Origin of the sequence: Flavobacterium bernardetii, from assembly GCF_011305415.1 — a bacterium.
Classification (GTDB): Bacteria; Bacteroidota; Bacteroidia; order Flavobacteriales; family Flavobacteriaceae; genus Flavobacterium; species Flavobacterium bernardetii.
This window is the reverse complement of record NZ_JAANOQ010000009.1, coordinates 57,672-107,112: the sequence shown is the minus strand read 5'-3', so window position 1 is coordinate 107,112 and position 49,441 is coordinate 57,672. Positions and strand designations below refer to the sequence as shown.

The window sequence follows — 49,441 nt, the reverse complement described above, 5'->3', positions numbered from 1 at the left end:
TCATTATTTGTAAGAACTCCCTCTCTTGCGGGGTGCAAAGATAACATCTTTATATTTTAAATTCCAAATCTTTTTTTACTTTTTTTTCAAAAAATAATCTCCAATCTGTCTGTCATTATATAAAGAACTTCTCTCTTATTGCGGGTGCAAAACTAGCACTTAATTTTGTATTTCCTAACATTATCTTAACATATTTACAAAGTATTTTGTTATCATTTGGCTTGCAGTAAGTTACAAACGAAAGTTATTTAAACCATTTTAAACTAATATTAGATTTTAGCGATTTTACTGGACTTGCAACACTATTTCATCTTCTTGATTAGATATAAAAAATAGGATTTTCTTGTGAAATAGGTCGTTTTTGGATGTGTTTTTCCCAAATCAAAGCTTCATAAACCATCAAAAAGAGAATGTTTTGCTAGAATTTCTTATGAAAACTGAATTCTAGCCCTGATAGGAGCGGCATCCTTTTACAATTACACCCGACAAGCATCAAAAACTTGTCGGGTGTAATTGTAAAAGATATAGCGGAGAGCAGGAAATAGCTTCTAAAAAACTATACCTATATATATAAGAGAAGGATTAATTCCCAGCTTTTAGCTTTTCTTTGTTTTTAATTGCCCAATTCAGGGTCAGCTCACTTTCTGAAATTGGCTTTTTGGCTTCTTGCCTTACAAGTTTACCTTCATCAAAGCAGCGTTGCAGATAGGTTTCTATATAAAAATCCTCTGGAACCTCCATAGGATCGTAGGTTTTCTTTAAATCGATGTTGAATAATCTTGCCGTATTGTTTGACCAGAAGGCTTTCCAACCGCTTTTATAATCTTTAATTAGATCAAATGTGGTTTTTCCAGTTTGTCTATAAATTAACTTCACTAAAATTTGACCTTGTTTACGGGATAGCTTTTTAAGTTTAGGCTCAAATTCTTCATTTAAATACTTTTCAACTAGTTTAAAATATTTTTTCTTTTCTTTTTGAGTTTTCAACTTCGCCATAGTGGCATTAATTTGAGTTAATTTTTCGGCAGTTAGTTTTGCATAAGGATACACGACACGAACTCTACGTTCTAACAACTTAATTTGTTCGCGTTCTTCTTTTGTTAATTTGACTCTGTTTTCATCTGTAATAGAAACTTCTTCAATGATTATTTCGCGGATTGTATCTGTATCTTGAATATACACAATGGTATCAGACACACCTGAGCCTTCATCTTCTTGTGCGAAAACAAAGGAGAAGCTGAATAAAAAAACAATAATTAAAAAAATGCGTTGCATACCTATATATATTAAAGTGTAAAATTATAAATTTAATTAGCAAGTTCAATGCCATTTTTTTATTTTAGCAAAAAAAAAATCAAATAAATGAAAAGTATATTAAAAGATAGTTCGATTGCATTTTTGGAAACATATTTAAATAATGCATCACCTACAGGATATGAAAGTGAAGGTCAGAAATTATGGATGGAATATTTGAAACCTTATGTTGATACATTTATTACAGATAATTATGGAACTGCTGTTGGTGTTATTAATCCTGACGCACCTTTCAAAGTAGTCATTGAAGGGCATAGTGATGAAATTTCGTGGTATGTAAATTATATTACTGATGACGGTTTAATATATGTAATTAGAAATGGAGGAAGTGATCATCAAATTGCACCATCAAAGCGTGTCAACATTCATACTAAAAAAGGAATTGTTCGTGGAGTTTTTGGTTGGCCAGCCATTCATACAAGAATTGCAGGAAAAGAAGAAACTGCAAAAATAGAAAACATTTTTATTGATTGTGGTTGTAGTACGAAACAAGAAGTGGAAGATTTAGGTGTTCATGTAGGTTGCGTAATTACGTACCCTGATGGATTTGAAATTTTAAACGGAAACAAATTTGTTTGTCGTGCCATTGACAACAGAATGGGCGGTTTTATGATTGCAGAAGTTGCTCGTCTTTTAAAAGAAAACAAAAAAACATTACCTTTTGGTTTATATGTTGTAAATGCAGTTCAAGAAGAAATTGGTTTACGTGGTGCAGAAATGATTACGCAAAGCATTAAACCAAATATTGCAATTGTTACAGATGTAACTCACGACACAACTACTCCGATGATTGATAAAAAAATTCAGGGTGATTTAAAAATGGGGAAAGGTCCGGTTATTGCTTATGCACCAGCTGTACAAAATAAATTAAGAGATTTAATTACTGATACTGCTGAAGCTAAAAACATTCCATTTCAAAGAAGTGCTTGTTCAAGAGTTACAGGAACTGACACAGATGCTTTTGCTTATAGTAATGGCGGTGTACCAAGTGCTTTAATTTCTTTGCCTTTACGTTATATGCATACAACTGTAGAAATGGTTCACAGAGAAGATGTGGAAAATGTGATTAAATTGATTTATGAGACTTTATTGAAATTGGAGAACAATCACGATTTTTCATATTTTAGATAATGAATAAGATAACCTTATCACTATTATTTTTAATTCTTGCTTTAAAAGGTTTTTCTAACGAAAACATTCAGAAAGCTTTTAAAGCTAAAAAAAACAGTGATAAGGTTTCCTTTTTTAGGAGTTTGAGCAACGAAGAAAAAGCAGAAGATATTTACTTTTTTCAATCGGAGTTTACTTCTTTATTAAAACAAAACCCAAATGAATATTCTGTTAAGAAGCAATTTCTATTTGCTTTAGGTTTAATAAATCAAATACAGAATCAGAATTTAGAAGCGATTTCTAAATTTAACGAACTTCTTAACAAGAAAAACTATAATTTATCGAAAAGAGAAACTATGGATATTTATGTAGCTTTACAAGAATGCTACTTAAAACTTAACTTATATTCTAAAGTTTTCGATATCAATAAAAAGATAAATACGTTAATTTCTAACGGCGTTGATTATCCTTTGTGGAGTTACAACATACAAAGTAGATTGTATTTACAATTAGAACAGTATGACAAAGCCATTTCGCAATTAAAAAGTGAAATTACTTTATTGTATAAAAATCCGAAAAGAGATTCTTTGATTATTCCTTCTGCTTATAATGATTTAGGCTATTATTATCACTTAAAAAAAGACTACAATAACGCTTTGTCTTATTATAACAAATCAATTAAAACGGCAACAAAAAGTTTAATAACAACAAATCCATTTGCATATAAAAGTGTTTTGTTGAGTACGCAAAGTAATATTGCCAATTTATATTTGGATAGAAATGAATATGACAAAACAATTTCGGTTATAACTGAAGATATCTTGCCAAAAATTGAAAGCAAAAACACACCTATATATATACAAAGCTATTTAATGCTTGGTGAAGCATATTTAAAAACGAATAAACTGAGCAAAACCAAAAGTATTATTGAAACTTTAGAGCAAATTTGTTGCCTTAATGAAGTGAAACTAAAAATCCAATTATTAGAATTACAGTCGAGTTATTACGAGAAAAAAGAAGAATTCAAAACTTCTTTGAAATACATAGCTAAAATTGAGTATTTGAAAGATTCATTACTTTCTGTTCAAAATTTAAACCTTTTGAAAAGTACCGAACTAAATTACTTCATTGAAAACAAGGAAAAAGAAGTAGCTACGAAGAATCAAATCATTGAAGAAAAAGAAAAAACAAATCTTAACATAATCATCATTGGATTAATTGCTTTACTAACCACTAGCTTTTTTGCTTTTCAAAACAACAGAAGAAAGCGACTTGAAATTGAAAAAATGAACACTTCGATTTCTAAAAAGAATGAAGAAATTAAAGTTTCATTACATGAAAAAGAATTGCTATTAAAAGAAATTCACCATCGCGTTAAAAACAATTTGCAAATCATTTCAGGAATATTAAGCTTACAAAACAATAGTATTTCCGATGAAAAAGCCAAACAAGTTTTGGTTGATGGTCAAGATAGAATTCAGACGATCGCATTACTTCACAAAACTATGTATCAAAATAAAAACTTTAATATGGTTGATTTTCAGACCTATAGTAACGAACTCATCACTTACATCAGACAAACTAACTTTACCGGAAATAAAAACATTACCATAAACCAAGAAATAGAAAATATTCAATTTAATATTGACACTGCGATTCCGTTGAGTTTAATCATCAATGAAATTATTACAAATTGTTACAAACATGCCTTTAAAAACAAAACGGAAGGAATTATATCTATTTCAATAAAAAAACAAATTAATGATTCCTACGAATTAATCATTGAAGATAATGGAAACGGTTTGCCCGAAAATTTTACTAGTTTTGAAAATACTAAAAGTGTTGGATTTGATTTGATTCAAGGGCTTTGCCAACAAATTGATGGTGAAATAGAAATTACAAGCAAACATGGAACTAAAATAAACATTCAATTTAAAGAACCAAAATGACACAAAATCCTTTAAAAATTTTAGTTGTAGAAGACGAATACATCACGCAGAAAACCATATGTAATTATTTAACCGAAATTGGTTACGAAGTTGTAAGCGGAGTAATGAACACTAATAATGCAATTGAAATTCTAAATACAAAAAATGTAGATTTTGCCATTTTAGACATTAATATAAAAGGAGAAAAAAACGGGATTTGGTTAGGCAATTACATTTCGGAAAACTTCAATATTCCACATTTATACTTAACGGCTTATTCGGATACGGAAACCATAAAAAATGCTTTGCAAACAAAACCCTTAGGTTATTTAGTAAAACCCTTTCAAAAACATGATTTATTTACTTCTATAGAAATTGCGATTTTAAATTTTGCAAAAAATCAGACTTCAAAAGAAAAGTTTATCATTGTAAAACACAATGAAATATACACGAAGATAAATTTCGATTCTATCCTTTTTATTGAAAGTGATAAAAACTACTTGATTTTAAATTGCGAAGATGCAACATATCGTTATCGTTCTACAATTACAGATTTTGAAAATCTAATGCCAAATTATTTTATTAAAACCCATAAAGGTTTTATCATTAATTGTCAAAAAGTAAAAGAATTTTCAACTAGTTTAATTTTAATAAATGAGTTTAAAATCCCAATTTCAAAAACATTTAAAGAATTGGTATTTCATAAATTGCAAGAATAAAACCATTCCTCCCTAAAAAGATTACTTATTTCCCTGTTTTTTTTACACTTCTAATTTATATCAGATTTTCGTGGCTAAATTAACTACAAAATCATGAAAAAAATAGTATTTACCTTACTTCTATTCCCTTTATTTATACAAGCACAAGTAGGTATAAACACAACAACTCCAGATGCCAGCTCTATGCTTGACATCAATGCAACCGATAAAGGTTTATTAATTCCTAGAGTTTCCATTCCAAACTTAAATGCTGCTTCTCCAATAACTGCACCAGCAATAAGTTTATTGGTTTACAACACAAATACGACAACCGGAGCAGGATTTTATTATTGGGATGGAACCAAATGGACACCTTTTACTGGTGGTACAAGTCATTGGACAAAAGTTGGAAATGACATTTACAATAATAATACGGCTAACGTAGGTGTAGGAACAACTACTCCAACTACAAAATTTCATATTGAGAACATTGGAGCTCCAGGTTCATTATTGAATCAAAATTTTGAAACTAATACTATTACTCCATTAACAACTGGCGGAAGTGCGAATTGGGCAACACAAACAACTGAAAAATTCGCTGGAACTTATGCAGCAAAATCGGGTACAATCGCAGATAGTCAAACTACACAAATGTCGCACACTATTGTAATTCCTGCAAGTGGAGCCACTTTGAGTTTTTATTACAATGTAAGTAGCGAAGTTGGATATGATTATTTACGATTTTATATTGATGGTGTGCAACAAAACCAGTGGTCTGGTGCCATTGGATGGACGCAACAATCTTATATTTTAGCTGCTGGATCAAGAACATTACGTTGGGAATATAGTAAAGATTCCTCTTCAAGTTCAGGAACAGATGCTGCATATATTGACAATATTACGATAGCAACAGCAGCTCCAGCGGCAATGCGAATTGTAGATGGAAATCAAGCTACTGGTAAAGTACTTACATCAGACGTAAGTGGAAATGCTTCATGGCAATCAATTACAAATAGTAGTATTTCAGACATTCCGATTATGGCTTCCGTACAAGGAATGATAATTCCAATTTGTAATGATGTAAGTGTTGGTACAACGGGAAGTTTTAGTACTACTATTAAAGGAGTACCAACTACAGTAAGCTGGGAAGTTCTTGCAAGACAACAAAAAAGTGCTTCTCAGTTAGTGAGTGGTAATCAACTTGCAAGAGCGGAAGTTTTGGCAGAAAGATTACAGGTTCGTTATGATTTTAGTCCGCAATTACCCTTCAATCCAAATGGATTTATTTTTAGCGCTAACAACAATAGTGGACATCCCGATGTTTTTGTTTTGAATTACGCTAATAAATCACAATCATCTGTAACTATTAATATAGCAAGAGTGGAGAGATTTGCTGAGCAATCAGGAGCGAATTGCTGGACTGGGCAATTTTACTTTGATGCTTTTATCACAAACTAAACAAAAGAATGAGTTAGAATATGTTAATAAAAAGCCAGGCAATGCTTGGCTTTCTTATTTGATTTAAACGTAAATTGCCCCATTAAAAAAACAATAAAAATGATAGCACAACAAAATCAATCCATCGCTTTTAAATGGTTCGAGGCTTTTAATGTTCATAATTTGGAACAACTATTAAGTTTATACGATGATTATGCCGAACATTTTAGTCCAAAACTAAAAATTAGAAAGCCAGAAACCAATGGTTTGATAAAAGGAAAAAACGAATTACGTGTTTGGTGGCAAGATGCTTTTGAAAGATTACCAACTTTACATTATAAAGTAACTTCGTTAACTGCGAATAGTGATAGAGTTTTTATGGAATATATTCGTCAAGTTGAGAATGAAGAAGATATGCTAGTGGCGGAAGTATTAGATATTAAAGATGGGAAAATTGTTTTTTCAAGAGTATATCATGGGTAAATAGAAATTACAACGCATAAAAAAATCCCAATTTTCATTGGGATTTTCTATTTATTCAAATTAGGTTTTATTTTCCTAACATTCCAGCTTTTAAATCGTCATCAGCAGGCTTGTTACCTAACCAGATTCCGAATAATGCTTTTTTGAAATCTAATCCATCTATAGTTCCTTTATTCGTTCCGTTTTTGTAAACTGAAACTCCTTCACCAGGTACATACACGATAATAAAAATATCTTTTTTGTTTATTTTTTCTTTAAAGAAACCTTTAAACTTATCAATTTTTGCTTTTAAAGGCGCTGTTTTCTTTCCTGTAGAATTTTCAAAACCTTCAGTTATTGCAGTAGTCATTTTTTCAGAAGTGATTAATCCTGAAACAATATTCAATTTAATTGCCATGGCTTCATTAGCTGCAGAAACTGCATTCCCGTCAGTAGATTTTTTAGTTACATATAATGAACCTACATACATATCCATGAACATTTTTTCACGAACTCCTGCTCCATTCAATGTTAAGTTTTGTCCTTCGACAGCCAATTTAGCATCGACTTTTACATCGCCAACCGTTTTTTGAGCTGAAGCGAAAATTGCTGTGAAAGCAATAAATAAGGTAAGAATTTGTTTTTTCATAATAGTAAATTATTTGTTTAGGTATCGCTAAGTTAAACTTTTTTGTTTCTTCCTACAAATTTATTTGAATTTCAGATGTCAGAAATCTATTTTTTAACTGGTTTTTTCTTTTGTTGCAGATTTTAATTGAAAAATGAATGCATTTAATTCAAATCCTAACAAAACCAAAATACAGTTTAGCCATACATAAAACATCATAACAAGAAGCGTGCCAATTGAACCATACAATTCATTATATCTGGCGAATTTTTCTACATAAACGCCAAACACATAAGAAGTTAACACAAATAAAATAGTTGTAGTAATAGAGCCATAACTAATAAACGAGATGTGTTTACTTTCTTTAGTCCCGAATTTGTAAAGTGTTGATGTTATGAATAATATCATTAAAAACACGAACAAATATCTTGATGTTTCAATTAGTGGTACTTTAGACACGTAACCACTTTGTGTTTCTATTTTATGAATCACAACTGCAACAAAAATTAAAGTTGCTACGGTTAGTAATAACAAAAATGCAATAATTAACGATAAAGCAATGGCAACAGCATATTGATGAATATAACCTCTTTTTTTACTAATGTTTTTTGACATTTCAAATCCGTCAAGCAAGGCATTGATTCCGTTCGACATTAAAAAAATAGACAATAAAAATCCAGAAGAAAGTAATCCGTTATAACTATTATTTAAAATATCTTTTAGAATGGATTCGATGGCATCATACGTATTTGGTGGTACGCTTTGCGAAACGAAAATTAGAAAATCATTTTGAAAATTATCTAAAGGAATGAATGGAATTAAATTCAGTAGAAATAACGCAAATGGAAACAAAGCCATAAAAAAACTAAAAGCGATAGCACTAGCACGATGTGTAACATCTCCAGAAATAATTCCGGAAAGATATAATTTAATAATATCGTACAATGAACTGTGTTGCAAACTCGGAAATTTAACCCCGTGTAGCAAGGCAATTAATTGCTTAATTACAGGTAAGTTTTTTATTGTTTCTTTATTGAATTTCATAGATTGGTACGCGGATTTTACAGATGCTTCGCAACGCAGATTGACACTGATTTTATTAATTTCTTAAAACATATAGTCACATAGTTTCTATATTAGATTAAGTCGCTTTGCTCAAAATAGTTAAACATAGATTTTGAAGCTCAGATTCAAACTTTTTTTTGAATACCGATTAAAAATTATGTGAATTTTTTAAATCTGTATTGTTTAAATGTAATCTTATATTGCTTTTAAACTTAAATCCATATTATAAACCGAATGCGTTAAAGCGCCGGATGAAATAAAATCAACTCCACATAAAGCATATTCTCTAATTGTTTTCTCGTTGATATTTCCTGAAGATTCAGTTAAACATTGATCACCGATAATTTGAACCGCTTTTTTAGTCGTTTCAAAATCGAAGTTATCTAACAAAATTCGGTAAACGCCACCTGCTGCTAAAATCTCTTCTACTTCAGCAATGTTTCTGGCTTCAACAATAATTTTTAAATCTTTGTTATTATCTTTTAAATACTGTTTGGTTTTAGCAATGGAAGCTGTAATTCCGCCAGCAAAATCGTTGTGATTGTCTTTTAGCATAATCATATCGTACAAGGCAAATCGGTGATTTTCTCCTCCTCCAATTTTAACCGCCCATTTTTCACAAGCTCTGAAATTTGGAGTTGTTTTACGAGTATCTAAGATTTTCGTACCAGTTCCTTCAATTAATTTGACGTAACTTTTGGTTTTTGTTGCGATGGCACTCATACGTTGCATACTGTTTAACACCAAACGTTCTGCTTTTAATATGGATTGCGAACTTCCATGTACATGAAAAACCACATCTCCATATTTGACTTCCGTTCCATCTTGAATAAAAGTTTCGACTTTCATGTTCGAATCTACATAATTGAAAACCATTTTAGCGAATTCAACTCCAGCAATGATTCCGCTATCTTTGACTAAAAGTTTGGCACTTCCTTGCGCTGATGCTGGAATACAAGCTAATGAACTGTGATCTCCATCACCAACATCTTCTCTGATGGCATTGGAAATGATTAAATCTAATTCGTTTTGAAATTGTTGTTCTGTAATCATATTTATATTTTTTTATGCCGCGAAGGCACTAAGACACTAAGTTTTTATTTTACTTTTTATAGTTTTTTTTTAAACTGGCACATTGACTTATTGAATAATTGGCTAATTATAATTCATCCGTTGTAAATGATTGTTGCATTTTTTTCTTGTAAGGTCGGATAATTAAACGGGCTTCTCTGTCGAAACGAATATAATTATACACCCAATTTAAGAAAACCACCGCTTTGTTTTTGAATCCAATTAAGGAAATCAAATGTACAAACATCCAAACAAACCAAGCAAATACGCCACTGAAATGAAAATTTGGTAAATCTACAACAGCCTTATTTCTTCCGATAGTTGCCATCGAACCTTTGTCGTTGTATTCAAACGCTTTTAATGGTTTATTATTTTGCAAATTAATTAAATTTTCTGCTAATAAACTACCTTGTTGCATCGCAGGTTGAGCCATTTGTGGATGACCTTTTGGATATTTGGCTGTTTCCATGAGACATATATCGCCAATAGCAAAAATATTTTCGTACCCTTTTACTTTATTATGTGAGTCGACTTTAATTCTATCGATTCTTTCAAAAATAGCATCTTTGTTTAATCCACTTATTAGTTTTCCAGCTACTCCAGCGGTCCAAATTACGGTGGAAGAATGAAATTCTAAATCGGTATTAGTTGAAACCACAACGCTATCGTAACCTGTAACGCGTACATCTTTATGCACATTTACGCCTAATTTTTTCAAGAATTTTTCAGCTGCAATGGATGATTTCACCGTCATTGTATCCAAAATTCTATCGCCACTTTGTACCAAATGAATTTGCATTCTATTGATATCTAAATCGGGATAATCTTTTGGTAAAACAGCTTTTTTCATTTCTGCCAAAGCACCAGCAAGCTCAACACCTGTTGGTCCACCACCTACTAAAACGAAATTCATTAAGCTTTCACGTTCGGCTTCATCATCAGTTAAAAGGGCGGCTTCAAAACTTTCTAAAATTAAACTTCTAATATTTAGCGATTGCGGAATGGTTTTCATCGACATACTATTTCGTTCAATTTCTTTATTGCCAAAATAGTTTGTTTTTGTTCCTGTTGCCACCACTAAATAATCGTAATGTAATTCGCCAATATCAGCAATGATTCTATTATTTGGTGCGTCAATTTCTTTTACATCGCCCAAGCGAAAATAAAAATCCTTATATTCTTTAATCACTTTACGAATTGGGTAGGCAATAGAATCTGGCTCTAAACCGCCAGTTGCTACTTGATATAATAAAGGTTGAAACGTGTGATAATTATGTTTGTCCATCATTACCACCTGATAGTTTTTGTTTCTTAATTTCTTCGCTAAAGATATTCCAGCAAAACCGCCACCTATAATTACAATTCTTTTTAAATCAGAATCCGGTATGTTCATTTTTGAAGTGTTTATTTAAAATGTATTTTTACAATCAATTGATTATCAATAATTTATATTGATTTTTTTAATTTACTCATAAGATTTACTCACAAAACAACTATTTACATAAAACTCGAAAATCCACTTTGAAGGTGGATTTTCAATTGTTATTAACATTCATTTAAAATTGTTATAGCGAATATACGACTATTAATTATTTTAGAAAAATATATTATGATTACTATACCATTTTAATGTTATTAGCTTTTAACTTAAAATTATCAACAGATTAAATTATCCTTTTTATTAAGTTGGACAATTTATTTTAAAACAATTTTGAAATGTAATTAAAGAATCTTTCTTCTTACAAGCTAAAACTTGATTCTTATAAACCAACTTTTCCAAAATAGTTTGTTCGTTTGCTTGGAGTAAATGAAATTCTAAATTATCAATATTAAAGTTGTCAGTGTTGATTTCAAAACTACCAATTAAACCGATTTCTTTTTGCTCAATATAAATACCTTTTTCTAAATTAAGATTTGTCTTTTTTATTGTTGTGTTGTACAACGGGAACAAAAGTAATTCTTCGTTTAAATCATTGATTTTTAATTTTTTAACCTTTTTATTTTTATACCAAATTTCTATTTGATTTTTGTGTGAATTAATAAGCCCCTCTATTGAGTTTCCTTGTAAATCATCAATAGATTGAATGGTTTTGTTTTTGAGATAATGATAAAAGAAAGGATCTATTAAAACTTCAGTCAAAGGCTGTTTCATTCTTGCAGCGACTTCCTTAAAAGCATGTAAAAGCTCATTCGAAAATACTAATTGCTTTAGAATCCAGGCTTCTCCTAAAATATTTATTTTGAGTTTATTGGTTACCACTTAATTTATTTTATTTAATTCTTTTTTTGAATGGATATAAACATATAACAATCAATTAAATAAACCACCTCTTTATCGTATAGAATATATAGAAAAAAGTTCTTCTTTATCTTTCTCCGTTAACAATTCATCAGTTTTATTTATAAAGGGATCAATCCAATTTGCTTTATCCTTTGCCCATTTTATCCAACTTTTCAACTCATCAGTTAAATTATTTTCAGCTATTGCTTTTTGTTCTGTAACATTTATGTAGTTTCTATAAATAATTGCCTTGTTGAATTTTTCTGAATCTGAAAAAAGTTTTTTGGTTTTGGCAAATTCTTTTTCTTTACGTGCTTCAAATTCCTCTCTTGTTTTTCGCTCTTCTTCTCTTTTTATTACGCTTAATCTACATCTTTCTCTCCATTCTAATTCTTTTATTGCTTCTAGTTCAATTTTGGCTACTATTTTAGCTAATTGCTGTTCTAATCTCATATAACCATCTGATCATTCCATACTTTTATAACTTTCTCCGATTTTCAAAATCAATACACCTGTTGGGATATAGGTAGAAGATTCATATATTTTTTCTGATGGAACTCTTTTGGTTTTCTCCCTAATACTAAAATGAAATAATACACTATCCACATCAATCAGTGGCCCTCTATTATTAATATCTCGACTAAAGGAATGTTTCCTAAATCTAAGTAGTTTGATGAAACTATCCATAATGCGAAGCGCTCTGCAATAATTATTTTCTTCCACATATATTGAAACTGTATCTATTTTGTCGTTTCGATAAAAATCTTTCTTTTTTCTGTTTTCACGTTCGCTTTTAGTATTTTTTATAAGAATGTCTGGTTTGGTTAATTTATCTGGAACTAGCAAAGGTGCTTTGGGATCACTTAGTATTTCCTTTGTTCGTATAGTTTGTGGCGTTTGGTCTACGTTCACTAGATTTCCTTCTTCCCTTTTCGTTAAAGTAATTTTATCTTCTCCACTAAAGTTGGAATTGAAGTTTGGTTTTTTAACCGCTTTATTGAATTTTAGTTTCATCCAATATCCATTATCCGGCATTGGTATTTCAAATTGTTTGCAGAGTTTTTTGATACCTTCATTTGAAAGTGCATACTGCTCTGTCAATTTAGAAAGTGATATTGACCAGATTATATCATAAAACTCCTTTCTTGTTACTCCAATAGTTTCCATAAAATAACTTTTAAAAATTACTATTACAAGATACAATACGTTACTAAAAAAATGAAATTAGCGAAATGAAACAAACTAATAATTGATGTTAGGAATACCTTCATACTTATACAAATGGCCCAGGCAATAAGCAATTTTTATGCTGTTGTATGAGATAATTACTAAAACTAATTTAATTTCAAATAATTATTATTTATAAAATCTTTAGTTTGATTATCCCAAATCAAAATCCTGTCTTTTCTTAATTGATTTATTATATCAATATATTTGGTCTCCATTTCGCTGTATAATGCAATAATTAATAATCCAGATGTTCTTGTAAGTATTGTATAAATGAAATTACTAATTTCATCTTCATCATCAATTTTTATTTTAGTTGACCATAACACGCAAGTTTTTTCCATCCCTTTTAATCTTAAAATAGTATCCGTTTCAGCTATATCAATATTAATTCTATTGATTGAATTAGTTAGATTATAATCTTTTTCAAGGATTGTGATTTTCCTTTTTGGATTGCTTTCTAGATCAATAATATCAAAACTCTTAAATGAATTAGCAATATTGATTATTTTATTTGACATTTCAACATCATTATCAGCAAAAACTAAAATTGGTCTAGCGCCAGGAGGAGCACCTTTGTATGGAGTAATTACATCAGTATCTTCTTGACCATTAATTTTGATGTTTTCGGATATTCTTTTAATAGCTTCACTAATTCTGTATGGTAATCGGTATGAGCCATCTAGCCTCAAATAATTTCTGTTTCTCATTCTTTCAGTCGTTTCGTCAGTATCTCTTGGAATATCTGATACTTTACCGATATGAACAGCTTGAGCGTAATCTCCAGCTAGAATAAGGTTATTGGGGTTTTTAATTAATCTATAGAAAATTGTATAATCTGATTGAGTACAATCTTGAAATTCATCCACAAAAATATATTCAAAAAGATTATTAAAACTCTCTGTCTTTAATTTTTTTAGAAATTTATGTCTTCTGGTAAAAATTGATGAATGTTTAGAAGTTTCTAGTTTTTCTAAATATCGAATTATCGTTTTAAATAATAATTTCCTACTAGGTCCATCATAAGGCAATCTCGGCCTTCCTTTACGCGGAGAATTGAGATATACCTCTTCAGAAGAATAATCTAAACCATAAATAATTCTATGATATTCGTCTAAAATATAGTCTTGATTTAATATATTATCAAATTCATTATTTGTAATTTTATCTTCTAATTTTATTTCTTCAATTGCAGAGCGCACAATCATTCTATGGTAATTGTCAAATTGCAACGTATCATCGTGAAATGGATAATCAACTAATGAATAAATTTTCCATAACCTAGTTGGTAAAACATCAAAATGGTAAATCATTATATTGACAAAATTAGAGCCTTCTATTTGAATTCCATATTCATCGTGTTTGGTATGCTTAATTTTTTTTGCATCTAACAATTCAATAATCCAATTTTGTAAATAGTATGATAGTTGCTTATTAAAAGTTGTAACTAATACACTTAATTTGTCTAATTGATTGGTTTTAACATGAATATCAACCACTTTTGCTATGCGTTCCGTTAAAACAACACTTTTACCACAACCAGCTGGACCAGTAATTATTGTAGGTCTTCCATCTGGTACTGATGCACTTTCTTGCTGTGGATTCAATATAATCTCTCTCCTTACTTTTATTGGTGGATTGTATAAATCAATTTTGGTAGCTTCTTCACGACCGAAAAGATTGAATAATGGTGCCGTACTAGAAAGTACAGCTCCAAACAAAGCATTATCATTCCAAGTTGGTGTTCCTAAAAACTCAATAGATTGATTTTGCCTGAACCAATTTCTTGCTACAAGTGATGCTGTCATTGTTCCAGAAAAAAGTAAATCACTTTCTATTTCTTTAAGTGCATAATTATTTTCTTTTAAAGTCTGCGATAATTGTGTTGTAAAATGCCTTTTGTTATAAGAAGACAGAAGAAGGATTTTTTGTGGCTGGAAACTTTCTAAAAGCTTTAAAAAATCTTGTTTAAGATTATCTACATTTTCGGAATGATCAAACAAATAACTTGCAGTTATCCAATTATTAGAAGCTCTATTAATTTGGGTATTGTTCCATGAATTTAATGTATATTCAATTTCAATATTTATTGCTTCAGGATAATTTTTAATGAAATTTGGCCATAGAAATGACCTGTTGTAATCCATCATAAATGGACTGGTATCAATATTTATAATTATCAATTTTGGACATTTACAATTTATCGCTTTCATTCCAACATATACCAAGCCACAAGCCCATTGAATTGCCCCAGTGCCTGCTCCTAAATCATAAATGGTAATTTCCTCTTCATTTCTTGCTTCGTAAATAATTTCTATGAAATACTTTAAAAATGTATTAACTCTTCTGCCGTGGTACCATAAAGAATAAGTAAAACCAATTGACGGTCTATCATAACATAAATCCTTATTTTGAGATAAAGCATAGCATTCATTACTACATTCATTAATATCAAATACAATATTATCCTCTTCTTTATTGGCCAACCAATAATCATAAGAAGCCTGTTGAATACATTCATCTATTGTCTCTTTTTGATTGAATACCCATTGTGTTAGAAGCTCTTTTGTCATATTATATTGGTGCAAATCCGGTTTTACCTATTCCTAAATTAGGAATTAGTTGTTGCATTACTTTTAAGACTCTTTGATATTCATTATCATCCCAATTATATTCGCTTAATATTTTCATTGCCTCAGCCCTAGTACCTGCTACAAATTTTCCTTTATCCTTATGGAATGGTTGAATAATAAATTTTTTAATTCCCGTTTCAAGAAGCGTTTCAGCAAATGAATATGCATCATCAACAGGTAAAAGAGGCGTCATTGTTATACAAGATTGTACGCCCGCAATACTAACTTCCTTAATTGCATTCAATCTTTGTTTATTACCAGTACAATAAGGCTCAAATACTTTTCTAACTTTTTCACTATCAGTAGTAATAGTCATATTTACCTGTATTACTTTGAATTTTTTAAATAAATCGATATCTCTAGTTACTAATGGGCTACGGGTTTGAACAACTAACCTAACATTATGATAATCAATAAGTTCTTTAAGTATATTTCTTGTTAATTCAAGTTCTTTTTCAATCGGTTGATAAGGATCAGTAACACTACTCAAATAAATTGTTTTGTCTTGAAGCGGTTTCTTACGTTGTTTCATTAACAGTGAAAGTGCGTTTTCTTTAACAGATATCCATTTGCCCCAATTATCCATTTTGTCTTTATCTCTCGAAAAGAAAGCTGCATAACAATATGTGCAACCAAAAGAACATCCAGAATATGGATTTAGAGTAAAATCATAATCTTCCATAAAACCAGAAGCTTTAGTAAGGATTGAGCTTGCAGAAGTATAACCAACAGAAGTGGTTCCTATTGATTTCTTTTTTTCTTCGTCGCCAAATAAGTTCAATTGTTCCATAAAAAAAAATGCCTTTATAAATTTTTATTAAATCCAAAAATATAGCTGTAATTATCTTTTGAACTGTTTTCTAACGATTTATTTAGTTCAATTATTTCTACTTTTACAAAATCTAATAATGAAATTGTTTCTGTTACTCCGTCTGAGCAAATTACAAACTTATTGTAATCATTATTTGAAATTTCAAAAAAACCTTTTTCTATAATTTCTCTTTTACCTGATATAGATTTTGTCACTATATGCTTGTATTTGTTTATGCTATCAGTAGAGATAACTTTACCTGATTCAACAAGTGAATTTACAAGAGTATGAGATTTTGATTTAAAAGTAATATTATCACCATCAAAAAGACAAATTGTAACATCACCTAACCAAAAAATTAATGACTTATCGCTGCTCCTAATAATAGCTCCTAATGTTGCGCCAGACTTACTTGACTCTATTTCGTTAAACTGTTTAATTGCTAAATTTGCTTTTTTAAGTGCAACATCTATTTCTATTGATGTTATTTCTTTACAAGTTTTAAGATAAGAATCAATATTCTCAATAATAATTTTTGCTGCATCATAGCCATTTTCATAGCCGCCCATACCATCAACCACTAAATATAATGACATATCATTTTGTAATTCTGAAATTAGAATTACATCTTGATTAGCCTCTCTTTGACCTATGCCTGTATGTGATAAAATTTTCATTAATCTCTATCTGCTTTCAAAGTTGCTCCACCATGTTTTGTAAAACGGGGTCTTGTAATAATCTTAACTGGTTTGTTGGTAATAGATTGTTCTGTTGCTTTTGATGCCCATAAAAAACCTTCTCCTGGTTTTAATAAACTCATGTCATTTGCAGAAAGACTACTCAATTGATTTATTGATTTTTGTATATGCTTTAACCATTGAGGTGAATTAAATTTGTGTACTAAAACAATTGAACTTAGCTCAATTATTTCGTTTGGTAAACTTGGAGGGTCTTGACTAGCAATCATTATACTAACTCCCTTATGTCTCATTTCTCTTATAGCCGTAACTATATTATTAGTTAAATCTTTATTATCCATGTATTTGTGTGCTTCATCAAAAACAATAAACTTATTAAAAGCCTTTTCATTGTAATATTTTACACCAGAGAAAACATTAAGCATTATAACAAATAAACCTAGCGCTTGATCTTTAATAATAAATTCATCACGTAAGTCAACTATAATTAACCTACCTGGCTTAATTATATCTTTTAAATAATAATTATCATCAATATATTCTTGAGCAAAACTCAACTTCTGTCTAGCTAATGATTTTTGACTGTTTGATAATAATTCGGAATTTTCAACACTCTCTCTTAATCCTTCTAATGTAATATTTTTTCGTTGTTCCTTCATTATGAATTTCAACTGTTTTATATAAGCTGAATCATTACCTACTGCCTCTAAAAGGAACAACCAATCTTGTACATTTAACTCTTTTGAATTAAATGCTATTGGTTTGACTTCAATTGATGGAAATTGACTTTTTCTTTCTTCTACTTTATCAGAAGGAGTTAACAATATTACATCTTTAATTGAATCAGGATTAGCTCCATACTTTTCTTTAAGCATATTCAATTCTCTTTCTTCATTATTTTCATAAATCATCGATGTGAACTCTGGTTCATAATCCATGCTCTCACTATAATGAAAAATTACACCCGCTAAAGGAGATTTCAATAAATTTACATTATTTACTTCTTTAAGTACCATTTCAGAAACGGTTCCAATAGTATAACTCTTTCCTCCACCTTGGACTCCAAATAAACTAATTGTATTGGTTTCAGATAAATCAATTGCAATTTTTTTATTATGTATTGAAGTTCCTAAAATTCCATATTGATTAGATTCACTATTCTTTCCAATAAGGATATCGTATTCCGGTGGAGTATTATTATCTAATTCTGAATTAATTTTATCATCACCCTTATCAAGTTTAACAGATGGAATCTCATTATCAATGTCCTGATTATTTAATATTTCATTTTCAGATATTGAAGTATTATTATCATATTTGCTTTCATTTTCAACAATAAGAACATCTTTAAAAGTTGAATCCTCTATACTTTCTTCATTTTCTTCATATGGGCTTATAACAGGTTCATCATTTAATACTTTAAGTTTTGGTTTATATTTTTGTATGAAAGGTTTTAACTTATCATTTGAATTTAAAACTGATCCTAATTCTTTTATTAAATCCTGATTTTCTAATCTTTGAGTGTTTAAATCAGAATCAGCATCTAAAATTTCAGTAATTAATTTATGTCCAAAAGTGAAAATTGTTGTTGAATCATCAAAGATTTGTTTTAAGTGCTTTTGTTCAAATGAAAAATCAAAAATAAATCCAACCTTATTAAATTTAAGATTAAACCCTTCATTTAACGTTTGAACAAAATTTATATAAGTGTTATATCCAACTTCTGATAAATACTTATATCTATATGCTCTTTCAATATAAAACTGAAGCATTTTTTTAAATTCAATGTTTTTAATTTCTCTATCTAATCTATCTTCCGACTTAAATATATTTGGATCAAAATGCGTTTTAAGTGCTAAAATTGTATTATCGATTTGTTCAACCATCTTCACTTTTAACTCTTCACGTTCATTAACTCCTAAATACGATCTACATTTAATTTCCAATACAGAAATATTTATTTCTCTCGTACCATTATTAATAGTAATAAATAAATTATCTGCTCTACTTTTAGAATTTGAAGATAAGTTTTCAAATAATTCTTGATGTAAATCAATAGGAACTATGAAAGCATTCTCTAATAAACCTTTCTTTTCAAGTACTCTTTTTGAAAAAGCTGTTCCAATGACTTCAAAAGCTCTATTTTTTGTTGAATTAATCTGTAACACTAGAGAACTACTTATTGCTCTTAAATCCTCTAAAATTGTATTAATACAATCTATATCTTTTGGATTTGTAACATCAAGACCAAACCCTTCAAAATGAGGACTTAGCAACCCTATAATTTCACTATTTGGTTTTGTTGTTAAATATGAAGAAATACCACTTATTTCATCACTTGGAATGTAATCCAACAAAAATGGTATCTGTCCATTAGTTGATGGTTGGTCGAAAATTTGTGGTCCTAAATTTTTATCAAAAGTTATGACCCAATCAGAATATTCATGTAGATGTGAAATTAATACTTTATCTCTATCTGTCAATTCTAACTGAATTGCTGGAAGAGAATCTGTATCACTTGAAGCAAGAGCACATGCTATATTTTTTTGAAAATTATTAAATAGTGATGTTACTATTGAACCTTTTGATTTTCCTACATCAACATAGTTAATCCATTTTATTAAATCAATACTTTCATCGATTGACGTTTCTGTGGTATTATAAACAAAAAGTCCATTAAGGAAATCTGATTTAAAATCTACAGTAGGTTTTGTTAATGTTATTTTAGGAGTAAATGGATTAACTAAGAAACTTAAATGAGAATTATAACTAATTGGATTAATCAGAAAATCTTCAATACTGTTGATTGAAAACCTAAGTTTAGGAAACAATCTATTTACTGATGCCTGTGAAAATAATTCAGCTTCTTCTGTAATATTTGTATCAGGATTAATCAATTCTCTTAAAGCATTTCCTGGCTCAATAAAAGATGTATTTCCAACAAAAATTCTAACTTCAAATTTTGTATCAACATGTTCCTTATTTTTACTTAACTCAACGAATGCTTCAGCAAACTTTTCTGCATCACCAACATTAAATAAATTTATAACTAATTTATCAGTGTAAGGATGTTGAATTAAAAAATTCTTTAAATGTTTAACGACTAAAGATTTACTTACTTCGTTTTCAATATTCGTTTCCTTAGTTATGTTTAATAAGGACTTAAAATATTGCTTAAGTTGATGAGCTACTGGAACTAAAGAATTCTTATTCTTGTTGTATTCTGAATTAAAATAAATACCCCAACCAAAATTAATTTCTCCTGTATACTCATAGTTGTCAAAATTTGATGGATCAACAAAAACAAAAGGATTATTAGAAGGCTGAATTTTCCCTAAGAAAACATCTTGTAATTTCGACCAATCTTTAACGTGATCTTTATATTTAATACTTCTTTCATGCCATATTTGAAAAGTATCTATTAAACTGTAAAACCACGCTAATCGTAACGGATGCAATGGAGACAACATAACTGCACTAACCGTTTCATTATTAGGTAACTTAGCTTTAATTTTAACTAAATCTAAAAATTGAATTTCAGAAAATAATAATTTTAGACTTTCTTTTTCGGAATCCTCAATATTTGTTTTGACTATTTTCTTATTTAAGTCAACAATCCAACTATTAAATTTATCTATATAAGATTTAATTTCCTCTTTAAGTTCAGCTAAATTTGTTGTTTCAAAAATTCCATTTTCAGTAGTATTGGAATTAATTATTTTATTAAACAAATTACTTCTTGCGTCAATTAATTTCTTAGGAGCAATATCCGTTAAATTACTATTAATAAATTCAAGATTCTCAAGACCTAAAGCAGTTTGATTGTTATTTAATGTTGCTTTTACATAACCTAATTTATTACCGTTTTTTAGAAGCTCATTTTGAATTAATCTTAACTTTGATGAAACAATAACCTGGTAGTTATGTTTTTGATTATAATTAATATGAAAAATTGAATTATGTTTTGGCTTATCATCATTCGTCCAAATGTTTGACTTATCACTTGGAATTGGAAAATCTTCTTCCTCACCATCTTTAAGTAAATCTATATTAAATTTAAAATATGCTTGCAAAACGTTGAAAAGCTTATCTTTTCTTTGATTATCTTCTTTTTCCGTATTTTCTTCAACAACAAATTCAAAATCTTCTGTATCTGATTCAAGTTTATAATTTAAACTTGCTTTAAATTCAATACTCTTATTATTTTTTTCCCAATTTTCTTGAACTTTATCACTGTAAAAGTCATCATTAGTATTTAAAATATTTCCATTTTCATCTTCTGCAATTATTTTGAAGAAGTAAGAACCTTCTTCCATATTGTTGGAATTTAATTCAATTTTTGCCTCTCTATATTCTTGTCTTGCGTTAGAATTTGGTAATTTTCTAACTGTTGTCATTTCCTGACCTGAAAATCCATCTACAGACATTAAAATAACTCTAAAATATTTTAATTCATTTACTTGGTTTGGAGGAGGAGTTGTTGTAAATCGAATTATTACATTGGATGAATTATTACTGTTTGCTTTTAACACTTTACGGCCTTCTTCTTCAATGAAATCAGTAGATCTAATTTCTAAAACCTTTAATTTAACTTCATTAAAGTTCAAATTTGGAATTTTCCATTTATCAAACCATAGATTTTTATAATCATTAGTAATTACATACACTAATTCATTTAATGTATTAACCTTCGATTCTTTTTTAAACAATTCTACTAAATCTTTTTGAATTGAATCTTTTTCGATTTCTAAGTTTTCAACTCTTTCGTAAATTGTTTTATTAAATGATGATAGTAACTGACAACTTTTATGATTTAATGTTAATCTAGAACGTATTAGATTCATATCGTCTAGTAAATTTACATCAGGTAAAATATCTAAAAAGAATAATAATTCGCCAAATGATTTTTTAGCATAATTATTTTTTTCTAAACCAATTAAATAGCTAATAAATTTAAAGTTATTTGTTTTGGAAACTTTAAGAATATCTTCAATAGCTTTAATAACTGTTTTAAATTCAGTTGGAACAGAATTAAGTAAGACTTTAGTTAATTCATTTTCTATATTGTATAATGAAATTTCTTTAAAAGTTGCATTACCATACGAATCTTCCGCTGCTGTACGATTGTTAGCAGGAATCAAAATTAGTAATGGTTTGGATTGACTATTTCTTAGTTCAATCAATTTGGTAGCTGAAATATTACACTCTTTTTGTTCAACGTCATTTATAATGTATGAATCAATATTAGAAAAAGATAATTTCAAATTTTCCCACAAAACTAGTAATTGCTCTTCTCCTAATCCTGTTATTTTCATACAATGACCTGGCTTAGCATTACTAAATTCTTCGTGATGAATTTTAGAAATCAATTCAACTATTTTACTGTAATATATTGTTTTATAATTATCTAACATAAATAAATCATTAAAGAAGTTCGTATCTAGGTCTAACTTTTTGCAAAATATACGCATCACTCAAGTCATTGTAAAAACCAATTTGTCTCAATTTTAATTTGAAAGCTTCAACGTTTTCTTTGAATGCTAATATTGTATTAACATCTGCATTTTCAAACCTTTCTTCATTTAAACCGTTAATTATTAGACCATATCTTTCTTTTAGGTTTTTCATTAAATCTTCAATAGAAAGACTTTTAGTAATAAATTTTTCATTGTCTAAATGTAAAACTTGAATTTGTACAAGTGTTTCAAGCAACCTTGTCCCAAGGACATATCTTCTTGGATGTTTTTTGCTACGTCCTTGTGCTAAAAAACCTCTATCGTTATTTTTTTGAGAAATACTATCCATAAACTGTGGATAGTATTTCAATTGATATGGACCTTTAATTTTCATTAATAACTCAACATATCTATCAAAGTAAGTTGTTTCATATTTTACCATTTCATTAATCAAATCCTTATCTTCTTTGTCAAAATTACCATAGATGTAATCCCAATGTGTTTCAAACTTTAAATCAAAAGATTCATTTCTATCATTCAAAATTCTTAAAACTTCAATTAATGTATCTGAATCTGCTTTATCCAATTTGTATCTAGCTATAACTGCATTAATTTGAAAAGTTGATTTTATATAATTATAAAGTGAATTAAAATTTTTTTCTGCATCATTAATTGCTAAATTAGAAATCTTACTTTCAAAATTATCCGTTACATCAACTACAATATTCCAATCATCTGTTACTTCAATTTTACTTTCATCTATCATTTTTGGTAAAAGATAAACGGCTTTATGAATATATAATGACAAATGAAAGGATGTAATTGTTTTTAAATAGTCAATTAAAACATTTCTTGGTATTTCGTTTTTATATACCAACAATTTGTGCACATCATCACAAAATAATTCAGCTTGTTTTTCAAGAAGTGGCTTTATTCTATTTAAATCAGAATTGCTTTCTAAAAAACCCGGATTAACATTCTTTATTAAATGCAATATTCCAAGACTATCAACATCAAGATGATTACCATTGAGTAGTTGGTTTGTTGTAGAATCCCATCCCTCCATCAAAAAATTTTTTAGTTCATTTTTTACTGAAGGTTTTTGACTTAACATTAAATAGACTTGATCTGCGCTAAAATAATCTCTTGTATTAGGAGCATTTCTAACTCTATAACTTTCTAAGTGAATAGGTCTTAGTGAAGAAACTTTTTCTTTTTCGGAATTCCCTCTATTAACAAGATTTGTTAGATTTGTCCTTAGCCAAAGTTCGACTGCTTCTGGATTTTCATTGAAGCCTGATAGATTCCCTTCTTCTTCAATTTTTTGAAAAATACTTTTGAGCTTGGACAACTCTATAAAAACATTTTCACCCCTACGTGTTCTTTGTTTAGGTCTTACTCCATTATGTTTTAATAACATAAATAAATTAACTAAAGTACTATCAATGTTTATTACTTTCGCATCTGAAGTAAATATTAATTCATTACGAAAAATCCCCTCTTCTCTATTTAAATTAATAGCCATACTTATATTGCTAATTTGTTAATAGCTATTTTGTTATAACTATTTTTCTTTATTGAATAAAATGTTTTATTGTCCGATGTAACCACTATTTCATCGTACTTTAAGTTCTCAAGTAGATTTTTAAAAACAATTAACTCTACGAATCTTCCTTTTAAATCATTTAAAGATGGACTAAATCCTTTTTGAATAAAGTAAAGCATTTCGAATAAATCTAGTGAAATAGTAAGATTTATGTGTTTATGCGACTTATGTCTAAAAATTAAACTATCTGCTTCATATTCAATATATCTAGTGAGATGATCTGCTTTATTTACAAACAATTCAAACTCATCTAATGGAAATAATTTAAATGATTTACCAAAAGGATCTTTAATTTCTGTTGATGCAAGAATCAAATTTTTCTCATCAAGTGAATAATTATTACAACCTTCATTTAATGATACTGCCCTTGATATTGAATTCTTTATTTTTTCAGTTATGTTTTCACTTTTTAGAATATTTACGAATTCAAATACAGATTTATATGGAATCCTCAATAAATAAGATGGCTTATTAATTTTAGATTTATCATCTTGTGAACTATTTTGAGAATTATTTGAATTTTCAATCATAAACAACTTACCTTCAAAATATTGATGTCTCACAAAAACTTTTTGTCTGTCTCTAGATTGTTCAATATTTTCAGGAGTTTGCTCATGAGCAGGCAACAAATATTTATATTCATTGAATATTTCTAATAGTGTTCCTTCTCTTTCTAAAAATTCTAAATAGTCTTTTTGATGATGTCTGTTGAAAAACAATTCTCTATCTAATTTTGGGATTGCAACTTCACCTATATCTGTTTCCCTGATTAGTTTAATTAACCTATCATTATTACCTGAATCATTGATTTTAGGATTTGAAATATTAAAATAATAATATTGCCAATATTGCTCAGGTGTAGTTGTTTCATTACTAATCTTCCTAATATCTTCACAAGCAAAATCTCTTGTAAGTAAAAACGCTACAAATGAACGAACATCACGCATTGTTATGTGTAGCTCTCTTTTTAAACTTACTGTCCTTAATAGCCACTCTAAACGATTGATTACAGCTTCTCCTGAAGCTTCATCACTAAAAGTTTTTACATTGTAATTAATAAAACATTTACTTGCCAAATCACAACTTTGACAATTATTCCACAATTCCTTTCTTGTTAATGCTTTAATTTGTTTTTTAAATAAACTTCCTTCTCCACTAGAATCTGAAACAACAGATCTAAGATTAAGGTTAATCACAAGGATACCCTCAGGCAATTCAACATTACCTTCTTTATAAAAATAATCTTCAATATTTTTTGCTAATTGATTATGCTTATCAGAAGTTGTTAGAAACTCAACTAATCTTCCTTCATTTATAGCTATAATTCTTCCTTCACTAGCTTTACTATAATTAGTTAAATTTTCAAATGGTTCAAAGAATTTTTCTAAAACATCATTATTTTCATTATCGTTTTCATCTTGAGAACCATCATAATTACTTTCATAATTTAACCCATTAATCATAAAACGAGCGCCGTTTTTATGAGCAAAATGTTCAATATTTCTAACTAATGGATTTTGCTCTATTTTTTTAACAAATGCTGTTTTACCATCGCCTGCGTTTCCTGTAATTATTATCATTTTATACTTACCATCAACGATAGCAGGCATTAATGTTTTGTCTAACTTTGTAGGTGTATAAGTATCTTCGTCTAATTTGTTTGTATTAAAATTTACACGAGTACCGTAATTACCATATTTTGACTGGCTATACAATGAATTTAAGTAATCAACCATATTAATTCCTTCGACAGAAATTTTATGAGCTTTTATTTTATCTCTATTTGTATCAAATAGTTCTTTTAAAGCCTGATAAACTCTTTCAATATTACCTGGATTAAAATTTCTTGCACCACCATTCCAAAAAGTTTCATTAATAATTGATTCGCCATCAACTTTTAAAACAAGTTTAATTTTTTCACCTAAATCAATTGAAGACTTATATTTTTCAATATTACTTTTGAAACGAGATAAAACATTATCAATCGATTCATGTAAATCAACATAAGAATTCATTTTGTCGTATAGCTTTACATTAAAGCTTGGAGACTGTATTATTGATATTTGTGTTTGATATAGTTTATTTCTTGAACTGATATCTTCAATTGAATCATTTTCTTCCTCTAAAAGATTGAACTCAAGTTTCTGAAGTGCAGCAATCATATCATTAGCACTCTTGAATCTCTCATTTTTATTCGTTGCAATTGCTTTTAAAAGAAATTCTGCAAACTCATTTGATATTCTCTTTTCAACATTTTTAGGATTATTAGGCTGCCTTCCAACAATTGCTATTTTGTTTGGATGCCAAGGATATTGTTTACAAACCAACTCATAAAGTGTTACTCCTAATGCAAATAAATCGGCAGATAAATCCCAATTTACTTTATAGTTCGATTCAATTAGGTCTGGAGCTAAATATGGATTTGTTCCAACAAAATCTTTATTTTCATTAATAGTAGACGCAACATTAAAATCAATTAAAACGAATCGATCTCCTTTATCCCAAATTATATTTTGAGGTTTGATATCTCGATGAATAATTGGTTTTTCTTTGTTTTGCATTTCTTCTAATGCAGAAAGTATATCAATTCCAACTCTATAAATTTGATGAATAGGTAGATTGACATCTGTAGAGGTGTATAAGCGTAAATTTTCACCTTCCAAATACTCCATTAAAGTATAAAACTGTCCATTGGGTGTTTCTCCATTCCAACTGAACTTTACAATATTATTATGATGCAACTCAATTAAAGCTGCATATTCATCTTTAACAGAACTTATATTTACACTTTCATTAAATAATTTTAAAGTGTAAAATTTATCTTGTAATCGATGTTTAACTTTAAATACTTTAGAATAACCACCTTTACCCAAAACCTGATGTATTGCATAATCACCAATAGTATCTCCTTCTTTTAACTCCTCAAAAGAAACAACTTTACTCGGTAAATTACTTTCTAAAGTTACATTGTTTGTATTAGTACTTATAGATATTGCATTATCAATTAAATCTTGTATCTCTTCAATACTCTCAATTCTTTGAAACTCATCTATGAGTATAGTTTTAGAACAAACTTCATCAATCCATTTTGGTAAATTTGAATTTAGCTTTGATGGCAATATATTTTCCGGTAATTTTCCTCCCAAATTATTCAATTCGAATGGAGAAGAAAAAGGTTCTTTTTCGGTGAATAGCCAATATATCAAAACACCCAATGAATAAATATCAGAAACAACTGAAGCATCACCCACAGTTAATTCAAGTGGATGATAAGCGGTAGCATTACTTTGATTTATAGTAGGCATTACCGTATATCCTTCTTCGCTATGGTCAATAAAATACGATTTACCAAAATTTCCTAAATAAGCATAACCACTACTTAAATAAATATTATCAGGATTAATATCACGATGGAAAATATTTTCCTTATGAGCTTCTTTTAAAGCTACCATGATGTTTTTAATAATTTCTAATTTCTCTTTAAAAGTGAAAGTCTTGATGCGTGATTCTGAGCGTAAGGAGTTTTCTTCTAAGAAATCTGATATTTCATAAAACAAATGGTTTTCAACATCTATTCTAAAATCAACGTTTAGAATAAATGGTTTTGCCTTAATTTTATTTAAAGCTTTATATTGGTTTTTTATTTTTTCTTCTCTTTTGCGAAGCTCTTCTGGAGAAAGACCAACTACTTGAAGAGCATATTCTTTTATACGGCGATATGAAGAAGTTGCCCCAAAAGGTTTTACTAAATATTCAACAAAATTGTTTTCTTGATGCAAAATTTTGACAATTTCGTATTCATAGATTTGCTTTTTATCTTCTACTCTTTTTCTTGTTTGTTGTCCGGATAAATAATCTACGATTTGTTTTTGAATATCTACAATTGCTTCTTCACTTTTATTAAGTTCAGAGGCATCGGTTATATAATTTATTAATTCTTTTTTAAGCTGAAATGTTAGCTTTTTATCATCAGGTGAAATAATTGGTTGGCTGTAATTATCATAAGATAATGTCAACATATTTTGAATCCAAGCTCTGCCCCAAGAAGGATTATGTTCTTTTAATTTAGAAGCAAGTATGGCTGTCTTTTGCCTATTGGTTCGCAATGGATTTCTACGAGGTTGGTCATTTAAATACCAAGTATTATCATCACCTTCTATTCGCCCCTTCCAATCTTTATTTTCTATATTAAAGATTGCATGAGGAGCCACTACAATAAGGTCGTATTCCCAATATTGTGTAAGGTTATTTTTGGTGTTTGTAGAAACCAATTCGATATTTGGAATTAAGTAGAAATCATCTGGAAGATTAACCTCTAAAAAATTCATTAACTTTTGCTCCCCTGCATTAACAACAGACTCAAAATAGGTTGGTTTTATGATTATTGCCATGCGTCAATTTCTTTTTCGATTAAATCAATTGCTTGGTTTTCTTTTAATTGGCTCTGTACATTAAGTTCTAAATATTTACCAATAAGTTTTGAAATATTTTCAAAATTTTCATTAGGTTTAGGTACTAATAAATTCATCAACCTATCTGTTGTTATAAAAGGGATCATAGAACCTGTAGCTGTTTTTTGTAACAATCTTATACCTGATTCACTTTTAAAAAATGCATATAACCAATATGAAATACTTAAATCATCTGTAAAAATTCTAATAACATGATCTGATAAACACGCTCCTTCTAAAATATCATCAGTTATAAAAACATTACCAAGAATTCCTCCATCTGTATTACCTGATTTGTATAGTAAAAGTGTACCTTTCTTGACTTTATAATCATTAATATCCTTAACTCCTCTTTTAGAAAGCCATCTGTAAAATTTTTTATTAAATTTTGTTAATTCTGCACCTGTTAAAAATGGATGACCATTATCTTTATCTAAATAAATATGTTTAAACATTGGTGGAGAAAAACAATCCTTTACCATTGAACTTAAAACAACAAACTCATCTTCGTTGTTTTCTAAATACATTTTATCACATTCAATATTATTATTATATGCTGCCCAACTAAAATTTAATTTACTTACCTTTTTATTAAAAATTTTAGTTATACCATTAACAGCGTATTTATTATTAAAGTAATCGATTGCTTCTTTTAAATATTTATTAGCTTCAACTCGTAATTCTGCTCCTTCTAAAATCAATTTATGGATTTTCTCTTGTTTATCATCAGGTAAAAGTGGAACTGGTATATTTCCAACAAAATCAGGCTCAATATGCTGAATAACAGCACCGAAAGAACCTTGAGTTAATAAATTATAACCAAATTTAGAAGATAAATAAGCATACAAATAACCTGAAAACACATTGTTTTTTGGTTTTACTCTTATTATATGTTCACTTGCAGCTTTACCTTTAAATAATTCATTTGTAAAAGTTGTATTTCCTATAGTTCCTGATCTTGAAATTAGTATCCAACCAGTATCTAATAAATAATTATCTAAGTTTTTGGTAAGTTTTTTTGAAATTAATTTTAAATCAAATAAATCATTTTTTAACATATCTGAGCTTCCCATGAAAGGTATTCCATTTTCATGATTACTTACGTAGTATCTTTTATCACGACCTCCATAAAAAATATCATCAGAGTAGGCAAAAACATTTGTTAATTCATACTTACAATGTTTCAACTTATCTAAAACAATATTGCCAGAGCTCAAATAAGGTTTTGCGTCTAATCGATAACCAGAATTCTCAAAACTAGATTTTTTAATATTTAATATTTTCATAATTATTAAATATGATTTATAAATTTATTAAAGGCTATAACAATTTTTGGTAAATCATCATCTAATGCTCTCTGTTTTTCAATACGAGTTCTAACATCTGCTAAACCATTTTTATCATAAACAATATATTTATTTTCTACATTAAACAACATTTCGGCACCATCTTCATCACGCTCATATACAGGATTACCTCTCCGGTCTTTACCCAATTTTTCTGCAATCGCCATAAAAACGTCATAATCTTCGTCACTTTCACGTGCTATACTCTTATCTAAATCTGTTTTTTTCTCTAAAAACAATAACGAAGCTTGAACTCCTACTTGTGGAAGAAAGGCTTCTACTGCCAAATCTATAGATGCTAATATTTTGAAATTTTCTAAAATCCATTCTCTAACACGAAGTGTATTAGGATTACCTAAAATTCCATCAGGTAAAACTATAGCCATTTTACCACCGGGTTTTAAAAAATCGTAACAAGCTTCAATGAATAGAATTTCTGGTGCATCAGAATACTTTGATAGAAAATATTTTTCAGCAATTTCTTTTTCTACTTTTACTTTTGCTCCAAATGGTGGATTTGTAAAAATCATATCAAATTTACCACGAGCATCGTTAGTATAATTATTATCAATATCTTTCATTCTAGCTAAACTTTTATTAATAGCTGAATTTATTTTTACAATTTCAGTTGGATGTTCCCATTTAGGATAAGCTAAAGAGTTTACGTGAAAAATATTAGCATGACCATCACCTGCCATTACCATATTCATACGTGCTGCCTTTTTTAAATCAGGATCAAAATCAAATCCAAAAATATTTGTCTCAGCATATTGACGCACTTTTTCATTTACTTCATAAGTATTAAATTTTTCAACTAGTAACACCTCTTCTAAATCAGGATATAACTCTTTTGCTATTTGTTTTCTAACATGATCCAATACTAAAACCAAAAAACCTCCAGAACCGCATGCTGGGTCCAAAACTCTGGTTTTTTCATTTGGATTAAGCATTTCAACCATAGCCTTTACAATATTTCTTGGTGTGAAAAACTGACCTGCTTCTTGTTTTAAAGTATTACTTACAATAGTTTCATAAGCTAAACCTTTAACGTCAACAGTAGCATCTAAGAATGAGTATTTTGCTAATTCGCTTGCAATAAAGGCAATTCCTTTATCTGTTAAATCTATAGCCTCATTACCGTCAAAAACATCTGAAAAAGTACCTTCTTGTTTTAATTCTTCAAAAATATCTTTAATTCTTTTCGCAACATTTTTTCTACCTTCATCTGTGTTTTTTTCTTTAATACCTACCCAAAATTTTCTTCGGTACGATTCGCCATTTTCAATACAAATAAATCTTCTTTTTTCATCATACAACTTACAAAAAATAAGATATAAAAGTTGCCAAAAAGCATCTTTCTTTCTTCCTTCATTTCCATAAATATAATCGTGAGAACGCTTAAATACTTTAATTAATGAATCATTTGCCGGTTTACGACTATGTGAACGGTCTGCACGGTCTATATCTTCAATAGTTTCACCATAGCCTGGGATATCTGCTAAATCAGAAAAATCAAAATCAAATCCTAAAGCATCATCTTCTTTTTGAAGATATTTTAAATCATTACCATTTGTCCATAAACCAAACTCACAATTATCAAGAGCAGCTAAAGCATTTTCTAAAGTAATTGTAACTCCTTTTTTCTTGTCATTATCTTTTATCTTTTCATCTTGAACAATCCCTATCCTTATAATATCTTCTTGATTATGTTTAGAATTCTCTTCATAAATGACAATCTCTATTTTCTGTTTTTTTACTTTTCCAGTATCCGGATCAGTAAATGTAATATTAACGTCTCTATCAATATTATTTAAATCGAAACCATATTCTTCATTTAACATTCTAATAATAGATTGCATGTTTTTTTCTTGTGAAGTGGCTTTTTTATGTTTGTTGGTTAGTACACAGACTAATTGATTATCTTCTAAAATTATTTCTTCAACTGACATATATTTTTGGTTATTTTTTTAGTGTATTTATAATTATTTGAATAGATTGAAATATATCATCAAATTTTAAAATATTGTGTGTTTCAATCATTTGGTTTATTAAAATGCTTCTCTCTGTTTTTGAAATTTCTTCTTCTAAAATATCAATTACATATTCAACAACTTTTATATTTTCCTTTATAAGTTCATATAAATCAATTCCAATTAAAGCAGCACTGGCTTTTAAAACAGTGAAATCTTCAATACTATAAACTATGTCATAATATTTATTTACAGCTCTTTCTTCGTTTATATTCAAGTAATTTTGAAGTATAAATGCCATATCATCAGCATCTTTATTTCCTTTGTAATTTCTATCTTTCCATGCAACAATCTTTAAAAGAAAAATACCAATTAGGTCTACAACTTCAAATTCAATTTTTTCATCTAATGTTATGGAAACTGTTTCTTTTTGTACTTCTTTAAAACCCAAAACATTCATTGCAAAGTTCTGGTCTGGAGGCCAATAAATCTTATCATTTTCTTCCATAATTCCACCATACGGAACCATGTCTAATTGAAATTTATTAAAATATAAAAAGCGTTGTTTTTGTTCTTTATCCTTAGAGAAATTTTCAAGTTTTGTAAGTTCTTCTGAAATTTTTTCAAACTGTTCCCATTTATCAATTGTAATGGCAATATCAATATCTTGGGTTCTTCTACCAGGTTGTTCTCCATTTATTTCTAAAATAATATCTCTTGCGGTTGCACCTATCACAAAAAATTTAACTTCTTGTTGCTCAAAAAAAGGAATCAATTCTTCTAATAATGGCTTCAATAATGGGTGTTCTATTTTATCGCTACTTATTTTATAACTCATTTTCTAATATCATTTTTGCTGTTTCAATATTTCTGCTGTTTCCACTTCCAATTAAATCTGCATAAACTACTAACGCCGGTGCAATATTTAGATATTCATTGTTTAAACTTTCTGTCCAACAAGTATTGTATATTTTAATATTTCCATTATTGTCTGGAACTAACATTAGTTCTTTACCTATAATACTTAAGTCATCATTTGAGTAAATAATATACTCTAAAGGCTTAAGATAATTTGTCATTTTCTCTGCAGCAGGTTCGCCTCCAAAAAGCAAAAATTTAGTATTGTTATCACTTACTATTTTTCGTAAATAATCAAGATTAATTGCTTTATATGTTTTCCTCAATAATCTAGGCTTCAAAATATCGTTGTAAGAAACAACCCATCTTTCTATTAAATCGTCTATATTTTTAAGAATCCTTTTTTCATTTGTTTTTAAAATATAGTTGCTTTCCTCTAATTCTTTCATTATTTGACTTACTGAACCTAATGCAATATTTGCCTTATCAGCAAGCATTCTATATGAATATTCTAAAGCTTCCTTATCAGTCAACAGCAATAATATGAGTTTTAACCCTGCTTCTTGAAATGCTCTCGCTTGATTTACATTTTTCTGTTTTATCTGTTTCCTACCTTCAATAATTATTTTCAAATCATCAGCATTAATAAAACAATTTCCAGATACATCTAAATAATTTATGTTGTTTTGAATTAATGAATCTGCTACATCTTTAGCTATATATTCGCCAACAAATAGTATTCTTCTATCTTGTTTAATAGAATTTTTAAACTCATTAATTTGGTTTATAACAATTCCTAAGCTTGATTTTCTTGCATTTTTCTTAGCTATACAATAAAACGTATGATTACTTATTTGTATAACAGCATCATAAGGTTGTCTAGTACTGTCTACTGTTATTTCCATCTTTACCAATTCTTGTAAATTAGAAAAAGCTTCGTAAACAAAATCATTATCTTTATACATTGTGTTCATTTTATTTAAGTGTTCATTGACAATGAACATTCAAATGTAATGAACATTATCGAAATAAAAAAAATATTATAATATAAAAAAGTGTTTTTACAAAAAAAAAAAGACGGGTAAGATATTTTAATAAAGATTACTAAAATAAAAAGGCTCATATTACCTATGCTTTTAATAAAGTATTAAAATTCCATCTTTTATCTAAAGAATTAATATCAAAAGCAATAATATTAAACGTCTGTATCATTCTAGACCGTAAAAGATTACCATATTTCTGAAGATAATAATTTTGTAGTTAATGTGTTACAGTTTTGTTTTGAATAAATTGTTCGTATTATGATTTCTGCTACTAGATTGCAATCATTCCGAATGGTTGATTTTTTGTTAGCTGTAAAATTTCTTATAAATGAAATTTTACAGCTAATATTTTCATGACGCACCATACAATTTCATACCACAATATATAAAAAAATATTTCAAAAAAATTAAAACATAATAGTTGCTAAATTATATATAATAATAATAATTAGGACTTCAATAGGCACGTACTTTAACCTTGTTAAATACTGTTAATCCTAATAAAACAAAAAAATTATATATACATTTATGACTACAATTATTCATCTTGATCTACTACAATTATCCTTCGACACTAACTCGTTTGATGAGAACAATATCTCAAATTTTATTATTGAACAAATAAAACCTTCGAAAGGTTATAATAAAACTTATACAATTAATCGCTACGATAATAATTCAAAATTCTTTATAGGTTTTATTAATATTGGCCTACTACAATATACAAATTATTCATATGTACATTTTGACAACAAAATATTTTACAGAAATGATTTTCAAAATATTTTAAACGATTTTCTCCACTCTTATAATTTAAAAAAAAATGCGAAAGTTCGGAAAATTGATATCTGTATAAATACTAATAAAAATCTTTTGATTTCGTTTACTAAGAATATTGAAAGCATTGAGTCATCAATTATAAAAGATTATATAATTGATTCATACAAGAGAGAATATGTTAACATCAATAAAGGTTTTGTTAACATTATGAATTGTAAATTAAACAAAAAAAAATCTAGTGATTTAATAAAAAATGTCATTGATATTACAACAATATATTTACATTCAAAAAAAGATAGTTTTAAAAATTTGTGTAACAAAGACATTGATAGTAAACAACCACGTAAACGATTTATGCGAATTGAAAATAAGAGTAATGTTTTAAAAGAAATAAATAAACCGTATATTTTGGAATATTACAAAAGCTTAAGTGTATTAAATATTAACAAACCAATATATAGAATTGAGCTTGGATTAACATTTGAAAATTCACTAAAAAAAACTACCTCAAAGTGGATTAGTAAAAATAATGATTCGGATATTTTAACTGACAATAAATATAACAGGCTCCCAGAATATTCCAAAAAGGAATATACCAAACAAAATATAGATAACTCTATAATTATAGATTTGAGTAGACTAACTGATGAAGTCTATCTATATTCATTATTCAATTATTTTAAGATTGCAGATACTAATTGTTTAATCGATATTGATAAAATTCTTTTAAAAAATAGTGATGATGCAAGAATATTTAGAAGAAAATCACAGAATGCAATTATTAAACCAATAATAAGCAAATCAAACAAAATAATCGATAATACATTTTGTACAATAATAGAAAATGAAAATAATAAACGATTGAAATCATATTATCAACAACAATTATCAAAATTAGAAAATGAAAACGATTTCAAAGATATATTTAATTTAGAATAATCCACTCTTGGTTTTTTTATAAATCAGTCTCTTTTACTGTTGATAGTTAAAAGCTTTTTATTTTAGGAAAAAAATATTCAGAAAGAAATATTTTTAATATATACTATAAAAAATCATAACTATGACAAACACATATACACTGATAAATTGCGAGGGCGATATTTTTGTTATTCATTTTAAAAATAACAAAATAACAGCGGAGGTCTTGTTAGATGATGGAAGTGGGAAGATATCCTTCATTATCAATAAATTATCAATCCTCAAATACTTGCATAATGAAATAAAATTAAATGATTTATTAGAAAAATCTTCTGTAATAAGGGTTAAACTTTACGATTACAATACAAAATCAACGTCTCAAATCGTAAAAAAACAGGTTGGTAAATTATCTTGCGGAGATGAATTCTATGACAACTTGCCCGAAGGAATGAAACTGACTTTTGAAAAAAGAGTTGAATTGGCTGTAAGGGCATGTCATGTAACTTTGGATCTTGAAAAGATAATGATAATGATAAAAGATTATTATTTTTTGAGAGAAAAAGTACAATTGCTATATTTGACTTTCGGAAAAAATAACAAAGTTAAAAAGCAATATCAAAAAGAGTTGGATGACTTAATAAATTTCTTTGTTGATAAGAAAATTCCTTTTGACTTTATTAGTTACGATGAAATTGGACGTCTAAATATAGATAAAGTTTGTCTGAAAAACGATTGCAATTTAGATCTTTTTAAAATTGGACATAAAGACTTAAATAATGTATCAAATAGAGAAATGAATTATTTGGTCTATCACTTGTCTAATTTAATTGCCGATTTAAACAAAACTCCCCGCTTTTGGTCTAAAAAAGCTAAAAATAAATACATTGAAGAATATAAAGACCACTACTACCCGTTTAAAAGAAATATAGTAATAAATAATATTTTAAAATAATAATAAATATTTTTTTGAATTATATAAATGCATCATTCTATTGTTACTCACTTTTGAGTTTTTTTAAATGAAAGTGTTGTAAAAACATCCTTTTTAAATGCCAAAATAGCTTTGAAATCGAATAGCAGTACACATTATTTTCTTTTAAAAATAATTTTCTTTTTTAATTTATCAGAAATGATTTCAATTACAACATTACCATTTTTTGTATACAGTATATGACTTTTGACAAAACTCCCTTCAATTTGGTAATTGATAGATAACTCAATTATTGTAAAACTGGTCGTGTCTATTTCAATTATCTTAAATTCTTTGAATTTCTTATCAATGTTTTCGACAATAACTTCACTGTCTTTTAATGTGAATTTAACTCCAAGCTCTTCGTGTACTTGCGAAATGGAATATTGAAAAGATAGTATTGTGAATAAAATTATTAAATGAAATTTCATAGTCTTTATGAGATTATTTTTTTGATAATTCTATCAGTTCTTTTTTTTCTTCATTTGTCAAATTTGACAAAGAAGATATACCAGAATCTGAATGTCCAATTTTGTCCAACAATATATCTAAACGTTGAAATTTGTATTTATGATTGGAGCTATGATCATTACAAATATTAGTTTTACCAACAATATTTGATTCTCCATGTAACAAATGTTTAGAGAAGCCATCATTATAGATTATCGATTCGCCATCTTTTGAATAACCAACGAGAAGAAAAAGATTATACTTTTTACACAGGATAATCTTAACCACTTTATGACCATGAGGTAAATAATTTTTCCAGTCTATTGGAACATATTTTTTCCCATCATCAGTAATAGATATAGCAATCGCATCAGGATTTATTTTTATTGATTTCAAATATCCTGGCATTTTTTTGTAAGGTAAATTTTTAACCAATAGGTCATAAGGTTGAATTAGCATATTTATATGTTTTAATATGTTTTTAAATATACCGGTAATTAAATATTAACGTAAGTGTATTGAGTCAAAAATATTTGATATTTCAGTATTATCTTGCAAATTAAAATTTCTTTTTATGTACAATTCCGTTATTGCTATACTCTTATGATTTAACGCCTTGCTAATTTTATAAATATCTACATTATTTTTCAAACAAGTATCTACAAACTTATATCTGAAGGCATGTGTTGATAATCTTTCACAATCCAATTCTAAACTTTTTGCAATAAATTGTAAATGATTACTTAGCTTTGTCCGTTCACGATTTAATGATATAAATTGCTCTTTTGTAAAGGAAGTTTGAAAGTCATAACCTTGTAATTCTTTCGATACCTGAAAAACATAAGGATGCTTATTTATAACAGATAATCTTTTTAACTCGATAATTATTTCATTTTTCATTAACGTAACATTATCATTATCCCTTGCCACATCAACTATTAAATCGAAATCTACAATTTTCATAAGTCGGTTATTGTCTCTAAACAGATATTTGTAAAGAGTCCTTACAAACATTGCTGAATATGGTACGTTAATATAGTCATTTGTCTTTGGGCTTTGGAGTGCTACATATTCGTCTTTAAAACTATCAACTTTTAAAAAAAGCAAATCACTAAATCGTAATCCATTGCCAAAGTATTGCAAAAGTCCAAAAGTGACATCGTAATAATATCTTTCATTAGAAGGGTATTTTAATAATTTATTCATATCATTATCACTTAATAAATATGGTTTCTTTTTCTTTTTCCCAAACTTCAAATCGACAAAATCAAAAATAATATTAGCCTGTTTCTTTCTATTTGCTAAACCTATGTATTTCTTTATAACAACAAAATGATTTTTTATAGTTTGGTTTGATAGTAGTTTTTCATTTTTCGTTTTTTCGGTTTTTAATTTTAAAAAATATTCATCCCTCATATTATTATCAATATTCTTAAATAATAGAATTGGATAATGTTTTTTTAACTTGTTTAAAATATGTGTATAACTAATTTGAGATCCTTCGCTTACTAATAGATCATGTGGAATTTGTTCTTCAAAGAACTTAATAAAATCATCATCATTAGTTGTAATTGGTTTTTCAAATGGATTTTGAGTTTTCATTTGTTCAATTTTTAAACGAATTTCTGTAAAATCTATTTGCTTATTTGGTTTAAAATTTTTAAAAGTATTATCGTAATACTTCTTAAAGTCTCCTGACAACATTTTAATTTTAGTCGAAACCCTTTTAGGTGGGTGGTTTGGTAAAGAATAATTTACATAGACAAACCCATTTTCTGAGTTTTTATCTTTAGTATGGATAATATTTATATTCATTTTGCAAGATTTTTACAAAATCAAATATACAAAAATTACTCAAAATTTTACTAACAAAAATAAATTTCACTCATAAAATATTTAATTTACTCACAAATAAAATTAGACGAAATAAATATTAAAGTATTGATTTAGTTATATTTACATTTTTTATAAAATAAATTGTAAAAGTGTTTATTTACAAATTTAAACTATATTTTAGAAATAGGCACACAGATTATACAGATTTCGAAGATGCAATTAGATTTTTTTGAAACACATAGGCACAATAGAATTTTTAATATAATTAGGCGCTTTGCTAAATAAAGATAACATAGTTAAGAAAATGGATGTTTCGGAACACAGATTAGAGAAATTTAAGAAATCTTTATGTTCATAAAAATCAATATCATTATATTATTTAAAACATATAAGTCATATAAGTTTTTTTTGAACCACTTAGTTTATTTAGTTTATCATAAAAAAAAGGCGCTTCGCTTGAATAGTTCCTATAAGTTTTGAAAATTGAAATTGATTTTAGAAATTGATATTGAAATTTGTTTATGATCTTTGTAACAAAAACTACTACACAGCTACTTATTAGTTATGAAATCTGAATCGGAAGAAAGTTTCGTTAAACAATTAAAAGCAAATCAGAATATTGTCCACAAAATTTGTAGGCTATATACTTCTGACCAAGACTCGCACAATGATTTATTTCAGGAAATCACCATTCAGTTATGGAAGGCTTTCCCGAAATTTAGAGGCGAATCTAAATTTACAACTTGGGCGTATCGTGTTGGGTTGAATACCGCTATTACTTTATATCGAAAGAAAAAAAGGAGCATTGAAACGACACCTTTTGACACAGAATTTCACAGAATAAAAACGGACGAATATAATTTCGAAGAAGAAGAACAACTAAAATTAATGTATAAAGCCATTGCCGAGTTGAATGATATTGACAAAGCTTTGATTTTTTTATATTTAGAAGATAAAGATTACACTGAAATTTCCGAAACACTGGGAATTAGTGAAGTGAATGCGCGAGTGAAAATGAACAGGATTAAAGGGAAACTTAAAAAAATATTAAATCCGTAACCTATGGATGAATTAGAATTATTAAAAAAAGACTGGAAGAAAAACGATGGGCAATTTAAACAAGTTTCTGAAAATGAAATTTACGGCATGTTGCACAAAAGTTCGTCTTCTATTGTGAAATGGATATTTATCATTAGTATTGTTGAATTTTTAATTTTACGACTAATGGATTTATCTTTATTTTTCGATGAAAATTTAAAGAACAAACTGAAGCAAATTCATATTTATGATATCGAAAAAACAGCTACAATAATAAATATGGTTGTTTTGTTAGGATTTATATTTTATTTCTATAAGAATTTAAAAAATATAAGCGCAACTTCATCTGTAAGTAATTTAATGAAAGACATTATTAAAACTAGAAGAATTGTAAAATATTATGTTTGGTATAATTTAGTCATTGCTGGAATAACTGGAATGATTGTTATATACTTTCAAAGTAAATATGACAACAACTTAAATGTTCTTTTAGAAAAGTATGAAAGTGTCTTTATTGTTTGTTGTATCTTATTAGTCTTATTTCTAATATTAATATTCTATTTATTTTATAAAGTGCTATATGGTTTCTTATTACGTAGACTAAAACGCAATTACAACGAATTACAGAAAATAGAGTATTAAAAAAAATGTTTGTCATTCTGAACTAGTTTCAGAATCTCAAACATTTTTTTTTAGAATCTGAAACTAGTTCAGATTGACAAGAAGATAAATTCTAATATTTCCATTGACGTTCTTTGTCTAGTTTTACTTCTTCTTCTAGAATTTCTTGTGGAATTACTTTTAAAAACGAAGCGTGTTGTTCGATGGCGTATTCTATTTGCTCTACAATTTTTTCAATCGAATCGTTTTCGTAATCTATTTCTAACGGAGGTTTAATTTCCATGGATTGCAAAATTCCTTTTTTCTTTACGAATAATCCTTTTCTATCAAACGATCTTCTGAATCCATCAATTACAATTGGAACAACTATAGGCTTATGCTGTTTGATAATATGTGCCGTTCCTTTACGAACCGGTTTGAAGGAACGAGTTGTGCCTTGCGGAAACGTAATTACCCAACCATCTTCTAAAGCGATTTTAATATTTTCTGTATCGTTTGGATTGACTTCTCTTTGTACATCTTTACCTTCTGCACGCCAAGTTCTTTCTACAGTAATTGCTCCAATGTAAGACAAAATTCTTGGTAACAAACCTTCTGTCATGGTTTCTTTAGCTGCCACATAATAGATGTTTAGCTTCGGTTCCCATAAGTAAAAAACATTTTTAATATTGTCTTCTCTACCTTTTAATGCTGCATTGAATACATGAAACATAGCGGTTACATCTGCAAAATACGTTTGGTGATTTGAAATAAAAAGTACATTCGTATCTGGTAAACTTCTAATAATTTCAGAACCATCAATTTGTAAATTATTGAAACTTCTGTATCTAGAATGGGTAATCGCACCAAAAATACGAATCAGCCATTTTTTGATAAATAATATATGTCCGAATGGATTTCTTTTAAATAATCCCATAAGTTTAACGTTTATAAAAGGGTTGCAAATTTAGCAATTTTCTATTACTTCACTGCGTTTTTAAACAACTCTTTTAATTCACTGAGCATCATAGCAGTAGCGCCCCAAACCACATATTTCTCTACTTGAAAAGCAGGAACATCAATATTTGTAGCATAAGAAGTTGTCATTTTCGTTTGCACAATAATTTCATCATTAAGTAATTGATGAATAGGTAATTCCAAAACGCGTTTCACCTCATCTGGATTAGGAGTGAACTCTAAATTTTCAGTTGAAAAACCTAAATAAGGCGTGACCAAAAAATTACTTGGTGGAATATATATTTCGCTACATTGTCGGATTACCTCAACTTTATGCATAGCTACACCTACTTCTTCTTCTGTTTCTCTAAGTGCTGTAATTTCAAGAGTTCCATCTTCCAATTCTTCCTTTCCACCAGGAAAACCAATTTGCGAAGAATGAACGCCGGGATAGGTATTTCGGACAATCAAAGCCAAATGTGCGATATCATTTTTTGGATACACCAACATTAAAACCGCAGCATTTCTGGGTTTCTTTTCTGTGTACGATTTATCCTTAAGATAAGTTATTCTTTCCAAAGGTGCCATTTTTATGTGCGCATCTGTGGCTAACAACTTTTCTTTCTTTAAATTTGCAATATTATTTATAAAGTGACTGAAATCCATTTTTAGTTTTCTAATTTATAAAGTTACAAAAAATATTCACAAAAATGTATAGTAAAGACGACGCGCAATTAATAAAAAAAGAATTTTGGTCCACTTTCGGAAACGAGTATCCAAGAAAATGGTTATTGTATAATACCAAAATTAAAGATGTGACGTTTAAGTTTAATGTCGACAATAAAAAAGCATACGTTATGCTGGATATTGAACCAAAAGATGAAAACAAACGAAAAATTTATTTCGAAAAAGTGGAATCCTTAAAAGATATTTTGAGAGAAGAATTTTTGCCAGATGTGATGTTCGATCGAGACCATTATTTAGAAAGCGGGAAAATTATCAGTCGGGTTTGGGTGGAACTTTCAGATGTGAGTTTGAACCGAAAAACCGATTGGGAAACGATTTTTAATTTTTTTTATGATAAGATGGAAGCTTTTGAACGTTTCTTTTATGAGAATGAAGATTACATTAAAGATTTAGAGGTGAATACATAGTTGGAAGCTGGAAGCTGGAAGATGGAAGATGGAAGATGGAAGTTGGAAGGCAAATACAGAAATAAAAAAAGTCCTGATTTCTCAGGACTTTTTTATACAAACAAACTAATAATTAAAAACAGTAATTGTTTTCTGCGATTACTTTAGCGGCAATTTGCTCACGTAATTTCACTACGTTTGGCATATTTACATATTTTGTATAACGGCGTAATCCCATTAACATCATACGTTGTTCGTCGCCTTCAGCAAAAGAAACAATTCCTTCTTTTCCTTTTTGAGTTACAACATCTACAGCGTTGTATAAATATAATTGTGTCATTGCTATTTGATCAGCTACTTTATCAGCACCTAATTTTTTAGCCATTTTTTCTGTTCTTAACAAAGCACTTTCTGCCATGTAAATTTCAATTAACATATCTGAAGCAGCCATTAATAATTGTTGGTGTGCTTCTAATTCAGCTCCAAATTTTTGAACTGCTGCTCCAGCCACCATTAAAAATGCTTTTTTCAGTTTACCAACCATTTCTTTTTCTTCTGCTAATAATTCTGTGTAATCTGGTATATCAAAAGATGGAATTCCCATTAATTCTTCGGCAACAGCCATAGCTGGACCTAATAAATCAACATGACCTTTCATCGCTTTTTTAACCAACATTCCTACAGAAAGCATACGATTGATTTCGTTTGTACCTTCGTAAATACGAGCAATACGAGCATCTCTCCAAGCTGATTCCATTGGTGTATCTTCAGAGAATCCCATTCCTCCAAAAATTTGAATTCCTTCATCTGTACAATGTTGTACATCTTCTGAAACCGCCACTTTTAAGATAGAACATTCAATTGCATATTCTTCCACTCCTTTTAATTCTGCATCTTGGTGCGTATTTCCTTCTGCTTCACGCGCTTCAATTCTGTTTTGAATATCTCCAGCAGCTCTATAAGTCGCACTTTCATCTACATAACAATTCGCTGCCATTTCAGCAATTTTTGCTTGAATCGCACCGAAACTAGAAATTGGCACATTAAACTGCATTCTTTCGTTTGCATATTTTACAGCTCCAGAAATTGTTCTTCTTTGTGCTTCTAAACATGCAGCTGCTAATTTAATACGTCCAACATTTAAAGCATTCATGGCAATTTTGAAACCTTCACCTCTTCCTGCTAGCATATTTTCAACTGGAACTTTAGTTTCATTATAAAAAACTTGTCGAGTTGAACTTGCTCTAATTCCTAATTTATGTTCTTCTTCACCTAAAGTGATTCCGTTTAAATTTTCTCTATCGTATTCCACAATAAAACCTGTGATGTTTTTATCATCTTCGATACGAGCAAAAACAATCATTACATTACAAAAACCTGCGTTTGAAATCCACATTTTTTGTCCTGAAATTAAATAATGTTTTCCATCAGCAGATAAAACCGCTTTCGTTTTTCCAGAATTTGCATCAGAACCTGCGCCTGGTTCTGTTAAACAGTATGAACCAAACCATTCACCTGAAGCTAATTTTGGTACATATTTTTGTTTTTGTTCTTCTGTTCCGTACAATGTAATTGGCATTGTTCCAATTCCTGTATGCGCACCGAAAGCCGTTGAAAAAGAACCTGTTGCACCGGAAATATAATCACAAACTAAAGCTGTGTTTACAAATCCCATTCCTAATCCGCCATACGCTTCTGGAACAGCAACTCCTAAGAATCCTAATGCTCCAGCATTTCTCATACATTGTTCGGTGTACGCGTAATCTTTTTTCTCAAATTTATCTTTATGTGCCCAAAGTTCTTTATCTACGAATTCTTTTACAGAATCACGCATCATAATTTGCTCTTCGTTAAAATCTTCTGGTGTGAAAACGTTTTCACATTTTGTTTCTTTTACTAAAAACTGACCACCTCTTGTTATGTCTTCCATTTTTAAAATATTTTAAAGTTTTTATTTTGGAACAGAGTATTAAAAATTTCACTGATTCTTAAATCTGTGTCCCACTATTTATTTTTACATTAATTCATAAATTCCGGCAGTTCCTTGTCCAGTTCCGACACACATAGAAACAATACCGTATTTTGATTTTCTTAATTTCATTTCTTCGAATAATTGTACTGATAATTTTGCACCTGTACAACCAAGTGGATGACCTAAAGCAATCGCACCACCATTTACATTGATGATATCTGGATTTAAACCTAATTCGCGAGTTACTGCTAAAGCTTGAGAAGCGAAGGCTTCATTCAATTCAATTAAATCGATATCTTTTAAAGTTAATCCTGCTTGAGATAAAGCTTTTGGAATAGCTTTTACTGGTCCGATTCCCATAATTCTTGGTTCAACACCTGCAGAAGCAAAGTTGACTAAACGTGCAATAGGTTCTAAGTTTAATTCTTTCACCATTTCTTCACTCATCACTAAAACGAAAGCAGCACCATCACTCATTTGAGAAGAATTTCCTGCCGTAACAGATCCATCCGCAGCAAATACTGGTTTTAAATTCGCTAAAGCTTCTACTGTAGTTCCAAATCTTGGACCTTCATCTTTTGAAACAACATACGATTTTGTTTCTTTTTTACCGTTTTCGTTTACAAACGTTTGCTCTATATTAATTGGTACAATTTGGCTATCGAATTTTCCATCTGCTTGCGCTTTTAAGGCTTTCATATGTGATTCGAATGCAAATTTATCTTGATCTTCTCTTGAAATGTTGAATTGTTTCGCAACGGCTTCAGCTGTTAAACCCATTCCCCAATAGTAATCTTCATTACCAGCAGCTGCGACTTTATAATCTGGAGTTGGTTTGTAACCACCCATTGGAATATAACTCATACTTTCCGCTCCACCCGCAATGATACAATGTGCCATTCCTGATTGGATTTTTGCAGTTGCCATTCCGATAGTTTCTAAACCTGAAGCACAATATCTATTCACAGTTACACCAGGTACATCGTTTACCTTTAATCCCATTAAAGAAATTAAACGACCAACATTTAAACCTTGTTCTGCTTCTGGCATGGCGTTACCAACCATTACGTCATCAATACGTGTTTTATCGAAATTTGGCAATTGCGCCATCATGTGTTCGATAGTTTCTGCGGCTAATTCGTCAGGTCTTTTAAAACGAAATAAACCTTTTGGTGCTTTTCCTACTGCAGTTCGGTAAGCGGATACTATATATGCTGTTTTCATATTATTTATTTTTTTATGGAACACAGATTGGAGAAATTCGAGAAATCTAAAAAATTATTAAAATCTCTCAGATTTCTTTAATCTGTGTTTCGAAATTAATTTCTCAAAGGCTTCCCTTTAGTTAACATAAACTGAACACGTTCTAATGTTTTTCTTTCTGTACATAATGACAAGAAAGCTTCACGTTCTAAATCCAATAAATATTGTTCAGAAACTAAAGTTGGTTCAGATAAATCACCACCCGCCATAACGTAAGCTAGTTTGTTGGCAATTTTTTGATCATGTTCTGAAATATATTGTCCAGCTACCATTTGGTCTGTTCCTACTAAGAACATTCCTAATGCTTGTTTCCCTAATACTTTAACATCCGTTCTTCTTACAGGTTGTGTATAACCTTGATTTGCCATTTGAAGAGCGACTTGTTTTGCTGTAGCAATTTGTCTGTCTTTATTAACCACAACAATATCTCTTCCTTTTTGAAGCACACCGATATCGAAACCTTCATAAGCAGAAGTAGCGACTTTCGCCATACCAACAGTTAAGAAATATTCTTGTAAAACATTTAGTTCCACATCATTTTTTCTAAATAAATCTGATGCACGAAGCGCCATTTCTTTAGAACCACCACCGCCAGGAATTACACCAACACCAAATTCTACTAATCCGATATAAGTTTCCGCGGCAGCAACTGCTCTATCAGCGTGCATCGTTAATTCGCAACCACCACCAAGTGTCATTCCGTGAGGAGCAGCAATTACTGGAATAGAAGAATAACGACAACGCATCATCGTGTCTTGGAACATTTTGATAGCCATGTTTAATTCGTCATATTCTTGCTCAACGGCTAACATGAAGATCATCGCTAAATTCGCACCAACAGAAAAATTTGTTCCTTGATTTCCGATAACTAAACCTTCGTACCCTTTTTCAGCCATATCGATAGCTTTGTTGATACCTTGTAAAACGCCAGCACCAATAGAATTCATTTTAGACGTAAATTCTAAATTGATAATTCCGTCACCTAAATCGGTAATAATACTTTCGCTGTTATTCCACACTTTTTTGCTTTCGCGAATGTTGTCTAGAATAATAAAAGCATCTTGTCCTGGAATTTTTGCTGTTTGTTTTGTATCTATATTGTAGAAATAGGTCGCACCTTCTTTTATAGAATAGAAAGACGTATTTCCTGAAGCTAGCATATCAGTTACCCAACTTGCTGGTTGATACCCTTCTGCTTGCATTAATTCAATTCCTTTTTGAACTCCGATAGCATCCCAAATTTCGAATGGACCATTTTCCCAACCGAAACCAGCTTTCATCGCATCGTCAATTTTGTAAAAGGCATCTGTGATTTCTGGAATTCTGTTCGAACAATAGGTAAACATTGAAGCGAAGTTTTTACGGTAAAATTCTCCCGCTTTATCTTTTCCTGTGATTAACACTTTGAATCTATCAATTGGTTTATCGATAGTTTTTGTTAATTCTAGTGTTGCGAATGAAGCTTTTTTAGCCGCACGATATTCTAGAGTGTCTAAATCTAAAGACAAAATTTCTTTCCCTTCTTTTTTATAGAATCCTTGATTGGTTTTGCTTCCCAACCATTTATTTTCCATCATTTTATTGATGAATTCTGGTAATTTGAATAAGTCTAAAACTTCGTCTGTTTTACAATTATCGTAAATTCCATTAGCTACGTGAACTAAAGTATCTAAACCAACTACATCCACAGTTCGGAAAGTTGCCGATTTTGGACGACCAATAACTGGTCCGGTTAATTTATCCACTTCTTCGATGGTTAAACCCATTTCTTTTACTTGGTGAAACAAGCTCATGATTCCGAAGATTCCGATTCTGTTTCCGATAAAAGCAGGAGTGTCTTTAGCAACTACTGAAGTTTTTCCTAAGAATTTTTCTCCATAACCGTTTAAGAAATCTAAAACTTCAGATGAAGTTTGTGGTCCTGGAATAATTTCGAATAATTTTAAATAACGTGCTGGATTGAAGAAATGCGTTCCACAGAAATGTTTTTGAAAGTCTTCACTTCTACCTTCACTCATAAAGTGAATTGGAATTCCAGATGTGTTTGATGTGATTAAAGTTCCTGGTTTACGGAATTTTTCAATTTGTTCGAAAACGCTTTGTTTGATATCTAAACGTTCTACAACCACTTCAATAATCCAATCGCAAGAAGCGATTTTCGCCATATCATCTGTTGTATTTCCAGTAGAAATTCTACTAGCAAAACTTTGATGATAAATTGGAGATGGTTTTGATTTTAACGCATTAGCTAAATGGTCGTTTACCAATCTGTTTCGAACTACTTTACTTTCTAAAGTTAATCCTTTTTTTGTTTCTGCTTCTGTTAATTCTCTTGGCGCAATATCTAATAGAAGAACTTCTACTCCGATGTTTGCAAAATGACAAGCAATTCCGCTTCCCATAATTCCTGAACCAATAACAGCAACTTTTTTAATATTACGTTTCATACGTTTTATGTATTATATATATTGTGTTTACTTGTTTGATAAGATATTTTTATCAAAAATTTCTTTCTCTAGAATTTGTTCATTTATAATTTCGGCCACTTCCATAAAGTTTTGAAGTTGGGCTTCCGTAATTTTAGTTTTGATCACTTCATTGAATTGAAGTACTGTTTTTTTAGACAATTCACGTTTTAGTTTTCCTTCTTCTGTAAGAAAGATTAAAACGCCTCTTCCGTCTGCAGGATTTTTTTTACGAACGATTAATCCTCGTTCTTCCATCGACTTTAAAGTTCTTGTTAAACTTGTCGCTTCCATTCCCATTCTTGGTCCTAAAGCTGTTGATGGAATACCTTTATCTTTATCAATACTTAACAAAGCAAATCCTGTAGCCATTGTCGCACCATATTTAGCCGCTTCTTCGTTATACATTTTGGCAACAGTTTGCCAAGTATACCTTAAAACGTAATCAATTGTTTTGTCTTGCATAAAGTATTTTTTTTCAAATATAGAAAAAAATACTATGCATGCATAGTATTTATATAAAATTTTTCATTTATTCTGAAAAAAAATCTGTTTAGTAAAATTACGAAAAAAAAGAAAACGAAAATTATTTAAAAAACAATAAAACGTTAAATTATAAAATGAAGGAAAGTAGGTAGAATTTTAGAAATGGTATAAAATAAAAAAAGGCAATCTTTCGATTACCTTTTTTTGAGCCAGTGGAGGGACTCGAACCCACGACCTGCTGATTACAAATCAGCTGCTCTAGCCAGCTGAGCTACACCGGCAAAATGCCTTATCTACAATATGAATTTCCTTAAAAAAAGGAAAAAAGGTAACCCTAAGATTACCTTTTTCTGAGCCAGTGGAGGGACTCGAACCCACGACCTGCTGATTACAAATCAGCTGCTCTAGCCAGCTGAGCTACACCGGCGACTCATATTGCAGTGCAAATATAGCCTTGAATTTTTAATTTGCAAAAAAAAT

General features: G+C 29.1%; 37 protein-coding genes and 2 tRNA genes. 10 read left to right on the top strand and 29 right to left on the bottom strand.

From position 1 onward, the window contains the following. Positions 1 to 582: 582 nt before the first annotated feature. Entirely contained in the window at positions 583 to 1,275 is a 693-nt protein-coding gene (locus G6N05_RS14225) for a DUF4294 domain-containing protein (protein WP_166131111.1), read from the bottom strand. An 87-nt stretch (positions 1,276 to 1,362) separates the two neighbouring features. On the opposite strand from G6N05_RS14225, the gene G6N05_RS14220 reads away from it, so the two are divergent. The 5 genes from G6N05_RS14220 to G6N05_RS14200 all read left to right on the top strand — a co-directional run bounded on the left by G6N05_RS14220 (position 1,363) and on the right by G6N05_RS14200 (position 6,970). Continuing rightward, positions 1,363 to 2,445 carry a M42 family metallopeptidase gene (locus G6N05_RS14220; RefSeq protein ID WP_166131108.1) on the top strand — a complete coding sequence of 361 codons (1,083 nt, stop codon included), beginning with the start codon at positions 1,363 to 1,365 and terminating at the stop codon, positions 2,443 to 2,445. Next, the gene (locus G6N05_RS14215; protein ID WP_166131104.1) at positions 2,445 to 4,373 is read left to right on the top strand and encodes a tetratricopeptide repeat-containing sensor histidine kinase; all 1,929 of its coding nucleotides are present in this window, start codon (positions 2,445 to 2,447) and stop codon (positions 4,371 to 4,373) included. Before G6N05_RS14220 ends, G6N05_RS14215 begins: the two co-directional genes overlap by 1 nt. Further along, positions 4,370 to 5,071 carry a LytR/AlgR family response regulator transcription factor gene (locus tag G6N05_RS14210; RefSeq protein ID WP_166131099.1) on the top strand — a complete coding sequence of 234 codons (702 nt, stop codon included), beginning with the start codon at positions 4,370 to 4,372 and terminating at the stop codon, positions 5,069 to 5,071. The genes G6N05_RS14215 and G6N05_RS14210 overlap by 4 nt, the downstream gene beginning before the upstream one ends. 93 nt (positions 5,072 to 5,164) lie before the next feature. Beyond that, complete coding sequence (locus G6N05_RS14205) at positions 5,165 to 6,508, top strand: hypothetical protein (protein ID WP_166131096.1); 1,344 nt, start codon at positions 5,165 to 5,167, stop codon at positions 6,506 to 6,508. Between the two features lie 99 nt (positions 6,509 to 6,607). After that, positions 6,608 to 6,970, top strand: a complete 363-nt coding sequence (locus G6N05_RS14200; RefSeq protein WP_166131092.1) for a nuclear transport factor 2 family protein — start codon at positions 6,608 to 6,610, stop codon at positions 6,968 to 6,970. A gap of 67 nt (positions 6,971 to 7,037) precedes the next feature. Here G6N05_RS14200 and G6N05_RS14195 read toward each other — a convergent pair whose 3' ends face one another. The 17 genes from G6N05_RS14195 to G6N05_RS14115 all read right to left on the bottom strand — a co-directional run bounded on the left by G6N05_RS14195 (position 7,038) and on the right by G6N05_RS14115 (position 34,015). Next, positions 7,038 to 7,598 carry a chalcone isomerase family protein gene (locus tag G6N05_RS14195; RefSeq protein ID WP_166131088.1) on the bottom strand — a complete coding sequence of 187 codons (561 nt, stop codon included), beginning with the start codon at positions 7,596 to 7,598 and terminating at the stop codon, positions 7,038 to 7,040. A 93-nt stretch (positions 7,599 to 7,691) separates the two neighbouring features. Continuing rightward, complete coding sequence (locus G6N05_RS14190; protein WP_166131083.1) at positions 7,692 to 8,621, bottom strand: YihY/virulence factor BrkB family protein; 930 nt, start codon at positions 8,619 to 8,621, stop codon at positions 7,692 to 7,694. Positions 8,622 to 8,837: 216 nt separating this feature from the next. After that, entirely contained in the window at positions 8,838 to 9,695 is an 858-nt protein-coding gene (nadC, locus tag G6N05_RS14185) for a carboxylating nicotinate-nucleotide diphosphorylase (RefSeq protein WP_166131080.1), read from the bottom strand. Positions 9,696 to 9,801: 106 nt separating this feature from the next. Then, positions 9,802 to 11,106, bottom strand: a complete 1,305-nt coding sequence (locus G6N05_RS14180; RefSeq protein WP_166131076.1) for an NAD(P)/FAD-dependent oxidoreductase — start codon at positions 11,104 to 11,106, stop codon at positions 9,802 to 9,804. Between the two features lie 288 nt (positions 11,107 to 11,394). Then, positions 11,395 to 11,973: a hypothetical protein gene (locus G6N05_RS14175; RefSeq protein ID WP_166131073.1), complete on the bottom strand. Its 579-nt coding sequence runs from the start codon at positions 11,971 to 11,973 to the stop codon at positions 11,395 to 11,397. A gap of 72 nt (positions 11,974 to 12,045) precedes the next feature. Then, positions 12,046 to 12,447: a hypothetical protein gene (locus G6N05_RS14170; RefSeq protein ID WP_166131070.1), complete on the bottom strand. Its 402-nt coding sequence runs from the start codon at positions 12,445 to 12,447 to the stop codon at positions 12,046 to 12,048. 12 nt (positions 12,448 to 12,459) lie between these two features. After that, entirely contained in the window at positions 12,460 to 13,161 is a 702-nt protein-coding gene (locus tag G6N05_RS14165; protein WP_166131067.1) for a hypothetical protein, read from the bottom strand. A gap of 167 nt (positions 13,162 to 13,328) precedes the next feature. After that, on the bottom strand, positions 13,329 to 15,794 hold the full coding sequence (locus G6N05_RS14160; RefSeq protein WP_166131063.1) for a UvrD-helicase domain-containing protein: 2,466 nt from the start codon (positions 15,792 to 15,794) through the stop codon (positions 13,329 to 13,331). Between the two features lies 1 nt (position 15,795). After that, positions 15,796 to 16,644: an SPL family radical SAM protein gene (locus tag G6N05_RS14155; RefSeq protein WP_166131059.1), complete on the bottom strand. Its 849-nt coding sequence runs from the start codon at positions 16,642 to 16,644 to the stop codon at positions 15,796 to 15,798. 14 nt (positions 16,645 to 16,658) lie between these two features. Continuing rightward, positions 16,659 to 17,342, bottom strand: a complete 684-nt coding sequence (locus G6N05_RS14150; RefSeq protein WP_166131055.1) for a PP2C family protein-serine/threonine phosphatase — start codon at positions 17,340 to 17,342, stop codon at positions 16,659 to 16,661. Next, on the bottom strand, positions 17,342 to 22,777 hold the full coding sequence (gene mads8, locus G6N05_RS14145; protein WP_166131052.1) for a methylation-associated defense system ATP-binding protein MAD8: 5,436 nt from the start codon (positions 22,775 to 22,777) through the stop codon (positions 17,342 to 17,344). Before mads8 ends, G6N05_RS14150 begins: the two co-directional genes overlap by 1 nt. Positions 22,778 to 22,787: 10 nt before the next feature. After that, on the bottom strand, positions 22,788 to 24,344 hold the full coding sequence (mads7, locus tag G6N05_RS14140; protein WP_166131048.1) for a methylation-associated defense system protein MAD7: 1,557 nt from the start codon (positions 24,342 to 24,344) through the stop codon (positions 22,788 to 22,790). Between the two features lie 2 nt (positions 24,345 to 24,346). After that, complete coding sequence (mads6, locus tag G6N05_RS14135; RefSeq protein WP_166131045.1) at positions 24,347 to 28,816, bottom strand: methylation-associated defense system protein kinase MAD6; 4,470 nt, start codon at positions 28,814 to 28,816, stop codon at positions 24,347 to 24,349. Beyond that, complete coding sequence (mads5, locus tag G6N05_RS14130; protein WP_166131041.1) at positions 28,807 to 30,162, bottom strand: methylation-associated defense system restriction endonuclease subunit S MAD5; 1,356 nt, start codon at positions 30,160 to 30,162, stop codon at positions 28,807 to 28,809. The genes mads6 and mads5 overlap by 10 nt, the downstream gene beginning before the upstream one ends. A gap of 5 nt (positions 30,163 to 30,167) precedes the next feature. Further along, positions 30,168 to 32,171 (bottom strand): methylation-associated defense system DNA methyltransferase MAD2, encoded by a 2,004-nt coding sequence (mads2, locus tag G6N05_RS14125; RefSeq protein WP_166131038.1) that lies wholly within the window; start codon positions 32,169 to 32,171, stop codon positions 30,168 to 30,170. A 10-nt stretch (positions 32,172 to 32,181) separates the two neighbouring features. Next, complete coding sequence (locus G6N05_RS14120) at positions 32,182 to 33,030, bottom strand: nucleotidyl transferase AbiEii/AbiGii toxin family protein (RefSeq protein WP_166131027.1); 849 nt, start codon at positions 33,028 to 33,030, stop codon at positions 32,182 to 32,184. Continuing rightward, a complete protein-coding gene (locus tag G6N05_RS14115) occupies positions 33,020 to 34,015 on the bottom strand; it encodes a type IV toxin-antitoxin system AbiEi family antitoxin (protein ID WP_166131025.1) in 996 nt (331 codons plus the stop codon). Before G6N05_RS14115 ends, G6N05_RS14120 begins: the two co-directional genes overlap by 11 nt. Positions 34,016 to 34,621: 606 nt before the next feature. Between G6N05_RS14115 and G6N05_RS14110 the strand changes: the two genes are divergently transcribed. Then, on the top strand, positions 34,622 to 35,812 hold the full coding sequence (locus G6N05_RS14110) for a hypothetical protein (protein WP_166131022.1): 1,191 nt from the start codon (positions 34,622 to 34,624) through the stop codon (positions 35,810 to 35,812). A 121-nt stretch (positions 35,813 to 35,933) separates the two neighbouring features. Next, positions 35,934 to 36,743, top strand: coding sequence for a hypothetical protein (locus G6N05_RS14105; RefSeq protein ID WP_166131020.1), 810 nt, complete (start codon positions 35,934 to 35,936; stop codon positions 36,741 to 36,743). 134 nt (positions 36,744 to 36,877) lie between these two features. Here G6N05_RS14105 and G6N05_RS14100 read toward each other — a convergent pair whose 3' ends face one another. From G6N05_RS14100 to G6N05_RS14090, 3 genes are read right to left on the bottom strand one after another with little or no spacing between them, the layout of a single operon-like run. Further along, complete coding sequence (locus tag G6N05_RS14100) at positions 36,878 to 37,192, bottom strand: hypothetical protein (protein WP_166131018.1); 315 nt, start codon at positions 37,190 to 37,192, stop codon at positions 36,878 to 36,880. A 13-nt stretch (positions 37,193 to 37,205) separates the two neighbouring features. Then, positions 37,206 to 37,670, bottom strand: coding sequence for a hypothetical protein (locus G6N05_RS14095; protein ID WP_166131016.1), 465 nt, complete (start codon positions 37,668 to 37,670; stop codon positions 37,206 to 37,208). Between the two features lie 45 nt (positions 37,671 to 37,715). After that, positions 37,716 to 39,026 carry a tyrosine-type recombinase/integrase gene (locus G6N05_RS14090; RefSeq protein ID WP_166131013.1) on the bottom strand — a complete coding sequence of 437 codons (1,311 nt, stop codon included), beginning with the start codon at positions 39,024 to 39,026 and terminating at the stop codon, positions 37,716 to 37,718. A gap of 585 nt (positions 39,027 to 39,611) precedes the next feature. On the opposite strand from G6N05_RS14090, the gene G6N05_RS14085 reads away from it, so the two are divergent. Further along, entirely contained in the window at positions 39,612 to 40,106 is a 495-nt protein-coding gene (locus G6N05_RS14085) for an RNA polymerase sigma factor (RefSeq protein ID WP_091315763.1), read from the top strand. Positions 40,107 to 40,109: 3 nt separating this feature from the next. Further along, positions 40,110 to 40,727, top strand: a complete 618-nt coding sequence (locus G6N05_RS14080) for a hypothetical protein (RefSeq protein ID WP_166131008.1) — start codon at positions 40,110 to 40,112, stop codon at positions 40,725 to 40,727. Between the two features lie 91 nt (positions 40,728 to 40,818). Here the strand turns inward: G6N05_RS14080 and G6N05_RS14075 are convergent, their stop codons facing one another. Both G6N05_RS14075 and G6N05_RS14070 read right to left on the bottom strand, forming a co-directional pair. Further along, the gene (locus G6N05_RS14075; RefSeq protein ID WP_166131005.1) at positions 40,819 to 41,622 is read right to left on the bottom strand and encodes a lysophospholipid acyltransferase family protein; all 804 of its coding nucleotides are present in this window, start codon (positions 41,620 to 41,622) and stop codon (positions 40,819 to 40,821) included. A gap of 44 nt (positions 41,623 to 41,666) precedes the next feature. Then, positions 41,667 to 42,308, bottom strand: coding sequence for an NUDIX hydrolase (locus G6N05_RS14070; protein WP_166131000.1), 642 nt, complete (start codon positions 42,306 to 42,308; stop codon positions 41,667 to 41,669). A 44-nt stretch (positions 42,309 to 42,352) separates the two neighbouring features. Here G6N05_RS14070 and G6N05_RS14065 point away from each other — a divergent pair, with 44 nt between their 5' ends. After that, positions 42,353 to 42,796: a DUF4268 domain-containing protein gene (locus G6N05_RS14065; RefSeq protein WP_166130997.1), complete on the top strand. Its 444-nt coding sequence runs from the start codon at positions 42,353 to 42,355 to the stop codon at positions 42,794 to 42,796. A gap of 112 nt (positions 42,797 to 42,908) precedes the next feature. Here the strand turns inward: G6N05_RS14065 and G6N05_RS14060 are convergent, their stop codons facing one another. From G6N05_RS14060 to G6N05_RS14035, 6 genes are all read right to left on the bottom strand, one after another. Beyond that, the gene (locus G6N05_RS14060) at positions 42,909 to 44,705 is read right to left on the bottom strand and encodes an acyl-CoA dehydrogenase family protein (protein ID WP_166130959.1); all 1,797 of its coding nucleotides are present in this window, start codon (positions 44,703 to 44,705) and stop codon (positions 42,909 to 42,911) included. A gap of 84 nt (positions 44,706 to 44,789) precedes the next feature. Continuing rightward, a complete protein-coding gene (locus G6N05_RS14055) occupies positions 44,790 to 45,971 on the bottom strand; it encodes a thiolase family protein (RefSeq protein ID WP_166130955.1) in 1,182 nt (393 codons plus the stop codon). A gap of 95 nt (positions 45,972 to 46,066) precedes the next feature. Continuing rightward, a complete protein-coding gene (locus tag G6N05_RS14050; protein ID WP_166130952.1) occupies positions 46,067 to 48,457 on the bottom strand; it encodes a 3-hydroxyacyl-CoA dehydrogenase/enoyl-CoA hydratase family protein in 2,391 nt (796 codons plus the stop codon). A 27-nt stretch (positions 48,458 to 48,484) separates the two neighbouring features. Next, positions 48,485 to 48,940 carry a MarR family winged helix-turn-helix transcriptional regulator gene (locus tag G6N05_RS14045; protein ID WP_166130949.1) on the bottom strand — a complete coding sequence of 152 codons (456 nt, stop codon included), beginning with the start codon at positions 48,938 to 48,940 and terminating at the stop codon, positions 48,485 to 48,487. Between the two features lie 228 nt (positions 48,941 to 49,168). Further along, positions 49,169 to 49,242 (bottom strand) — tRNA-Thr (locus G6N05_RS14040). Between the two features lie 72 nt (positions 49,243 to 49,314). Beyond that, positions 49,315 to 49,388: transfer RNA gene (locus G6N05_RS14035), tRNA-Thr, on the bottom strand. Positions 49,389 to 49,441 lie beyond the last annotated feature (53 nt).

What these genes read in the sequence shown, in the direction of transcription:
- G6N05_RS14100 (WP_166131018.1), bottom strand. Translation starts at nt 37,192, where the DNA reads ATGAAATTTCATTTAATAATTTTATTCACAATACTATCTTTTCAATAT.
- G6N05_RS14065 (WP_166130997.1), top strand. Translation starts at nt 42,353, where the DNA reads ATGTATAGTAAAGACGACGCGCAATTAATAAAAAAAGAATTTTGGTCC.
- mads5 (WP_166131041.1), bottom strand. Translation starts at nt 30,162, where the DNA reads ATGAAAATATTAAATATTAAAAAATCTAGTTTTGAGAATTCTGGTTAT.
- G6N05_RS14050 (WP_166130952.1), bottom strand. Translation starts at nt 48,457, where the DNA reads ATGAAACGTAATATTAAAAAAGTTGCTGTTATTGGTTCAGGAATTATG.
- G6N05_RS14195 (WP_166131088.1), bottom strand. Translation starts at nt 7,598, where the DNA reads ATGAAAAAACAAATTCTTACCTTATTTATTGCTTTCACAGCAATTTTC.
- G6N05_RS14225 (WP_166131111.1), bottom strand. Translation starts at nt 1,275, where the DNA reads ATGCAACGCATTTTTTTAATTATTGTTTTTTTATTCAGCTTCTCCTTT.
- G6N05_RS14085 (WP_091315763.1), top strand. Translation starts at nt 39,612, where the DNA reads ATGAAATCTGAATCGGAAGAAAGTTTCGTTAAACAATTAAAAGCAAAT.
- G6N05_RS14200 (WP_166131092.1), top strand. Translation starts at nt 6,608, where the DNA reads ATGATAGCACAACAAAATCAATCCATCGCTTTTAAATGGTTCGAGGCT.
- mads6 (WP_166131045.1), bottom strand. Translation starts at nt 28,816, where the DNA reads ATGGCAATAATCATAAAACCAACCTATTTTGAGTCTGTTGTTAATGCA.
- G6N05_RS14095 (WP_166131016.1), bottom strand. Translation starts at nt 37,670, where the DNA reads ATGCTAATTCAACCTTATGACCTATTGGTTAAAAATTTACCTTACAAA.
- mads8 (WP_166131052.1), bottom strand. Translation starts at nt 22,777, where the DNA reads ATGTTAGATAATTATAAAACAATATATTACAGTAAAATAGTTGAATTG.
- G6N05_RS14070 (WP_166131000.1), bottom strand. Translation starts at nt 42,308, where the DNA reads ATGGATTTCAGTCACTTTATAAATAATATTGCAAATTTAAAGAAAGAA.
- G6N05_RS14210 (WP_166131099.1), top strand. Translation starts at nt 4,370, where the DNA reads ATGACACAAAATCCTTTAAAAATTTTAGTTGTAGAAGACGAATACATC.
- G6N05_RS14165 (WP_166131067.1), bottom strand. Translation starts at nt 13,161, where the DNA reads ATGGAAACTATTGGAGTAACAAGAAAGGAGTTTTATGATATAATCTGG.
- G6N05_RS14170 (WP_166131070.1), bottom strand. Translation starts at nt 12,447, where the DNA reads ATGAGATTAGAACAGCAATTAGCTAAAATAGTAGCCAAAATTGAACTA.
- G6N05_RS14160 (WP_166131063.1), bottom strand. Translation starts at nt 15,794, where the DNA reads ATGACAAAAGAGCTTCTAACACAATGGGTATTCAATCAAAAAGAGACA.
- G6N05_RS14190 (WP_166131083.1), bottom strand. Translation starts at nt 8,621, where the DNA reads ATGAAATTCAATAAAGAAACAATAAAAAACTTACCTGTAATTAAGCAA.
- G6N05_RS14205 (WP_166131096.1), top strand. Translation starts at nt 5,165, where the DNA reads ATGAAAAAAATAGTATTTACCTTACTTCTATTCCCTTTATTTATACAA.
- G6N05_RS14060 (WP_166130959.1), bottom strand. Translation starts at nt 44,705, where the DNA reads ATGGAAGACATAACAAGAGGTGGTCAGTTTTTAGTAAAAGAAACAAAA.
- G6N05_RS14045 (WP_166130949.1), bottom strand. Translation starts at nt 48,940, where the DNA reads ATGCAAGACAAAACAATTGATTACGTTTTAAGGTATACTTGGCAAACT.
- G6N05_RS14110 (WP_166131022.1), top strand. Translation starts at nt 34,622, where the DNA reads ATGACTACAATTATTCATCTTGATCTACTACAATTATCCTTCGACACT.
- mads2 (WP_166131038.1), bottom strand. Translation starts at nt 32,171, where the DNA reads ATGTCAGTTGAAGAAATAATTTTAGAAGATAATCAATTAGTCTGTGTA.
- G6N05_RS14090 (WP_166131013.1), bottom strand. Translation starts at nt 39,026, where the DNA reads ATGAATATAAATATTATCCATACTAAAGATAAAAACTCAGAAAATGGG.
- G6N05_RS14155 (WP_166131059.1), bottom strand. Translation starts at nt 16,644, where the DNA reads ATGGAACAATTGAACTTATTTGGCGACGAAGAAAAAAAGAAATCAATA.
- G6N05_RS14215 (WP_166131104.1), top strand. Translation starts at nt 2,445, where the DNA reads ATGAATAAGATAACCTTATCACTATTATTTTTAATTCTTGCTTTAAAA.
- G6N05_RS14055 (WP_166130955.1), bottom strand. Translation starts at nt 45,971, where the DNA reads ATGAAAACAGCATATATAGTATCCGCTTACCGAACTGCAGTAGGAAAA.
- G6N05_RS14220 (WP_166131108.1), top strand. Translation starts at nt 1,363, where the DNA reads ATGAAAAGTATATTAAAAGATAGTTCGATTGCATTTTTGGAAACATAT.
- G6N05_RS14115 (WP_166131025.1), bottom strand. Translation starts at nt 34,015, where the DNA reads ATGTATAAAGATAATGATTTTGTTTACGAAGCTTTTTCTAATTTACAA.
- G6N05_RS14105 (WP_166131020.1), top strand. Translation starts at nt 35,934, where the DNA reads ATGACAAACACATATACACTGATAAATTGCGAGGGCGATATTTTTGTT.
- G6N05_RS14180 (WP_166131076.1), bottom strand. Translation starts at nt 11,106, where the DNA reads ATGAACATACCGGATTCTGATTTAAAAAGAATTGTAATTATAGGTGGC.
- G6N05_RS14150 (WP_166131055.1), bottom strand. Translation starts at nt 17,342, where the DNA reads ATGAAAATTTTATCACATACAGGCATAGGTCAAAGAGAGGCTAATCAA.
- mads7 (WP_166131048.1), bottom strand. Translation starts at nt 24,344, where the DNA reads ATGGCTATTAATTTAAATAGAGAAGAGGGGATTTTTCGTAATGAATTA.
- G6N05_RS14080 (WP_166131008.1), top strand. Translation starts at nt 40,110, where the DNA reads ATGGATGAATTAGAATTATTAAAAAAAGACTGGAAGAAAAACGATGGG.
- G6N05_RS14075 (WP_166131005.1), bottom strand. Translation starts at nt 41,622, where the DNA reads ATGGGATTATTTAAAAGAAATCCATTCGGACATATATTATTTATCAAA.
- nadC (WP_166131080.1), bottom strand. Translation starts at nt 9,695, where the DNA reads ATGATTACAGAACAACAATTTCAAAACGAATTAGATTTAATCATTTCC.
- G6N05_RS14120 (WP_166131027.1), bottom strand. Translation starts at nt 33,030, where the DNA reads ATGAGTTATAAAATAAGTAGCGATAAAATAGAACACCCATTATTGAAG.